The 56,812-nt window shown below is 62.0% G+C and carries 53 protein-coding genes and 1 tRNA gene (1 of these 54 cut by a window edge); 34 read left to right on the top strand and 20 right to left on the bottom strand.

Annotated features, from left to right (window positions below):
- The 5 genes from IQ16_RS38495 to IQ16_RS38475 all read left to right on the top strand — a co-directional run.
- Window positions 1-1,028: the 3' portion of a hypothetical protein gene (locus IQ16_RS38495; protein WP_145832081.1), read on the top strand. Its footprint begins 682 nt before the window's first position; only the last 1,028 of its 1,710 coding nucleotides appear in the window; its start codon lies off the left edge, out of view; the stop codon is at window positions 1,026-1,028.
- A gap of 243 nt (window positions 1,029-1,271) precedes the next feature.
- Complete coding sequence (locus tag IQ16_RS38490; protein WP_145832080.1) at window positions 1,272-3,041, top strand: hypothetical protein; 1,770 nt, start codon at window positions 1,272-1,274, stop codon at window positions 3,039-3,041.
- Window positions 3,042-3,052: 11 nt separating this feature from the next.
- Window positions 3,053-3,604 (top strand): hypothetical protein, encoded by a 552-nt coding sequence (locus IQ16_RS38485; RefSeq protein WP_145832079.1) that lies wholly within the window; start codon window positions 3,053-3,055, stop codon window positions 3,602-3,604.
- A gap of 86 nt (window positions 3,605-3,690) precedes the next feature.
- Window positions 3,691-6,153: an AAA family ATPase gene (locus tag IQ16_RS38480; RefSeq protein WP_145832078.1), complete on the top strand. Its 2,463-nt coding sequence runs from the start codon at window positions 3,691-3,693 to the stop codon at window positions 6,151-6,153.
- A gap of 4 nt (window positions 6,154-6,157) precedes the next feature.
- A complete protein-coding gene (locus IQ16_RS38475) occupies window positions 6,158-7,366 on the top strand; it encodes an McrC family protein (RefSeq protein ID WP_145832077.1) in 1,209 nt (402 codons plus the stop codon).
- Window positions 7,367-7,408: 42 nt separating this feature from the next.
- Here IQ16_RS38475 and IQ16_RS38470 read toward each other — a convergent pair whose 3' ends face one another.
- Window positions 7,409-7,867, bottom strand: coding sequence for a GIY-YIG nuclease family protein (locus IQ16_RS38470; protein ID WP_145832076.1), 459 nt, complete (start codon window positions 7,865-7,867; stop codon window positions 7,409-7,411).
- A gap of 575 nt (window positions 7,868-8,442) precedes the next feature.
- Between IQ16_RS38470 and IQ16_RS38465 the strand changes: the two genes are divergently transcribed.
- From IQ16_RS38465 to tenA, 7 genes are all read left to right on the top strand, one after another.
- Window positions 8,443-8,850, top strand: a complete 408-nt coding sequence (locus IQ16_RS38465; RefSeq protein WP_145832075.1) for a hypothetical protein — start codon at window positions 8,443-8,445, stop codon at window positions 8,848-8,850.
- Window positions 8,844-9,869 carry a hypothetical protein gene (locus IQ16_RS38460; protein WP_018643822.1) on the top strand — a complete coding sequence of 342 codons (1,026 nt, stop codon included), beginning with the start codon at window positions 8,844-8,846 and terminating at the stop codon, window positions 9,867-9,869. Before IQ16_RS38465 ends, IQ16_RS38460 begins: the two co-directional genes overlap by 7 nt.
- Window positions 9,870-9,885: 16 nt before the next feature.
- Complete coding sequence (locus IQ16_RS38455; RefSeq protein WP_145832074.1) at window positions 9,886-11,127, top strand: hypothetical protein; 1,242 nt, start codon at window positions 9,886-9,888, stop codon at window positions 11,125-11,127.
- A complete protein-coding gene (locus IQ16_RS38450; RefSeq protein ID WP_080648078.1) occupies window positions 11,090-12,238 on the top strand; it encodes a DNA methyltransferase in 1,149 nt (382 codons plus the stop codon). The genes IQ16_RS38455 and IQ16_RS38450 overlap by 38 nt, the downstream gene beginning before the upstream one ends.
- A 6-nt stretch (window positions 12,239-12,244) precedes the next feature.
- The gene (locus IQ16_RS38445) at window positions 12,245-13,264 is read left to right on the top strand and encodes a thiamine-phosphate kinase (RefSeq protein WP_080648077.1); all 1,020 of its coding nucleotides are present in this window, start codon (window positions 12,245-12,247) and stop codon (window positions 13,262-13,264) included.
- Window positions 13,265-13,274: 10 nt separating this feature from the next.
- A complete protein-coding gene (locus IQ16_RS38440; RefSeq protein ID WP_018643819.1) occupies window positions 13,275-14,258 on the top strand; it encodes a patatin-like phospholipase family protein in 984 nt (327 codons plus the stop codon).
- 94 nt (window positions 14,259-14,352) lie between these two features.
- Window positions 14,353-15,027, top strand: coding sequence for a thiaminase II (gene tenA / locus IQ16_RS38435; protein ID WP_020607924.1), 675 nt, complete (start codon window positions 14,353-14,355; stop codon window positions 15,025-15,027).
- A gap of 24 nt (window positions 15,028-15,051) precedes the next feature.
- Here the strand turns inward: tenA and IQ16_RS38430 are convergent, their stop codons facing one another.
- Entirely contained in the window at window positions 15,052-15,996 is a 945-nt protein-coding gene (locus tag IQ16_RS38430) for an AEC family transporter (RefSeq protein WP_018643816.1), read from the bottom strand.
- A 506-nt stretch (window positions 15,997-16,502) separates the two neighbouring features.
- Here IQ16_RS38430 and IQ16_RS38425 point away from each other — a divergent pair.
- Together IQ16_RS38425 and IQ16_RS38420 are read left to right on the top strand one after the other, a co-directional pair.
- A complete protein-coding gene (locus tag IQ16_RS38425; RefSeq protein ID WP_018643815.1) occupies window positions 16,503-16,883 on the top strand; it encodes a hypothetical protein in 381 nt (126 codons plus the stop codon).
- A 492-nt stretch (window positions 16,884-17,375) separates the two neighbouring features.
- Complete coding sequence (locus tag IQ16_RS38420; protein ID WP_018643814.1) at window positions 17,376-18,053, top strand: ParA family protein; 678 nt, start codon at window positions 17,376-17,378, stop codon at window positions 18,051-18,053.
- A 177-nt stretch (window positions 18,054-18,230) separates the two neighbouring features.
- On the opposite strand, the gene IQ16_RS38415 is transcribed toward IQ16_RS38420, so the two are convergent.
- From IQ16_RS38415 to trxB, 5 genes are all read right to left on the bottom strand, one after another.
- Window positions 18,231-18,377 carry a hypothetical protein gene (locus IQ16_RS38415; RefSeq protein ID WP_167526379.1) on the bottom strand — a complete coding sequence of 49 codons (147 nt, stop codon included), beginning with the start codon at window positions 18,375-18,377 and terminating at the stop codon, window positions 18,231-18,233.
- A 149-nt stretch (window positions 18,378-18,526) separates the two neighbouring features.
- Window positions 18,527-18,673, bottom strand: coding sequence for a hypothetical protein (locus IQ16_RS46080; RefSeq protein ID WP_167526378.1), 147 nt, complete (start codon window positions 18,671-18,673; stop codon window positions 18,527-18,529).
- Between the two features lie 289 nt (window positions 18,674-18,962).
- A complete protein-coding gene (dapA, locus tag IQ16_RS38410) occupies window positions 18,963-19,871 on the bottom strand; it encodes a 4-hydroxy-tetrahydrodipicolinate synthase (protein ID WP_018643811.1) in 909 nt (302 codons plus the stop codon).
- Between the two features lie 448 nt (window positions 19,872-20,319).
- Entirely contained in the window at window positions 20,320-21,243 is a 924-nt protein-coding gene (locus tag IQ16_RS38405; protein WP_026312114.1) for a LysR family transcriptional regulator, read from the bottom strand.
- Between the two features lie 5 nt (window positions 21,244-21,248).
- A complete protein-coding gene (gene trxB, locus IQ16_RS38400; protein WP_018643809.1) occupies window positions 21,249-22,214 on the bottom strand; it encodes a thioredoxin-disulfide reductase in 966 nt (321 codons plus the stop codon).
- A 267-nt stretch (window positions 22,215-22,481) separates the two neighbouring features.
- Between trxB and IQ16_RS38395 the strand changes: the two genes are divergently transcribed.
- Window positions 22,482-22,961, top strand: a complete 480-nt coding sequence (locus IQ16_RS38395; protein ID WP_026312113.1) for an Lrp/AsnC family transcriptional regulator — start codon at window positions 22,482-22,484, stop codon at window positions 22,959-22,961.
- A gap of 396 nt (window positions 22,962-23,357) precedes the next feature.
- On the opposite strand, the gene greA is transcribed toward IQ16_RS38395, so the two are convergent.
- From greA to IQ16_RS38375, 3 genes are all read right to left on the bottom strand, one after another.
- Window positions 23,358-23,831, bottom strand: coding sequence for a transcription elongation factor GreA (greA, locus tag IQ16_RS38385; RefSeq protein ID WP_018643807.1), 474 nt, complete (start codon window positions 23,829-23,831; stop codon window positions 23,358-23,360).
- 205 nt (window positions 23,832-24,036) lie between these two features.
- Window positions 24,037-27,501, bottom strand: a complete 3,465-nt coding sequence (carB, locus tag IQ16_RS38380; protein WP_018643806.1) for a carbamoyl-phosphate synthase large subunit — start codon at window positions 27,499-27,501, stop codon at window positions 24,037-24,039.
- Window positions 27,502-27,642: 141 nt separating this feature from the next.
- Window positions 27,643-28,812 (bottom strand): MFS transporter, encoded by a 1,170-nt coding sequence (locus IQ16_RS38375; protein WP_018643805.1) that lies wholly within the window; start codon window positions 28,810-28,812, stop codon window positions 27,643-27,645.
- A 113-nt stretch (window positions 28,813-28,925) separates the two neighbouring features.
- On the opposite strand from IQ16_RS38375, the gene IQ16_RS38370 reads away from it, so the two are divergent.
- Complete coding sequence (locus tag IQ16_RS38370) at window positions 28,926-29,303, top strand: ArsR/SmtB family transcription factor (protein ID WP_026312112.1); 378 nt, start codon at window positions 28,926-28,928, stop codon at window positions 29,301-29,303.
- Window positions 29,304-29,409: 106 nt separating this feature from the next.
- On the opposite strand, the gene IQ16_RS45360 is transcribed toward IQ16_RS38370, so the two are convergent.
- Window positions 29,410-29,485, bottom strand: a tRNA-OTHER gene (locus IQ16_RS45360).
- Between the two features lie 54 nt (window positions 29,486-29,539).
- On the bottom strand, window positions 29,540-30,241 hold the full coding sequence (locus IQ16_RS38365; RefSeq protein WP_018643804.1) for a class I SAM-dependent methyltransferase: 702 nt from the start codon (window positions 30,239-30,241) through the stop codon (window positions 29,540-29,542).
- A gap of 110 nt (window positions 30,242-30,351) precedes the next feature.
- Between IQ16_RS38365 and IQ16_RS38360 the strand changes: the two genes are divergently transcribed.
- The gene (locus tag IQ16_RS38360; protein WP_018643803.1) at window positions 30,352-30,876 is read left to right on the top strand and encodes a Dps family protein; all 525 of its coding nucleotides are present in this window, start codon (window positions 30,352-30,354) and stop codon (window positions 30,874-30,876) included.
- 167 nt (window positions 30,877-31,043) lie between these two features.
- On the opposite strand, the gene IQ16_RS38355 is transcribed toward IQ16_RS38360, so the two are convergent.
- Both IQ16_RS38355 and carA read right to left on the bottom strand, forming a co-directional pair.
- A complete protein-coding gene (locus IQ16_RS38355; protein WP_018643802.1) occupies window positions 31,044-31,568 on the bottom strand; it encodes a cupin domain-containing protein in 525 nt (174 codons plus the stop codon).
- Window positions 31,569-31,805: 237 nt separating this feature from the next.
- Window positions 31,806-32,996 (bottom strand): glutamine-hydrolyzing carbamoyl-phosphate synthase small subunit, encoded by a 1,191-nt coding sequence (gene carA / locus IQ16_RS38350; RefSeq protein ID WP_018643801.1) that lies wholly within the window; start codon window positions 32,994-32,996, stop codon window positions 31,806-31,808.
- A gap of 146 nt (window positions 32,997-33,142) precedes the next feature.
- Here carA and IQ16_RS38345 point away from each other — a divergent pair, with 146 nt between their 5' ends.
- The 7 genes from IQ16_RS38345 to IQ16_RS38315 all read left to right on the top strand — a co-directional run bounded on the left by IQ16_RS38345 (window position 33,143) and on the right by IQ16_RS38315 (window position 38,877).
- Window positions 33,143-33,844 (top strand): alpha/beta fold hydrolase, encoded by a 702-nt coding sequence (locus tag IQ16_RS38345; protein WP_026312111.1) that lies wholly within the window; start codon window positions 33,143-33,145, stop codon window positions 33,842-33,844.
- A 60-nt stretch (window positions 33,845-33,904) separates the two neighbouring features.
- On the top strand, window positions 33,905-34,360 hold the full coding sequence (locus IQ16_RS38340; protein WP_018643800.1) for a GatB/YqeY domain-containing protein: 456 nt from the start codon (window positions 33,905-33,907) through the stop codon (window positions 34,358-34,360).
- Window positions 34,361-34,591: 231 nt separating this feature from the next.
- A complete protein-coding gene (locus tag IQ16_RS38335) occupies window positions 34,592-35,734 on the top strand; it encodes an epoxide hydrolase family protein (protein ID WP_018643799.1) in 1,143 nt (380 codons plus the stop codon).
- 163 nt (window positions 35,735-35,897) lie between these two features.
- Window positions 35,898-37,508, top strand: a complete 1,611-nt coding sequence (locus tag IQ16_RS38330; protein WP_018643798.1) for an acyl-CoA synthetase — start codon at window positions 35,898-35,900, stop codon at window positions 37,506-37,508.
- A gap of 7 nt (window positions 37,509-37,515) precedes the next feature.
- On the top strand, window positions 37,516-37,983 hold the full coding sequence (locus IQ16_RS38325) for a MarR family winged helix-turn-helix transcriptional regulator (RefSeq protein ID WP_018643797.1): 468 nt from the start codon (window positions 37,516-37,518) through the stop codon (window positions 37,981-37,983).
- Between the two features lie 79 nt (window positions 37,984-38,062).
- On the top strand, window positions 38,063-38,431 hold the full coding sequence (locus IQ16_RS38320; protein WP_018643796.1) for a YybH family protein: 369 nt from the start codon (window positions 38,063-38,065) through the stop codon (window positions 38,429-38,431).
- Between the two features lie 2 nt (window positions 38,432-38,433).
- Entirely contained in the window at window positions 38,434-38,877 is a 444-nt protein-coding gene (locus tag IQ16_RS38315; protein ID WP_018643795.1) for a hypothetical protein, read from the top strand.
- Here IQ16_RS38315 and IQ16_RS38310 read toward each other — a convergent pair whose 3' ends face one another.
- A complete protein-coding gene (locus IQ16_RS38310; RefSeq protein ID WP_018643794.1) occupies window positions 38,878-41,109 on the bottom strand; it encodes an ATP-binding protein in 2,232 nt (743 codons plus the stop codon).
- Window positions 41,110-41,372: 263 nt separating this feature from the next.
- Between IQ16_RS38310 and IQ16_RS38305 the strand changes: the two genes are divergently transcribed.
- Window positions 41,373-42,143: a DUF2189 domain-containing protein gene (locus tag IQ16_RS38305; protein ID WP_018643793.1), complete on the top strand. Its 771-nt coding sequence runs from the start codon at window positions 41,373-41,375 to the stop codon at window positions 42,141-42,143.
- A gap of 146 nt (window positions 42,144-42,289) precedes the next feature.
- On the opposite strand, the gene IQ16_RS38295 is transcribed toward IQ16_RS38305, so the two are convergent.
- From IQ16_RS38295 to IQ16_RS38285, 3 genes are read right to left on the bottom strand one after another with little or no spacing between them, the layout of a single operon-like run.
- Window positions 42,290-42,802, bottom strand: coding sequence for an SRPBCC family protein (locus IQ16_RS38295; protein ID WP_018643792.1), 513 nt, complete (start codon window positions 42,800-42,802; stop codon window positions 42,290-42,292).
- Entirely contained in the window at window positions 42,799-43,269 is a 471-nt protein-coding gene (locus IQ16_RS38290; protein WP_018643791.1) for an SRPBCC family protein, read from the bottom strand. Before IQ16_RS38290 ends, IQ16_RS38295 begins: the two co-directional genes overlap by 4 nt.
- Complete coding sequence (locus tag IQ16_RS38285; protein WP_018643790.1) at window positions 43,262-43,576, bottom strand: ArsR/SmtB family transcription factor; 315 nt, start codon at window positions 43,574-43,576, stop codon at window positions 43,262-43,264. The genes IQ16_RS38290 and IQ16_RS38285 overlap by 8 nt, the downstream gene beginning before the upstream one ends.
- A gap of 231 nt (window positions 43,577-43,807) precedes the next feature.
- Here IQ16_RS38285 and IQ16_RS38280 point away from each other — a divergent pair, with 231 nt between their 5' ends.
- The 4 genes from IQ16_RS38280 (at window position 43,808) to IQ16_RS38265 (ending at window position 47,685) form a co-directional block, all read left to right on the top strand.
- On the top strand, window positions 43,808-45,253 hold the full coding sequence (locus tag IQ16_RS38280) for an LVIVD repeat-containing protein (protein ID WP_018643789.1): 1,446 nt from the start codon (window positions 43,808-43,810) through the stop codon (window positions 45,251-45,253).
- Window positions 45,254-45,255: 2 nt separating this feature from the next.
- Entirely contained in the window at window positions 45,256-45,789 is a 534-nt protein-coding gene (locus IQ16_RS38275) for a hypothetical protein (RefSeq protein WP_018643788.1), read from the top strand.
- A gap of 217 nt (window positions 45,790-46,006) precedes the next feature.
- Window positions 46,007-46,627 (top strand): LysE family translocator, encoded by a 621-nt coding sequence (locus IQ16_RS38270; protein ID WP_018643787.1) that lies wholly within the window; start codon window positions 46,007-46,009, stop codon window positions 46,625-46,627.
- A gap of 74 nt (window positions 46,628-46,701) precedes the next feature.
- Complete coding sequence (locus IQ16_RS38265) at window positions 46,702-47,685, top strand: DUF3592 domain-containing protein (protein WP_026312109.1); 984 nt, start codon at window positions 46,702-46,704, stop codon at window positions 47,683-47,685.
- Here the strand turns inward: IQ16_RS38265 and IQ16_RS38260 are convergent.
- The gene (locus tag IQ16_RS38260; protein WP_018643785.1) at window positions 47,682-48,488 is read right to left on the bottom strand and encodes an N-formylglutamate amidohydrolase; all 807 of its coding nucleotides are present in this window, start codon (window positions 48,486-48,488) and stop codon (window positions 47,682-47,684) included. The genes IQ16_RS38265 and IQ16_RS38260 overlap by 4 nt on opposite strands.
- A 91-nt stretch (window positions 48,489-48,579) precedes the next feature.
- On the opposite strand from IQ16_RS38260, the gene IQ16_RS38255 reads away from it, so the two are divergent.
- The 3 genes from IQ16_RS38255 to IQ16_RS38245 all read left to right on the top strand — a co-directional run bounded on the left by IQ16_RS38255 (window position 48,580) and on the right by IQ16_RS38245 (window position 50,939).
- Entirely contained in the window at window positions 48,580-49,491 is a 912-nt protein-coding gene (locus IQ16_RS38255; RefSeq protein ID WP_018643784.1) for a transglutaminase family protein, read from the top strand.
- Window positions 49,492-50,322: a transglutaminase-like domain-containing protein gene (locus IQ16_RS38250; protein WP_018643783.1), complete on the top strand. Its 831-nt coding sequence runs from the start codon at window positions 49,492-49,494 to the stop codon at window positions 50,320-50,322.
- Window positions 50,323-50,540: 218 nt separating this feature from the next.
- Window positions 50,541-50,939: a gamma-glutamylcyclotransferase family protein gene (locus IQ16_RS38245; RefSeq protein ID WP_026312108.1), complete on the top strand. Its 399-nt coding sequence runs from the start codon at window positions 50,541-50,543 to the stop codon at window positions 50,937-50,939.
- Window positions 50,940-50,997: 58 nt separating this feature from the next.
- Here the strand turns inward: IQ16_RS38245 and IQ16_RS38240 are convergent, their stop codons facing one another.
- Window positions 50,998-51,561 carry a chlorite dismutase family protein gene (locus IQ16_RS38240; protein WP_018643781.1) on the bottom strand — a complete coding sequence of 188 codons (564 nt, stop codon included), beginning with the start codon at window positions 51,559-51,561 and terminating at the stop codon, window positions 50,998-51,000.
- A 312-nt stretch (window positions 51,562-51,873) separates the two neighbouring features.
- On the opposite strand from IQ16_RS38240, the gene dnaG reads away from it, so the two are divergent.
- Together dnaG and rpoD are read left to right on the top strand one after the other, a co-directional pair.
- Entirely contained in the window at window positions 51,874-53,898 is a 2,025-nt protein-coding gene (dnaG, locus tag IQ16_RS38235) for a DNA primase (RefSeq protein ID WP_145832071.1), read from the top strand.
- Between the two features lie 375 nt (window positions 53,899-54,273).
- Window positions 54,274-56,430 (top strand): RNA polymerase sigma factor RpoD, encoded by a 2,157-nt coding sequence (gene rpoD, locus IQ16_RS38230; protein WP_145832070.1) that lies wholly within the window; start codon window positions 54,274-54,276, stop codon window positions 56,428-56,430.
- The last annotated feature ends 382 nt before the right edge of the window (window positions 56,431-56,812 follow it).

Raw genomic sequence — 56,812 nt, 5'->3', positions numbered from 1 at the left:
CGTACGGCGCCACGAAGGACTTTCTCACCGAGTGGTCAAGTCTTGCCGAAAAGGGCGGACGCTTTACCAAAATGGTAGGTCAGTTCCTAAAGGCAATCTTCGGAGAGGAGCCGCTGCCAGACCGTCAGATTGAGATGCGGTTGCAAACGGCCCATCAGGGGCCTGCGCTGCTTTGCGGCTATCCTACGGGTGCGGGCATGATCTTGCTTGGTGGGCGCGACGGCTTGGCTACCCTCTTTGATACTGCATCCGCGAGAGTTACGGACCAACGTAGAATTAGTGAAGACACAATCAACGCCGCCTGTTCGTTTGGCGAAATGACGGCTTTTGGTACTGATGGTGGACTTGGTATGGCCGCGACAGTGGGTAGGAGGCAATCCACGGTCACTGCGCCATATCGAGAGCGCGTTATGGCAGTCGTCTATCCGGGGTGGGGGGCAAAAGGGTCAGAAGGCGCGCTTGTGACTGGCTCTCGTGAAGGCTCGCTTCGTCGTTGGACGATGGCTTCGCGGTTTTCCGAGCAAGCTCACATTCAAATGAAGCGGTCCATCAACCGCATTCTTGTTGTCGATGACAATTTGATCGTTGCGAGTGGGTCTGAGCTGCTTTTCGTTGATGAGGAGCTAGACATCAAGCGCCGGGTGCGGATGGAGCAGCCGATAAATGATGTCGTGGTTGTTGATGAGCATACTCTCGCGGTCTGCGGCTTAGGCACTATTGCGACGGTAAATTTGGCGCAGGGCGTATTTACACGATTGGTCATTTCATCCAGTGACGAAAAGTACACCTGCTTGTTTCCTTTGGGAGAGCACTGCATTTGTGTTGGGACCGAGACCGGCAAGATCATAGCCATCGACCTCAACTCGGCAGCCGAGATCGGGGCAATTGATACAGGGTTTACGGTCCGGGGCGTCATAGGCGCGGGTCCCCATCGCTTCGTCGCGTTTGGCGGTAGCTGGAATGGAAAGGGTAAAAACTTGGCGGTGATTACTTGGAAGTCGCAAGAGCTTGCGATGGATCGCACTTGACCGCCAGTTAGGCCGACTTGCTTGGGTGCCAGCGTGGCCAATATCTGGTCGGTTCGTTTTAGAGGGAAGCTAAGCTATTCATGACGAGTGTGTTCTCACGTGAAACATTTCAGTACACGACGGCTAGCTCCGTCTTCCATTTGGAAGATTGAGAATTCGGTGAGTTGATCTAAGCGTTCTGCTGCGTTTGATGAACGGCCTCGTCGCACATCATGCGCATTCAAATACGGGGCTGAATGATCGATGCGTCCAACCAAGTACGCGTGGCCTACCAGTGACGAAGGCCGATCTGTAAAATTCTGCGCACAGCTTTTCAATGAAATGCTCGGTGAGTATAGCTTTGAGAGTTTCAGAGTTTACGCCTTGGATACCCTTTCAAGACTGAGCGAGGCCTTGACCTTGCTCGACGACGTTCAACGAGACCGCGTTCCTCGTGAAACGTTGGAGCCTGTAGTCGAGGAGGTGCTTTGGTCGCTTGGCAGGGATCCGGTCGCGAAGTCAACGGTAGGTCTAGAGCTAGTTTCTCTGCAGGAGCTAACGAAACAGCCAAAATTTCTACTCACGGACCTCGTCGCGACGGTTCAGCTCATTAAGCGCCTTCTTGTTGGTTCATACAAATCCAGACTGGAGGCTCGTATCCTTGATCTGTTGACCGATGGAAGCCGCAAAATTGAGCTGCGGCAATGCTGTGGGTTCTACAGCAGCCACCTCATTAACGCGGGTTACTCCAAGCAGTATCTGGAGGAGATGATCGAGGCGACGTTCTTCAGTGGTGATATGCAGCATGCGGGCACCCAAACGCTCGCTGATTTCTTCGCGAGACTGAAGGGTGACGACGTCGACTACACAGTCTATACGCCGGTCTCTTCAGAGTTTCGAACCTATGTGTATCCTCTTGGGTTCGAGACCGCCAATGAGTTCAATATCCCGCAGCCAGCGCGCGACGCTCTCGCGTTTGCTTTTACACCGCCATTCGACAGTGTCATCATCTCGCGTGTGAAGGCGGTCGACTGGTACCGCGCCATAAACGACGTGCATCAGGTTCTGACGCATACTCGGGCGCTGACATATCTCTCTCCGGACGGTATGGCGTGTCGTTGGCAGGAATGGATGTACGTACATGACGACAAAGCAAATTGGGGTCGTGCATTTCGAGGCCGAAGTCTATCTTTTGATCGCCCCGCAGCCGGGTCTGTGACGGCCGGGCGACGTTTGCAAAACACGCGAGCCTACACGAAGCGGGTACTTGAGAATTTCGATAATGCTTCTACAGAGAGGCTGCTTAGCTCAATAAATACGGCGGCGCTTGCTCGCACATCGCCGAGTACTGAAAATCAATTGATTTCACTATGGTCGGCTGTTGAAGTGCTGCTCAGCGACCCGCCTCGCGGTGCTCCACGCATTCTACACTACGTTCATCACCTCGTTCCATGCATCTGTCTGCGACATGTTCGACGACAATTTGTGGCGGTTTACGAGGAGCTCCTGGTTTCCTATCGAAGTAGGTTAAACAAGATACTCCGGCGAGAAGCGAATTTCGGTAATCAAGATGCGCACACGAACTTTGCCGCGGTGTTATGCTTGCAGGAGAATGAAGCGTTGCGCGAAGAGCTATGTGCGCTATGCGGCGATAATCCGCTCGCATTGCATCGCCTCTTCAAGCTGCATCGTGATTATAGTGTTTCAATGGAAGCGGCTGCCGCCATAGGGGGGCATGAAAAGCGTGTTCAGTGGCAAATCCATAGGATCTACAGGGCGCGAAATCAGCTCGTTCACTCCGGGCGAGTGCCTTCTTATCTTCAGTCCCTGATCCTCAATCTCTTCGAATACTATCGAGGATCGATCGCAACAATTGTCAATCGAGCGAGAAAAGATGAGCAGCGCTCGAATATTGATCAGGTCGTTGCGGAGATTGGGGTTGAGTATGGGATCTTTAAGCGTCATTTCCCCGCACGAGGTGCAAAGCCGCTTAGCCGAGAGGATCTGCAGCGATTGGTTGGTGTGGCCCCTTAATTGAGAGTGCGATGCAGAAAACGATAAATGTGCGATCCCAGATCTACGATAGGTTTCACAACTCAACGGCCCACGGCGCTCTCCATGGTGACGACTTTGCTGCCTACTATACGTCGATGTATCTCATTCAAGATACTGGTGAGGCGCTCGATGCGCATATGCGCGCGAACTTCTCCCCCAATCCGATGCAGGCCTACATAGAATTTTGGGGCGTTATGCAGGCTGTGGTCATACAACAAGATGCGATTGTTGAATTGTACAGTGTCGTTGTGGGTGGGAGACCCATCGCTCTAGCGCGCCCGTATTGGTCGCAATTGCGAGACCTGCGAAATCTCTGCGCAGGGCATCCGTCAAGGCGCGCTATCGGAGTGCCCAATGTCCAGCGAGCATTCATGGGGCGATCCTTCGGTGACTACAACCGAATAACCTACGAGCTTTGGGATGCTGGAGGGACCGTGACGCATCCAGTTTTTGACCTTCGTCAGATGCTTACAGATTATGATGGCGAGGCGTCGAGCGTTCTTCAAGCCATTCTAACGGCGATGGTTGCCAAGTGGCCTTAGAGCCGCGAGATACATACCCGATGAGTGGTCGTCGATCGAGATTGGTCGGAAGTCGTTGTCACAGATCCAAAGAGCTAAGGTGAAATATGCCGTTACCTGCCATTGCGCCCGAACGAATTGATGAAGCGCTGGCCGAGTTCGACCGCGACGGGCGCGAATTATCGAAGTGGCAAGGCTGGGAGGAGAACGCGAGCTACAAGCACGCAATAGCAAAGAACGGGCGCCTCTACCCCGTCAAAGAGATTGTCTCACAGGCAACTGGAGTGGCCACTTCTGAATTTAGCGGCGGTTCAGAGGCCAATAACTTCGTCCGTAAACTTGGTTTTCAAATTGAACCCTTGCGATTGCCAACTGAAAGCGAAGTTCGGTCAGCGCTGCACGATGTCCTCTTGGCTAGAGCTCCGTCTTCAGTGGAACCTGCTGAAGCATACCAAGTTCTTGCCGATCGGTTCGAGCTTCCGGAACGCCTTCGCTCGAAGTTAATGGAGAATTCCAACGAGAACCATTGGCAAAATCGCGTTAGGTACGCTCGGTTCAAGCTTGTTGATGCTGGTATCCTCGACAATTCGACGCATGGTTCTTGGCGGCTTCTACTGCGTCAGCATCCCGAGGTTTGGGTCGAAAAGACGCTGGTCGAAGGAAGGATTGATCGAAAGAATGGACCACACGCGCTCGGTTCCGCGTTGTGGTCACCACTAAGGGCGCAGAATGGTGCCGACATCTATCGAAACATGCGGCTTGTCCAGCCGGGCGACATCATTCTTCATCTTACCGATAATGCTGCATTCACCGGGTACTCTATCGCCGATGGGTTTGCCGAGACTAACTTTGTCGGGATTGCTGGCACGAATTGGGCCGGCTTGGCCTGCTACCGTATCCCATTGCGCAAGTTCACGGAGCTAGTCCCACCTCTAGCGCGCACGAGGCTTGAGGCAGATCAGCGAACGCGTGCTCGCCTTGTTGCAATCAGAAAGCAATATTCCAACCTGTTCTATGATCCCGACCTAGACCTTCATCAAGGCGGATATCTCACCGAGGCGCCCGATATCCTTGTTTCCCTGCTCGACAGCGTTTACCGCGCAGAGACCGGACGCCATTTAGCCGACCCGTTAGCTCCGCTCCTCCAGGATCTCGATGTTGAGCCTATGGTGACAACCGAACCTAAGTTGCCCACATCAGTCGAGCAAAAGCGGTACTGGCTATACGCGCCGGGCTCTAAGGCCGCCCATTGGGACGACTTCCGTGATGCCGGGATTGCAGCCATCGGCTGGGATAACGTTGGGGATCTCAGTTCTTATGCAACAGCGGAAGCAATTAAGGCGCGTATGGATCAGGTATCGTCTGAGCCCCAGTCACTTATCAACGCGAACCAGTGTCTCGATTTTGCCCACCGGATTAACCCCGGCGACTTGATCTTTGTGAAGCGCGGGCGCCGAGAGATAATTGGGTTCGGGACTGTTCAGTCAGTTTATCGTTTCGAGGCGGAGCGTCCCTTCTTCCGGCATGTACGCGATGTGGTTTGGCAGAACAGCGGTTCGTGGCCGACCGCTTCCCACCGCCTGTTGCCGATGAAGACACTTACCGAGATTACGGATGACGAAGAGCTCATCGAAGAACTTGAGCAGCTCGTAGGGACTTCCGCTCCTACGCCAGCGGCGGCCGCAACTGTGACGGCAAAGGCGCCGATTTATAGCATAGAGGATTTTTCGGCAGAAACTGCTATCCCGCCGGAAACTATCAGTCTCTGGCTGGCGCGACTGAAGCGTAAGCAGCAACTTGTGTTTCAGGGGCCTCCTGGAACAGGAAAGACGTTTGTGGCCGAACGTTTGGCCCGCGTTCTAACGTCCGGTACTCATGGCATGGTGGATTTGGTCCAGTTCCATCCGTCTTACGGTTACGAGGACTTCATGCACGGCATCCGACCGGTTACCCGCGACGGGCAGATCCTATTTGAGCGCATTCCCGGGAGATTTTTGCGATTTTGTCGGGCGGCAAGAGACGTTACTGATGGCTCCCCCTGCGTGCTGATCATTGACGAGATCAATCGCGGAAATCTTTCGCGCATTTTCGGCGAGTTGATGTACCTGCTTGAGTATCGAGATCAAGTTATCCCGCTTGCCGGCGAGGAGGCGCGGTTCGGCATCCCCCAGAACGTCTATATCATAGGCGCAATGAATACGGCGGATAGGTCGATAGCGTTGGTGGATCACGCTCTCCGCCGCCGCTTTAGCTTTATCCACTTAGCTCCGGACTACGATGTTATGCGAAGCCAGCTTGAGAAACACGGTCTGGCAGCAGATGGACTAATTCACGCACTAAGGACGGTTAACACAGCAATCGACGATCGAAATTACGAGGTAGGGATTTCCTTCTTCTTGAAGGACGGCGCTGCTTTGGCGACGACGCTTCAGGACGTTTGGGAAGGGGAGATCGAGCCGTATCTTGAGGAATACTTCTATGACCAGCCGGGCAAGTTAGAGCCCCTGCGCTGGCACAAGCTATCAAAAGACGTTCTCTCTTCTTGGAAGAGCGTAGAGCCAGCTGAATAGCTAGATGAGACGTATTATCGAACTTCAGGAAGAGGAAGTAACGCGGTTTCCGGGCTCTCTTTTGGCGGACGCCGATTTGCTTGCGTTAAAGCGTTCTCGAAAATTCGAGATTGAGCCCGCGTCCGTTCTAAATGAACATACATTGGGACTTCGCTCCCGTGGCGTGGTCGGATCCATTCCCATTGGCGAGGATCTGATGGTTCGCGTCAAACCCAAGGTGCCAATCGCAAATCTCTTCGGCATGCTGGAGGTTGCTTACAATCTTCGATCATTTCGTCTGTTTGAAGGTGAGACGCTCGTCGAAAGTCTTGACGACATCTATGAGCGCATTGTTTCCATATTGGCCCGAAGAGTATTGGATCGAGCTCGAAAGGGCCTCTATCGGAGCTATGTTAGCGAGCACGACGAGCTGCCATTTGTTAGGGGCTCGATCGATTTGGTCAACGCTGCGCTAAACATCAAGCGGGGCATTCCGAGTGTGCCCTGTAGATATCAAGAGCACACTGTAGATGTTGATGAAAACAGGCTTCTGTATTGGACGCTCCATGTCGTGCGACGTCAATCGCTTCGGCGTGAACAAGTTCGCGCTGATCTTGATCGCGCCCGACGCGTGTTGTCGGGAGCAATTGCGCTCCAGAATTTCTCTCCGGCAGACTGTATAGGCCGGTTCTATCACCGCTTAAACGACGACTATGCTCCGATGCACGGCCTTTGTCGTTTCATTCTTGAACAGACCGGACCAACCATTCAATCTGGAGACCGGTCTTTTCTTCCGTTTGAACTGGATATGCCAAAGCTATTTGAAGCGTTCGTGGCGGGGTGGCTCCGAACTGCCGGACTAGCTAACCTGATTGTTCGGCCGCAGCACCGCTCGCGGCTCGACGCTAACTTCCAGGTTCAAATAAACGTCGATATACTTCTTTGCGACGGGGTATCCGGTTCACCGGTTGCCGTCCTTGATACAAAGTACAAGCTGGCCGAAAGGCCGTCAGACGACGATATCTATCAAATCTCATTCTATGCGCGAGAGCTGCAGGCGAAACGGGCACTACTCGTGTACCCCACACTGCTTGATGTACCCTTTCGCATGATCCACGGGAAAGACATTCGTGTCGAGAGTGTGCCTTTTGACCTTGGCAGGCCACTAGATGTGTCAGGTCTTGCCTTCGTTGACGCGCTGACAATCCTGCTCACAGAGCTGCCAAAAACGTGAAGACGCTGGTGTTACTGTGGCTTTGCTGGCCGACGCGCCTAGTCAGTGAGTGTCAAACTCATCCAAGGGTAACCCGAATTCGAGGTGGGCATACAGTTCGAGCAGGTATTGCTGAACGGGGTCGGTGACCTCCACGAAGAGAACGGTCATCCCTTTCACGAGCTGCACCTGTTGATGGAATGTCTCCTTGAAATCGGGGTCATTCAACAAGTCGCGGCGGGACCCCTTTGTGAGGTACGTTGCTGTTTTACCGTGCACGGCTCTTGTGCGCTTGAAAGCAAATGAAGCGGAAAAGTGGCTCTTGCTAATATGGCCGCGGAGGCGCTCGCCGAGGTTCCTGGTGCGGCCGACGTGAACCGGGACACCGTTCTCTAGGAAAACGTAGACGCCGGCTCTTCCCTTCTGCATAGACACGCCTTTCGCTGTGAAGGGCGTGGACGCGGCTAGTTCAGCGAAAAGTTCAGGAATGGCTGAAGTTGCAGCATGAAAATGCTTATTCATTTGAGTGTTTGCCTGCTTGGGCTGCCATTGCACGAATACAAAACCCTGCTACAAAAAGGCAGGTGCGGCGAGCAAATTCGCTAGGCTTATCAAGGGTAAGAAGCTCGGATTGTGGTACCCACCCAACTGTACCAGCCTTCCAAAAATCGCTGAAGTTCCTCAAGTGGCCGTGTAGCCAAGGCAAGCGGAAACGCGATCAGGCATTGTGTCGATGTACCTCGGTCCGGGCCAGACCCTGTGTAAAGCCGGGGAGAGCAGAAATTTAGGTTTGACAACTAGCAGTTTTACGACTTGCTGGGTGCTCTCAATGCATTCATCAGTCGGCAGGTGGCCACTTGGACACGACAGGCGGGCAGGAGACACCGGGGGGGCATTGCTTTCTATGCTCCCCGTCACCCGAGTTGGTATTCCTTGAATCCCAAAATTTCTATGCGTTGGCTGGGTTGGGCCCGGTTGTAGATGGCTACTGCCTTGTGGCGGCCAAGGCACATTCCAGATCGATGGCAGACATAGCTCCGACTCTTCGGACAGAGCGTGATGCATTCCTAGCCATGATCCGCACGAGGCTCGCTACCATGTATGGCGCCTGCCTTGTCACAGAACATGGCCGAATGGCGGTTTGTGCAGCTGATGAACATGACCATCATTGTTTCCACGCGCACTTCTTACTGTTTCCGGGCACTCAAGATGTTTCGTCTCTTGCCAGCTCGTACTTCGCCCAGACAATTGAATTTCCGACGCTTAGCGCTGCCCTCAATGATGCTGCATTGCACCCGGAGTATCTTCTCACATCACCTGATCCGAGCCGCCTGTTTATCCATTCGACACCACTGAATACCCCTCGACAGCTCGCGCGGTTTCTTGTGGCCTGGAAAAACGGCAATCCGCATCTAGCGGACTGGAAGGTCTGGCCGCAACGCGAGCGCGCAGTTTCGATCGCGAATACGCTGCGAGCTGCCTTTGTATCGGAAAATCAATGTTGACCGATGCAAAGATCGATAGCGCTCTCAAGAAGCTTGCGGATTCCTTCCTGAACGAGCAGCGCGCGGTTGACGGCCGCTCTGACTTCAAGGGTTGGGGGCAATTCATCGGTCAGGCGAATCGAAACCAAGTCGGTCTGTATGGGACGTGCGCAGGGGTAATATGTATCTCGCTCGCATATGGGCATCCCCGCATACCGACCCAAGTCGCCGATTATCTTGCATCACTTTGGAATGACAGGAACGTGCCGGGCACAAGAGGCGCACGCGACTTTGCGCTTACAGCACGGCGTGCCTTTTTCTTAATGGCGGTGAGGCAATCCAAGCACCCTCAGTTGCAAGCCTTAGCGCCAGAAGCGGATCGTGAGCTGCGGGAGCGGATACTTTCCGATGGGCTTCTGGTCAGCTGGCAAATCGACAAGTCAACGAAAGCTGCGACGGGAAATGAGACGGCGACCTGCGTTGCTATCTTGGCTTACGCGTTGACCGGAAATAAGGGGGACATTCCCCCTGAGATGCAACGAGCCGCAGCCATTCTGCAAGAACGTCTCGAGGGCGCCCCTTCCTCAAACAGCGGGCTGAGAAAATTTTCTCTTTGCTCCCTTTGTCTAGCCTTGGATGGGTTGAATTTGCGGCCTCGGATCAAGCAGTGGATTGCGAGGAGCAAGATCACGCCGGACACTCGTGGGCAAGACACTTTGGATTTTTGGGACTATGATTTCCGGGTAGGTGAAGGCTTGGTCTCTCGGCGCGATTATCTGCATGTTCCCGCGGATGCCGTTGATATCCTTTTGGCAAGTGGACTGTCAGGTGACAAAGGGCAACATCATGCTGCGGTAAATCTTGCCGACGAAGCGGCTGACTCGCTTATCGACTCAGGTTTTTACTTCGGCGGGAGAGAGAGAGCCACCAGCCTCAGCCAGGCCTGGATTGCGCTGGCGCTTGAGCATTCTAGGGCTCTCATTGCGGCAAAGACCGACAGTAAGCCTTGGTATCGTTTCTCCCTTTGGCGTGGATCGTGATGCAGGCCGTGCAACCATGATAGTTCATGATCCCCTATATGGCGCTTTTGAGCCGCCAAGCTTCTTAGACCGTTTGATACTCGCTCCGGAGGTGCGCCGTCTGATGGGGGTTCGGCTGCTGAACGCACCGTCACCCTCTCTACCGACGCTTTCCGAGGTTCGTCGGTTTTCGCACACGCTTGGAGTGCTGAGATTAGCGCTCCTCAATCCCCACAACGGGTTAGCGCGAGACGAAGTTAGAGCGCTTTCTGCCGCGATTTTGATACATGATGCTGCGACCCCGCCGTTTGCTCATCTGCTTGAATACTATCTCAAGGATCGCGCAGGATGGGATCATGAGGCAGCACTGCCAGATCTGCTTACTGGGCATAACCTTTTCGGCAATATTGCGCACCAAATACTGCCGGGTGAGGAATTGAGGTTCAAGCGGCTCTGCAGCGCCAGCAAAATCGATTTTGAACTCGTATTACAGATCGTGCGGAAAGAGCATCCTTCATCTCCTCTGCTGTTCGGCGCATTGGACTTCGACAATCTGGACAACGTCTTGCGGATGGCTTGGGCGCTAGGGCTCAAGGTGCCAGCGGAACCTTTCTTACAAATAGCGCGCGAGATCGGTGTTTCGATAGACGGGAAAATGCTGCTTTCAGAGCGTCACGCTCCATCAGTTGAGGCGTGGGCGGAGACGCGCCGACGAGTCTACGACATCTTAGTGTTCGATTCCATCACGGTCGCAACGCAGGCGGTCCTTACGAAGGCGATTTCTCTGTTGTTCGATGAAAGCGACGTATCAGAGATACATTGGGCCAACCGGGATCAAGATTTTCTCGATCTGCTAACGCGCGCGCCAAGAACGAAGGATTTGATGCTGCGGCATTTTCATCAAAGCCTTCCTTCGCAGGTCTTCGCACTGCAAGTGCCTGGATCGCTTGCGACTCTGGGACTTGCATCGCGCGATTCAGCAATAGCTCTGGTGGAAAGACTGGCGCGGGATCAGTTCAGTATCAAAAAGCCTTTTGGATACGCCTTCGTTGATAAGTCCGCATTCTCGAAGAGGCTTGAGTTCCTCGATCCAGCGCTGAGGCATCGGTGGACTTCTGGTACTGCGTCGCAGAGCGTGGTGTTCTACTGCTTTGCGAGCGACGCGGAGAGGTTGGGACAAAAGATCCAAGGGCCATTCCGTGATATTCTGCTTAAAGAGCTGGCTGGGGCCGTTGAGATAGATGTTGACACGAACAAAAAAAATCGATCTGCGCGCTAGACTGAAGCGTTTGGAGGATGTCGATTGGGACTTCTCTACAAGTCGCAGTCAGTCAGCTTTTTCAAGCCTTCACTGGCATCCCTGCCGCTACCCATCTCAGATCCCAGCGGTTCTGATCGGCGCGCTGAGCGACCCCGGCGAAGTTGTGCTTGACCCCTTTCTCGGCTCAGGCACTACCGCTGTAGAAGCCCAACGGCTCGATCGGGCTTGTGTCGGCTTAGAGCTTAATCCTGTGTCGGCCTTGATGGCTCGGGCCAAGACGCTATCGCGGCGCTCTGATCAAATACGAAAACTAGTTGATCGAATTCGCATCCTTGTGCGCCAGAACGCGAAGAGAGAGGCGGTTCCTAAAACCGTACAGAGTGAGAAGTGGTATACGCCCAGGACGCTCAACGATTTGCGTAGATTGAGAAGCAGCATCACGGAGTTGCGCGGCGATGGTCGTGTTCTCGCCGAAGCAGCATTCTCGGCTATTTTGCTGCCCGTATGTCGTGAAACGCGTCATTGGGGCTATGTCTGTGACAACACAGCTCCTAAGGACAATCACGAGAGAGACGTGATTGAGCTGTACGAGAAAACTCTGATTGGATTTGTCGAGGCCTACGAGGCTCGGGACGTATATCGAAATGCACCGCACCAGCGGGAGGAGCCTGCTTCGGATGTGAAGGTTTTGGAAGGGGATGCTGCTACTATACTACAAGATAGGCCGATTGACGGCGCTCAGCTAATTGTCACCTCGCCGCCGTACTTCGGAGTGGCGGACTATGTGAAGGCGCAACGTTTAACTTTGGAGTGGCAGGGAGTCGAAATCGAGCCGCTGCGTCAGAAAGAGATTGGAGCGCGAAGCAAGAGGCACCGTTTGGTCGCTGCTGACCAATATCTTGCCGATTGCAAACGCGTCTTTGAGGGGTGTCGCGAAGTTCTAGATCGGGGGAGAGCCTGCGCCGTTGTCTTCGGTGAATCAGGTGATCGAATGCCCATGAATGAAAAATTTGAGCGGGTCGTCGAAAGCTGTCACTTCAAGCTGATCTATAAGCAGTCTCGGAAAATTTCGACGGGACGACGGCAGAACCCGAGTTTGCAGTTGGAGCATCTTCTGATTTTTATGTGAGTAGAAATGTCTAAACTCATCGATCTTGGCGAACGAGAAATTCTTAAGCAGATCATTCCCCGCTTCGCGGACGGAGCGGGAGATGATTGTGCCATTATCCAAACTGCCGGTGGTCACCTTGTGGTCACTACCGATCCCGTGCCACCTCCTGCAGCCGCTGCTATCGGGCGAGACGATGATCCGTTTTGGATGGGATGGCTCCTTGTTACAATCAACGTCTCGGATTTAGCCGCAGCGGGAGCCGTTCCGTTGGGCTTTCTAGCAGCCATAGAATGCGAGTCAGAGCGGACGACCGAATCCTTTGAGCGGCTGCTTGAAGGCATCCGAGCGAGCTGTGCTGCTGCTCAGATAGCTTACGTTGGAGGCAATCTTCGAGAAGCTGGGCGGTTGTCGGCAGTCGGAACAGCAATCGGAATATGTGATTCTTACCATCCTTTAACGCGGGTAGGCGCGCGAGACGGCGACTCTATCGTTAGCATCGGCCAAGGAGGTGCCTTTTGGCGTGACGCCTTGAGGCTGTTGGACGGAAAGGAAATAGGAACAAAGAACAACTCTCCAGTTTTTAGGCCAATTTCTCAGATTGGCTTTGTGCACCGCCTAGCGCGAGAGCATCTTGTCGGGGCTGCAATGGACAACAGCGACGGCCTCCTTCCAAGTTTGAGCGAGTTGGCGAGCAAGAACAATCTCGGCGTGATCTTAGACCTCGACGCGCTCACAGTGCCTGGCCTAACTTCAGAAGAGAGCGGGGACGCCGCTCGATATTGGTTGGGGTGGGGAGATTGGAACGTCATTGTTGCTGTCTCGCCTGCACATGAAGGTCGGCTGTTTGAATTAGCTAACACGTCGGGTGCATCGGCTCATCGGATTGGATGTTTCACAGCAGGACACCATGGGGTGGTGCTGCAACGGGGCGAGAATATTGCTCCCGCACCTCGGCTCGAATCGGAAAGATTCGCACGGGATTCTTGGATGCTGAAGGGTATAGGAGAATATGTCCGTATGCTTAAGGAAGTGAGCCTTCCGTAGGATAGTTCGAATGCCGTTGAAAATCTTGAGCCTAAGCGGAGGCGGGGTTCGTGGCATCTTCCAAGCAGTATTCCTTCGGGAGATGGCCTCACAGCTTGGGGTGCCACTTCGCGAACAATTCGACCTAATTGCTGGAACATCAACGGGCGCTATCATCGCTCTTGGAATCGCACTAGACGTGCCATTGGGCGATGTGGTGGACCTGTTTGAGAACCACGGCGCTCAGATTTTCCCAGAAAGGTTGAGACGTGCGAGTCAGCGAACACTCTCGTACGCATGCAAAGGCCCCATCTACCAGCAAGCGCCGCTCCGTAGCTTGCTGACCGAAGTCTTCACAGACAACGGCCGACAACTTCAGTTGAAGGACTGTGTCCCTCCTGTCATTATTCCGGCAACGATATTGGACCGTTACCAAATTAGGTCATTTACTACTCTCACGCGGTGCGGCGCCCCCGAAAGCCTCGATGGAGAATTGTTTGCAGCCGACGTGGCTCTCGCGAGCGCGGCAGCTCCACTCTTCTTTTCAGCCCATCGTCCCCGCGGGCGCCGTTCGTCAGACGAACAGATACGGACTGAGGAGCGGACGTATACGGACGGAGGACTGTGGGCCAACAATCCCGTCCTCCAGGCTGTTATGACCGCAAAGCGATGTCTTGATACTTCGTTTGCGGACATGCGTGTCATAAGTGTCGGAAATGGCGAGATTCCGGGTGGAAGTGTGGGCCTCGACTTCAATAGGATGAGACGTGCGCGGATGTTGAAGCCGACGCTCAACATGATGTTCGCGACACAGAGTGAGCTTGCTGATCAAACCGTCGGAACATTGCTCGACGACAGCACATTTTCTGGTACGAGGATGCTCAGGATCAATACTCAACTGGACGCCCCCATAGACCTCGATGACGCTAAGCTAGCGATCAGTCGACTTAAGCCTCTCGCTGAAGACGAAGCTCGTGGAGCCGTAGGAAAGTTCCGAAAACTGCTTGGGATATGATTGGAAGCGTTGGCCCGGAGGGACGGCATCGTTCACCGACGCTTCGCTTCCCTTCGCGGACGTTCATGGACAAGCAAGCCGGGCGGAAAAGATCGTGAGTTTCTTCGAGCGCCTCAAGACAGCAGCATCCGTTGAGTGGCGGGCCTACACCGAACATCCCTTCACGAACGGATTGGCAGACGGCTCGCTCCCCGAAGCGGCGTTTCGTCACTACCTCGTTCAGGACTATATGTTCCTCATCGAGTTTGCCCGCGCCTACGCGCTCGCGGTCTACAAGTCGCCCAGACTTGCCGACATGCGGGAAGCAGCGGCCGGCCTCTCGGCCATCCTCGATGTCGAGATGAACCTGCATGTAAAACTCTGTGCCGATTGGGGTCTGTCCCCGGCCGACCTTGAACAGGCCCCTCCGGCGGCCGAGATGCTGGCCTATACGCGCTACGTGCTCGACGCGGGCATGCGCGGCGATCTGCTGGCCCTCAAGGTGGCGCTTGCCCCTTGCGTGATCGGGTACGCGGAGATCGCAACACGGCTCACCTCGCGACCCGATGCGGACGCTGCGACCAACGCCTACCGCGTCTGGATCGCCGAGTACGCCGGCGCGCCGTACCAGGAGGTCGCTGCCAAGGCGCGGGCGCACCTGGATCATCTCGCCGATCTCTACGCCACGCCGGCCCGCGAGGCTGAGCTGACTGCGATCTTCAAGGAAGCCACCCGGCTCGAGGCAGATTTTTGGGAGATGGCCTGGCGCGTAGGCCGGGGGGTGGAATAGCGGTTTCGGCAATCGTCAGGCGCCCTACCTCACCCCCGCCACCATCATCACCACCACCGGCAACGTCACCGCCGCCAGCAGCGTCCCCAGCGCCACCGCGCCGGACACCGGGTTCACCAGCCGCTGATACTGGACCGCGAAGATGTAGGCGTTGGCGCCGGTCGGCATCGCCGCGAACAGCACGATCACGCCGGCGGCGACCGGCGGCAGGCCGAGCAGTTTTGCCAGCACGAACGCTGCGGCCGGCATCGCCATCAGCTTGAGCGCGCACAGCACCAGAATGCTCAGCTTCTCGCCCTTCACCTCGAAGCGGAACAGGTTGATGCCGAGCGCGATCAATGCGGCCGGCGAGCCCGCCTGCGCCAGCAGCTCGATCGTCCGGTCGACGACGGGGTTGAGGCCGAGGCCGGTGAAGCGCCAGGCCACGCCGAAACCTATTCCCAGCATCAGCGGATTGCGTGAGAGATCGGCGAGCACCGGCCAGATGATCGACAGCGGCGAGCCGGTCCGCTTTTGGCTGACGAGCTCCATCTGCAAAATGCCGCAGAGCCAGAGCAGCGGCGTGTTCACCGACAGGATCAGCGCCATGGGCCCTGCGCCCTCGTTGCCGAGCGCGGAGAGCACGAGCGGAATGCCGAGCATCACGATGTTGCCGTAGACCGAGCCGATCGCGAACACGACGCCGTCCTCGCGGTCCTCGCGCCGCGCGCGCAGCAGCGCCGAGAGCGTCATTGCCGCGATCCAGGTGAGCGCGAGCGCGCCGTAATAGGCGCCCCACATCCGCCAGGGGCTGACGTCGGGGAATTCCGAGACGACGATGGTGCGGAACAACAGCGCGGGGATCGCGATGCTGAAGGCGAATTCGGAGATGCCCTTGTGCGCGGTCTCGGAGACGAAGCGAAACAGCACCGCGGCATAGCCCGCCGCGATCAGGGCGAACACCGGTGCGACGATCAGGATGGTGGCCATGCGCCCCTTTGACCTCACGGGGATCGGCCGACCACCCCACGCAAATTTCGATGCTGGCATTATGCCCCTGTTTTGCCCGACGAGTCAAAACGGATTCGTAAAATCCGCAAACACATCAAGGCCCGGCTACTGTGCATGGGGTTGTTTTCGCAGTTTTTGTTTTGAGGGGGCCGGGGGCCAGCGGTGCGAACCGATCTCGCCAGTCTCGCCAGAGGGTTAGCCGCGGTCTTCCCCCACCACAGCTGTCATCCTCCGCGAAAGCGGGGGATCCAGTACGCCGCGGCCTCTCGGGGGACGTCAGGCGCCTCTGGAATACTGGGTCACCCGGTCAAGCCGGGTGACGACAGCGGTGGTGGTGTCGGGCACCGTCAGCAGCGCCGTCGGTTCGCCCCAGCCACGCCCTCCTGTTGCCGAGACCGCACAACTCCCGCCTTTCGCACTCCCCCACGTTGCCAACGAACCGCGGTTCACCCACACTCCGCCCCGGTCAGACATTGGGGGGATCGATGCCGGCGCTTCACTCTGGGAAATCCGTTCTTGCTGCCATCGCTGGGGTCGCCCTGGCCGTGCTGGTCCAGCCGGGCGCCGGCTTTGCCTACGCGCCGGAGCAGCAGCAGGCCTGCACGCCCGATGCGATGCGGCTGTGCGGCGAGTTCGTTCCGAACGTCGATGCCATCACCGCCTGCATGATCCAGAAGAAGGCGCAGCTGTCGCCGCAGTGCAGGGCGTTCTTCCGCCAGGGCCCCGAGGCCGGCGAGGCCCGCGCCGGCCGGCCGACCAACATCGCGCCCAAGGCTGCGACCAAGGCCGCGTCAAAGAGCTCGGCGAAGAAGAGCAGCAAGCCGGCGGCGAAGGCGAGCAAGAAGAAGAAAACCGACGAGAGCTGAGCGCGCTGCACGCGCGTTCCTTGTTTGAAACTGCTGGTGCCCGGGCCAAAGCGCGAAGCGCGTCAATGCCCGGGCATTTGCATGTCCGGCGGCGATGTCCTCCGATCGCGGGAGGCGTGAAAGCGGTTTCTTCGATCCTCGAACCAGATGATTGCGGCGTCAGCCCTGCGACAGCGCCGGACTCGTTTTGTTCGCGCCCATCGCGCGCGGACCTGCGGCGATTACCGTCCCACGCGGTCGAAAAGGCCAGCGAAACGGTTTGCGCGGCAAGGTTGCATTCCGTTTTGCCGCCGCGCTGCTCGGAAAACCCACATATGCTCGCTTCAAGCGCGATTCATTGCGTTTGCGTCTCGTCGCGTGCAGCAGTGTGACTCAAAAGCCAACACGACCTGTTATTTCGTGGCGGCGAAGCAACTCCCGGTAAATTTTTCTTTCACGAATCAGCGCGCTGATTCATTTTCGCAGCCTGGGGTCAATCTGGAGGCCAAGGGTATGAACGTTATTGTTTTTGCATCGCGTAAAGGCGGCTCGGGCAAGAGTACCCTGGCTGCACATCTCGCCGCGCAGATCAAGGCGAGCAAGCAGGTGATGCTCGTGGACGCGGATCCGCAGGGCTCGCTGACGCTGTGGCACAAGCTGCGCGGCACCAACGAGCCGCCGATCAAGGCCGCCGTGAACTCCGTCAGCGGCATCGTCTCCGCTGCCAAGCGCGACGGTTATGAATGGGTGTTGATCGACACGCCGCCGAACCTCTCGGCCGTCGTCGACGACGCCATCAAGAATGCCACCATGGTGGTCATCCCCGCCCGTCCCGGCGTGTTCGACGTCAACGCGGTGCAGGAAACCATCCAGATGTGCCGCGCGGCACGCAAGCCCTACGCGGTCGTGCTCAACGGTGCTCCGGCCAAGCGCGACGAAGCCGAAAGCCCGATCGTCACCATCGCCCGCGAGGCGCTGGCGAAATTCCGCGCTCCGGTGTGGGGCGGTCAGATCACCAATCGTTCGGATTTGTTGATGGCGCTCAGCCACGGCGAAGGCGCGCGCGAGTATCAGGCCGAGAGCCGTGCGGCTCAGGAAATCGCAAGGCTGTGGGCGGCGATCGAGCGTTCGGTCAAGGCCATTCGCGGCTCGGCGTCGGCATCCGGCGCAATGCACAAGCAGGCGGCATAATTTTCATAAATCATTCCCCGGACGGAAAACGCGCGGGAAGGTCCGCGCGTTTTGCGTTTCCGGGCTCACTTGTCATTCCGGGGGCGCGCAGCGCAACCCGGAATCTCGAGATTCTCAGGTGCGCAATTGCGCACCGTAATTCGCCTTCGGGCGCTCCGGAATGACAGAAGATGGAAGTCACGCCACCATCAGCATGTAGAACACGATGACCGGCGACAGCGTCAGGATCACCGACCAGATGCCGACGGCCCAGAGGATGTCCTCGGTGGTGAAGTTCTCTTCATTGGACAGGCTCCGCTGTCCGGCGCCGAAATGCGACGCCATTTCATTATGACTATTCACAAACGCCCCCGCGATTTCTTCGCTTATGGGCGTCACGCTACGCGGGATGTTTTAAAATTCCGGCTTAGAGGCCCGCTCGCATTTTGAGCGCATTTGCCACTTGCGTTTAACCATCCCCGCGGGTCGCCGCCTCAGGCCAGCCAGACCCGAAACACCAGCACCGGCATCAGGCCGAGCACCACCGCCCAGAACCCGAACGACGAGACGACGAGAATTCCCCGCATGAGATCGGCGGGCGCGAATTGCTGCGCGGCCGTAGGCCGGGTGCGATACCCCATGGTCATTCCCCCTTTTGGCAGACTTTGGGACAAACGATAGGCGCGGTCTCGTAAACGAGCCGTGGATGCACCATGCGGCAGCTGCGAAGGGTGTTGGCGCGCGGTTAACCACGGCGCCTCTCTTACCCTCCCCTGGAGGGGGAGGGTCGGCACGCGAACGAGCGAAGCGAGGCGCGTGACGGGGTGGGGTGATCTCTCCACTCGGGCAGGTCGTCGCGGAGAGACCGTCACCCCACCCCGCTCGCGCTGCGCGCGATCGACCCTCCCCCTCCAGGGGAGGGTAAGAGCGCTACGCCGCGACTTTCATCCGCCGCTCGATCTCGCGATCGATCGTGGCCGCAAGCTCGCTGCTCACTTCCACCATCGGCAGGCGCACTTCGGGGCTGTCGATCAAACCGCTGCGCCATAACCAGTACTTCGCCGGCGCGGGGCTCGGCTCGGTGAACAGCAGCTTCGTCAGCTCGGCGACCTCATGCCAGCGCGCCTGCGCAGCGTCATGGTTGCCGCGCTTCGCCTCGGCGTACACCGCGGCGAACGTCGCGGTCTCGACATGAGCGGACAGCACGATGCCGCCGTCGGCGCCGTCGGTGAGTGCCTCGAGATAGTTCGCATCCTCGCCGGTCAGCACGCGGAAACTCTTCGGCCGGTCGCGCAGCAGCGCGATCGATTGCTCGCGGCTGGCGCCGCAATCCTTGAGGCCGACGATGTTGGGATGCTCGGCAAGCCGCAGCATGGTCTGGTTGGTGATGTTGACCGCGCAGCGATAGGGAATGTTGTAGAGCGCGATCGGCCACGCGGCGTGGTCGGCGAGCGCCTCGAAATGCGCCAGCAGCCCGCGCTGCGACGGCCGCACGTAATACGGGCTCGCGATCAGGTAGCCCTCGATCGGCCAGTCCGCGGTTTCGTCGAGGCGATCCTTCAGCCGCGCGGTGTCCGCGCCCGACAGCCCGAGGCAGATCGGCAAGGTGCGGCGGCCGGATGCCATCTCGTCGCGCACGACGGCAACGAGGCGCTCGAGCTCGCCCTCCCGCAGCGTCATGCCTTCGCCTGAGGTCGCCCCCAGGATGAAGCCGTCGACAGCCTGTCCGCTGTAATGCCGGATCAGCCGTCGCAGTGAGGTCTCGTCCAGCTTGCCGTCACGGAACGGCGTCACCAGCGGCAGCCACAGCCCGTGCAAATGTTCGCGTAGTTCGGTCATGTTCCATCTCCTTCTCGGGAAAAACCTGAGACGGAGGGCACATGAAAAAACCCCGTCCAGGCGGCGGGGTTTTCGGGATTTAGCTCGCGATGACGAAGCCGTTAAAAGCGCGCGCAAAACTCCGAGGTCCCCGGATGGGGGCCTTTTTTCGAAACGCGTGCGCACGACTTCGTGATCATTGGCAAATGATGCGGGGGGCACCCAAAACTGTCAATACACGCGGAAGGCGAAAGCCGTTTTCGGCAGAAAAAAAGCCGGACCCGAAGGGCCCGGCTTAGGTATTGGCCACGTGAGGCCGACACAATCACCTTCCAAGAGGGATTACTGAACTCCCGCGCCACTGGAGGAGGGGGACAAATGCGCAACGCGAAGGCTCAGCGTGCAAACAGTATGGGCTTGACGAGCGCCATGCAGCAACAGCCGAGGCCGCATGTCAGACATGCGGAAATCAGGACGGCCAGCGCTGCGCCTTGCTCACCACGAAGTCGCGGAACACCTGCACGCGCGCGACTGTCTTCAACTCCTCGGGATAGACGAAATAGGTGTCGAGCTGGATCGAATCCGATTCGCCGAACAGTTGTACGAGCTTGCTCTGCTCTTCGACCAGATAGTCGGGCAGCGCGGCGATGCCGAGGCCCTGCTGACAGGCGCGCACGAGGCCAAGGATGTTGTTGACCTTGAAGTACGCCTCGCGCGGACCCGAGCCGTTGCGCGCGGCTTCGACCAGCCAGTTGCGGTTCTGCAGATGCGGCGCGAAGTTGCCGTCGGAGAGCGTGATGATGCGGTGGGAGTCGAGTTCCTCCAGCGTCCGCGGCGTGCCGAAGCGCTTGATGTATTCCGGCGAGCAATAGGCGTGGAATCCCATCGCGAACAGCTTGCGCTGGATCAGATCCGGCTGCGTCGGCTTGCGGGTGCGGATGGCAACGTCAGCCTCGCGCATCGACAGGTCGAGCTCCTCGTCGGTGACGATCAGCGAGATCCGGATCTCCGGATAGAGCGCGGTGAACTCGCCGAGCCGCGGGATCAGCCAGTTGATGCCGACGCCGGGCGTGGTGGTGATCTTGAGATCGCCGCTCGGCCGCTCGCGGCTGTCGGTCAGCTTCGCGCGCGCCGCCTGGAGCTGCATGAACACGTCATGCGCGGTGCGGAACAACAGGTCGCCCTGCTCGGTGAGGATCAGGCCGCGGGCGTGGCGGTGGAACAGCGAGACCGAGAGCTCCTGCTCCAGCGCCGAGACCTGGCGGGAGACCGCCGATTGCGACAGGCCGAGTTGCTCGCCCGCATGCGTGAAGCTGCCCGCTTCCGCCGCCGCGTGAAACACCTTCAGCTTGTCCCAGTCCATATCCGTAAATCCGTCGCGTGTTCGGGGCATGATCTTCATTCCGCTGCGGCGCGCTCGCTGGCGCGCAGGGCCAGGAAACGTTCGGCTTCGAGTGCTGCCATGCAGCCGAGGCCGGCGGCCGTTACGGCCTGGCGATAGGTCTCGTCGGCGACGTCGCCGGCGGCGAACAGGCCGGGCACCGAGGTCGCGGTCGAGTTCGGGGCGACTTCGACATAGCCCGACGGTTTGAGCTTGACCTGACCCTTGACCAGCTCGGTCGCCGGGGCATGGCCGATGGCGATGAAGATGCCGTCGGTCTTCACGTCCGTGAGCGCGCCGGTCTTGACGTTCTTCAGGCGGACATGGGTGACCTTGTTCGGGTTCTCGGTGCCGCAGATCTCGTCGACGGCGGAGTCCCAGATCACCTTGATCTTCGGGTGCTTGAACAGGCGTTCCTGCAGGATGCGCTCGGCACGGAAGTGATCGCGACGATGCACGATGGTGACCTGCGAGGCATGGTTGGTGAGGTACAGGGCCTCCTCGACCGCGGTGTTGCCGCCGCCGACCACCACGACCTCCTTGTTGCGGTAGAAGAAGCCGTCGCAGGTGGCGCAGGCCGAGACGCCGCCGCCTTGAAACTTCGCTTCGGACGGCAGCCCGAGCCAGCGCGCCTGCGCGCCGGTGGCGAGGATGACGGCGTCGGCGAGATAGACGTCGCCGCTGTCGCAGGTGAGGCGGAACGGCCGCTGCGTCGTGTCGAGCTTGATGACCAGATCGGTGACGATCGTGGTGCCGACGTGGACCGCCTGCTTCTCCATCTGCTCCATCAGCCACGGGCCCTGGATCACGTCGGCGAAGCCCGGATAGTTCTCGACGTCGGTGGTGATGGTGAGCTGGCCGCCCGGCTGGATGCCCTGGATCAGGATCGGCTCGAGCATCGCGCGCGCGGCGTAGATCGCGGCGGTGTAACCGGCGGGGCCGGAGCCAATAATGACGACCTTTGCATGAACAGGAGCGGACATTTCGATGGACGCCTTTCACGGGGGATTTGCAGCGCGGGCGCGGAACGTGCCGGGAGGCCTCGCGGAGGCGCTGAAATATCAGAGCTAATCTAAGCCTTCTGGTGAGCTATGCAAGAATTGCATTCCCTGTCGGCGGATTTTTCCAACAGGGAACAAAAGTCGATTGCGCTGCACGCGCAATAAAATTGCGCTAACGGTGCGGACTAGGCTATGAGGATTGCGACAGACCCACCCAATACCGCCGCAAAGGCCAGGAGTTCCAATCACGTGTCGCGGAGCCTAGACGAGATCGACCTGAAAATTCTCACCGAGATTCAGGCCGACGGTCGAATCACCAATGTCGAGCTGGCCAAGCGCGTCGGCATCTCGCCGCCGCCCTGCCTGCGCCGGGTCCGGGCGCTGGAGGAGGAGGGCTACATCCACGGCTATCGCGGGCTGCTGGATGCGCGAAAGTTGGGTTTCGACGTCACGGTGTTTGCCGCCGTGCACCTGTCCAGCCAGGCCGAGGCTGACTTGCGCGCCTTCGAGGAGTTCGTCCGCGCCGAGCCGCTGGTGCGGGAATGCTGGATGCTGTCGGGCGAGGTCGATTTCATCCTGAAATGCGTCGCGCCAGACATGGCGACGTTCCAGGATTTCGTGACGCACCTGACCGCCGCGCCCCACGTGCGCAACGTGCGGACGTCACTGGTGCTGCATAATTCGAAATACGAAGCGGCGGTGCCGCTCGAGGTGAAGGGAAGACGGTAGGCGCCCCCCCCCCCACGCCCTGCCAATTCCGTCATCCCCGCGCGAGCGCGTAGCGCTCGTCGCTGGAGGCGCGAGGCATGGGACGCAACGCGTCCCATGGGGAGCCTCGAAGGATGCACGGCCGAGATGCAGCGGCGCGCGGCAACCGGGGGGCCGTCGCCCTTCGAGGGCCGCTGAAGAAGCGGCCACCTCAGGGTGACGGTGCTGGAGTGGTGCTGGGTGCATCAACACCGTCATTGCGAGCGTAGCGAAGCAATCCAGAGTCTTTCCGCGGCGGCAGTCTGGATTGCTTCGCTGCGCTCGCAATGACACGTGTGGTGGGCAACACCCAGAAACAAAAAGGCCGCGCGTTGCGCGGCCTTTTCGAAACGTCATCTTGCCCGCAGCGGCAAATGCTTACCGCCACTCCACCTTGGTGATCTCATACGCCTTGGCGCCGCCGGGGGCATTGACCTCGACGGTCGAGCCCTTCTTCTTGCCGATCAGCGCGCGCGCGAGCGGCGAAGTGATGGAGATGCGGCCCTTCTTGGCGTCGGCCTCGACCTCGCCGACGATCTGCCACACCGTCTTCTTCTCGGTGTCCTCGTCGACCAGCGTCACGGTGGCGCCGAACTTGATGGTGTCGCCGGACAGCTTCGAGATGTCGATGATGTCGGCCCGCGCGAGCTTGTCCTCGAGCTCGGCGATGCGGCCCTCATTGTGGGACTGCTCTTCCTTCGCGGCATGGTATTCCGCGTTTTCCGACAGGTCTCCGTGCGAGCGCGCCTCGGCGATGTGCTCGATGATCCGCGGACGGTCCTCCGACTGGCGCTTCTTCAATTCTTCCCCGAGCGCGACAAAGCCGGCCTGGGTCATCGGAACCTTTTCCATCTCTTCTCTCGTCCTTCGGCCGGCGCGCCCCACAGAGGGGCGCGGCAACCTTGATTCGTCGATATGTCCGGGGCTGAACACGCCGCCACCGGAACGTTATGTGGGTCTGGCGCCGGAACAGAACAACCACATGGCCGGGACAGTTCCTCCGGCCATTGTAGCTTCATTGCCAATCACTTAGCGGCGGGTTCACCGCCGCTCGCGATCAGGTTTCCGAAAAGTAGCTCTGCAGGGTACGAACCTCAAGGTCCCCGCCCAAATAGGCGCGGATGCCCTGCGCGGCCGCCACGGCCCCGGAAAGAGTGGTGTAATACGGCACTTTATGCAAGAGGGCCGCGCGCCGCAGCGAACGGCTGTCGGCGAGCGCCTGCGGGCCTTCGGTGGTGTTGAGGACGAGCTGGACGTCGCCATTGGTGATGGCGTCGACGATGTGCGGCCGTCCCTCCAGCACCTTGTTCACCTTCTCCGCCGGGATGCCCTGGTCGGTCAGGAAACGCGCCGTGCCCGATGTCGCCAGCACCTTGAAGCCGAGCGTATGCAGCTCGCGCACCGCGTCGGCAATACGGACCTTGTCGCTCTCGCGCACCGAGACGAACACCGTGCCCTTGCGCGGCACCCGCGTGCCGCCACCGAGCTGGCTCTTGGCGAACGCCACCGCGAAGGAGCGGTCGATGCCCATGACCTCGCCGGTCGAGCGCATCTCGGGGCCGAGCACCGTGTCGACGCCGGGGAAGCGGGCGAACGGAAACACCGATTCCTTGACGCCGACATGCTTGAGATCGGCCTTCTTCAATTTGAAGTCGGCGAGTTTCTCGCCGGCCATGATGCGCGCCGCGATCTTGGCGACCGGGGTGCCGATCACCTTGGCGACGAACGGCACCGTGCGCGAGGCGCGCGGATTGACTTCGAGCACGTAGATCTCGCCGTCCTTGATCGCGTATTGCACGTTCATCAGGCCGACGACGTCGAGGCCGAGCGCGAGCTCGCGCGTCTGCCGCTCCAGCTCCGCTATCATCTTGGTGTCGAGCGAGTGCGGCGGCAGGGAGCAGGCAGAGTCGCCGGAATGGATGCCGGCTTCCTCGATGTGCTCCATGATGCCGACGATGAAGGTGTCCTCGCCGTCGCAGAGGCAGTCGACGTCGATCTCGGTCGCATCCGACAAATAGCGGTCGAACAGCAGCGGGTTCTTGCCGAGCACGGTGTTGATCTGCCCGGTCTTGTCGTTCGGGTAGCGCGCCTTGACGTCGGCGGGCACCAGCTCCGGCAGCGTGCCGAGCAGGTAGTCGTTGAGCTGGTTCTCCTCGCGGATGATCTGCATCGCGCGGCCGCCGAGCACGTAGGACGGACGCACCACCAGCGGCAGGCCGAGATCGGCGGAGACGAGCCGCGCCTGCTCGACCGAATAGGCGATGCCGTTCTTCGGCTGCTTGAGGCGAAGCTTGTCGAGGACGCGCTTGAAGCGATCGCGGTCTTCCGCGAGGTCGATCGCATCGGGCGAGGTGCCGAGGATCGGCACTTCGGCGGCTTCCAACGCACGCGCGAGCTTCAGCGGGGTCTGGCCGCCGAACTGCACGATCACGCCGTGCAGCGTGCCGTTCGAGCGCTCCTTCGCGATGATCTCCAGCACGTCTTCGGCGGTGAGCGGTTCGAAATAGAGCCGGTCCGCGGTGTCGTAGTCGGTCGAAACCGTCTCCGGGTTGCAGTTGACCATGATGGATTCGTAACCGGCATCATGCAGCGCGAAGCAGGCGTGACAGCAGCAATAGTCGAACTCGATGCCCTGGCCGATGCGGTTCGGGCCGCCGCCGAGGATGATGACCTTCTTCTTGTCCGACGGCGCGCTCTCGTCGGCGGTGCTGCCTGCAAACGGCGACTCGTAGGTCGAGTACATGTAGGCGGTGGGTGAAGCGAATTCAGCCGCGCAAGTGTCGATGCGCTTGTAGACCGGACGGACACCGAGCGCGTGGCGCTTCGCGGTGACCTCGGCCTCCGTCGTCTGCGCGAGCACCGCAAGTCGTGCGTCCGAGAAACCCATGGTCTTGAGGGTGCGCATGCCGAAAGCATTGCCGGGCAGGCCGTGCTTCCTGACCTTCTCCTCCATGTCGACGATGCCGCGCATCTCGCCGAGGAACCACGGATCGATCTTGCAGGAATTGAAGATGTCCTCGTTCGACCAGCCGAGTCGCATCGCCTGGGCGACCTGAAGGATGCGGTTCGGCGTCGGCGTGCCCAATGCGGCGCGGATCGCGTTCTTGTCGTCGTCGCGGCCGAGACCTTCGATCTCGATCTCGTCGAGGCCGGTAAGGCCGGTCTCGAGTCCGCGCAGCGCCTTCTGAAGGCTCTCCTGGAAGGTGCGGCCGATCGCCATGACTTCGCCGACCGACTTCATCGACGTCGTCAGCGTCGAGGAGGCGCCGGGGAATTTCTCAAAGGCGAAACGGGGGATCTTGGTCACCACGTAATCGATCGTCGGCTCGAACGAGGCCGGCGTCGCGCCGCCGGTGATGTCGTTGGCGATCTCGTCGAGCGTGTAACCGATCGCGAGTTTCGCCGCGACCTTGGCGATCGGGAAGCCCGTGGCCTTCGAGGCCAGCGCGGACGAACGCGACACGCGCGGATTCATCTCGATGACGACCATGCGGCCGTCTTCCGGATTGACGCCGAACTGCACGTTGGAGCCGCCGGTCTCGACGCCGATCTCGCGCAGCACCGCCAGCGAGGCGTCGCGCATGATCTGGTATTCCTTGTCCGTCAGCGTCAGCGCCGGAGCGACCGTGATGGAGTCGCCGGTGTGCACGCCCATCGGATCGAAATTCTCGATCGAGCAGACGATGATGCAATTGTCCTTCTTGTCGCGCACCACCTCCATCTCGAACTCTTTCCAGCCGAGCACGGATTCCTCGATCAGGACTTCGTTGGTGGGGGACGCGTCAAGGCCGCGCTCGATGATGTCGAGGAACTCTTCCTTGTTGTAGGCGATGCCGCCGCCGGTGCCGCCCATGGTGAAGGAGGGACGGATGATCGCGGGCAGGCCGATCTCGGACAGCGCCATCATGGCCTGGCCAAAGGCGTATTCCTGGTAGCGCTTGCGACGGTCGCTCTCGCCGAGGGTCCATTGCCGGTCGAGCTCTTCGAGCGCGGCGCCCGACAGCTTCTCGCGTTCGGCGTGGTACTTGTCGCGGAAGGACTTCTTCAGCTCGGACGCATTGGCGAGCCGCGACTTCGGCGTCTCGAGCCCGATCTTGGTCATGGCCTCGCGGAAGAGCTGGCGATCCTCGGCCTTGTCGATGGCGTCGGCCGTCGCGCCGATCATCTCGACGTCGAATTTCTCGAGCGTGCCTTGCCGACGCAGCGACAGCGCGCAGTTCAGCGCGGTCTGGCCGCCCATGGTCGGCAGCAGCGCGAAGCCGCCGGGAATGACGCGACGTTCCTTCTCGATGATCTTGGCGACGATCTCCGGCGTGATCGGCTCGATATAGGTCGCATCGGCCAGTTCCGGGTCGGTCATGATCGTGGCCGGGTTGGAATTGACGAGGACGATGCGATAGCCCTCTTCCTTCAGCGTCTTCACCGCTTGCGTGCCCGAATAGTCGAACTCGCAGGCCTGGCCGATCACGATGGGGCCGGCGCCGATGATCAGGATGGTCGAGATGTCGGTTCGTTTAGGCATCACCGCTCGCGGGCTGGATTTTGGGCACAAAAAAAGGGCGCGCTTGCCGCGCGTCCCTTGAGCGAGAGCGCGGGGGTCTCCCTCGCGCGCGGGTGGGTCTTAGACCAGTTTTCGGGGCGGCGAAACCCCGAAAAACGCCCATCAACCGGCAATTTTGACGGGTTTTGGCCGGGCCTGCCAGCCACGGGCGAGATGCACCAGAAGCGAGGCCGCGACGCTCGATCCGCCGATCCAGCCGAGGTCGGTCGGCGACAGGGTGGCCAGCACCGCGCCCCCCAAGGCCCCGCCGATGGCAAACCCCAGATACATCGACGAGGCGTTGAGCGAGAGCGCGATCATCGAGGCCTGCGGTTCGATCCGGATGATGCTGGCGATCTGGGCCGGATAGAACGCCCAGCCCGAGATGCCCCACAGGAAGATCGCGCCCAGCACCGCGTAGTGGGCCTGTCCCGGCATCAATTTGAGGACCAGCGAATGCAGGATCAGCGCGCTCGCCATGCCGGCGAGCCCGAGGGCTGCGGTGGTCAGCGTGCCGAGCCGGTCGGCCAGCGCGCCGCCGAGCATGTTCCCGATCGCGGCCGCGCCGCCAAACACCAGCAGCGCCAGGCTGATCTGCGAGGCGTCGAAGCCGAGGCCGCGCAACGGGATCGCGAAATAGGTGAACACCGTGAAGCCGCCGAGCGCCCAGAGAATGGTGATCAGCAGCGCGATCAGGACGTTTCTGTGACGGGCGACCGCCAACCGGTCGCTTAGCGAAGCGGTGTTGCGCGGCAGGCCGCGGGGCAGGCCGAGCAGCAGGCCGGCGAGTGCGACAGCGCCGATCAGCGCGACCATGGCAAAGGTCGCGCGCCAGCCGAACAAGCTCCCGACGAGATTGCCGAGGGGAACGCCGATGACGGTCGCAACCGTGAGGCCCGAGGTCACCAATGCCACCGCGCGGCCACGCCGTTCGGGCGAGGCGACAGCGACCGATACGGCGAGCGCCGTCGGCATGCACAGCCCGGACCCCAGCGCCATCAGCATCCGCGAGGCCAGCAGCAGGGCGTAGTTGGAGGCCACCATCGCCGCGAGGTTTCCGGCAATGAAGGTCGTCAGTGCCAGGGCCAGCACGGTGCGGCGGTCGACATTGTTTAGCGCCACTGCGAGGACCGGCGAGCCCACGGCATAGGTGAGGGCGTAAGCGGTGACCAATTGGCCGGCGGCCGAGACCGAAATCGAAAGGTCGCCCGCAATCGCAGGCAAAAGCCCAGCAATCACAAAGCCTTCGGTGCCGATCGCAAAGGCCCCGAGGGCCAGCCAGAACACGCTCATTGATAGTCATCCCTATGTTCAATGTTTATTGAACTATCAAACGAAGTGGTTTCGCTGTCAATTGGTTCAAGAACTATTGAACATTGCGGCCGCATCGCTATGATTTTCGGACCATGAGCCGCACACCCCACCATCCCACCCGCGAGCAGATCGAGCTGCCGATGGTCCTGGATTGCCTGAGCGATCCGATCCGTTTGGCGATCGTTTACCAGCTCGCCCAGCAGGAACGTGTCAGCAGCGAACTCCGCTGCAGCGACTTCAGCGCGCTCAGCGGCAAGTCGAACCTCGCCTATCACTTCGCCAAGCTGCGCGACTGCGGCCTGATGCGGACCCGCGTGGCGGGCACAAACCGCTTCATGCGGTTGCGCCGTGAGGATCTGGAGGCGCGCTTCCCGGGCCTGCTCGACGCCGTGCTCAGCTCCGCAGCCAAGGATGCCGACCGGCTGCCGCTCGTGTCCGGCTGCGAATTGGTCGAGGTTGACCGAAAATGAGACGGTTGCGCGCCGAAGCGTGCCCGTCTTCGCCCTTCGGGCTTCGCCGAGGCAGCCTTCGCACGATAGGGCTTGCCCAGCCGAAGCTGGCGCAGCCAGCGAAGGCTGGAGACCCGGCCTGGATTTGAACCAGGATGAAGAGCGTTGCACCGCCCTCGCGTAAACGCTTCCGCCACCGGGCCGGCGCGGACATTACCGATTGCACTGCGACAAGCTACAACGGCTAATTGTTATGCTTAACGAACCAGTGGCGGCCGTGCGATGAAGGTCATGCGCCAGCGATTGTGGCCGATATTGGTATGGGCGCGCTGGACCGCGAAGCCGGCGGCCTTCAGCTTCGCAGTGATCTCGTCCTCGCTGTAGCGCTGCAGCCCGATCTTCGAGCGCAGCTGACGGTAATCCGACAGCGCGGTGCTGATCAGCCCGATCAGCGCGTCCTTCAGGAAGCCGTGACGCAGGCCGAAGCCGAGCAGCGCAATCACGTCCCTGAACATGCCGACTTGGGGCTGAAGGATGTCGCCGAGCACCAGCTTCCCGGACGGCGTCAGCAATCGCCGGATATTGATCAGCGCGGCGTCGAGCTCCTCGCCCGTCATGTATTGCGCGACCGAGTTCATCACCACGAGATCGACGGACTGGTCCTGCATCTTGCGGACATCGTCGAGCGAGCGGACGCGGATCTTGGTGTTGGGGGCGAACCGCGCGATCAGCCGGCCGCGCACGCCCGGCGCCGGTTCGGCCAGGATCAGCTTGCCGCAGGCGGCCGCCACCTGGTTCGCCGACAGCGCCTCGCCGCAGGCGTAATCGAGCACGGTCGCCTCGGGCGAGGTGATGTAGCCGATGATGTCCCGCGCAATGATCTGGAAGTGCAAGTCGCGATGCAGCTTGCTGACATAGATCGTGTGCGTCGAGTCGTAATAATCGATCCAATCGTCCATGGCGTTTCGAAGGTCCCAGCGGTTCCTGGACAGGAACCGGCGCTGCCCGTCTTGCGTTAGGGGTGCGACGGCGCGCCGTCAATGTCCGCGTCCTAACAGGAAGGTTTCCCGTGAGCAAAACCAACAACAAGGTCTCGCCCGATCTCGACACCCCCACCGATCTGTCGGCCGACGGGGTCAAGAAGGTCTCGGAGTCACTGAACGTGCTTCTGGCCGACGCGTTCGCACTGTATCTAAAGACCAAGAATTTCCACTGGCACGTCAGCGGCCGGCACTTCCGGGACTACCATCTGCTGCTCGACGAGCAGTCGGACCAGATATTCGCCACCACCGACCAGCTCGCCGAGCGCGTCCGCAAGATCGGCGGCACCACGCTGAAGTCGATCGGCCAGGTCGCAAAGCTCCAGACCATCAAGGACAACAACGAGGACTACGTCCCGCCGCGCGAAATGCTGCGCGAGCTGATGCAGGACAACAAGCACGTTGCAGCCGCGATGCGCAAGGCGCACGACGTCTGCGACGAGGCCGGCGACGTCGCCAGCGCCAGCATCCTTGAGATCTTCATCGACGAGACCGAGCGGCGGACGTGGTTTCTGTTCGAGGCAACCCGGCAGGAAGGCAGCAACGCGGCGTAAGGGCCGAGCTGCATCAACATTGTCGTCCCGGCGCAGGCCGGGACCCATAACCACAAAAGCCAGTTTGGCGAAGATAGGTCATGACCATCTCGCGCCATAACCCCGTCTGAGGAGTATGGGTCCCGGCCTGCGCCGGGACGACGGTGGAGTTTGTTGAATGAGCGCCGCTAACTCCCCCACAACCGCATCAGCGCGCCATCCTTCCCCGTCACGGGATCAGCGGGCGGCAGCGCGACCTCTGGAATCGTCTTCAGCGCTTTCGCGTGGTTCTCCGGCGTCGCGCGCGTGACCTCCATCTTGCTGCCTGGCGGGTAGGCGCCGATGATGCAGAAATCATCGCTCGCCTTGATGCACTGATGCCCGGTGCCGGCCGGCAGGATCGCGACATCGCCGGCCTTGATATCCAGCTCCTGGCCGTGGTCGCCGCCGAAGCGGACGCGGGCGCTGCCGCGCGCAACGCCGAGCACCTCATGCACCGTCGCGTGATAGTGCAGATAGTCGTAGACGCCGTTGCGCCACGTCCCACCCCATCCGTTCTCTTCGAATAGGTTTTCGACGGTCTCTTCCGGCTGCTTCGGATCGAGCTTCACCGCGCCCTGGTAGACCAGGAACGGAAGGATGTTGTTCGGCACGAGCCCGTCATCCTCGAAAACGATGGCGAGCGGCTCGGCCTTGTCGCGGACGACGGGCATGGCAGGGCTCCTGCGCAAGACTAGCAGGGATCAACTGGCGTTGCCGCAGCGCGTTCCTCTCGTGTCCCGGACGCGATGCAGCGTGCAACGCTGCGTCGCAGAGCCGGGACCCAGAGGCTGGCGTGGGCCCCGGTTCAGCAGCGCATCACGCCGCGAAGCGCGGCGTCTAAAGCGCGTTCACGCGCGTCTTCGACGCGCTATGGCACTGCGCCCGGGGCACGAGAGCCGGAGTGAGTCTTACGCGCTCTTCTTCTGCCGCATCAGATCGGCAAAACGCTGGAACAGATAGTGCGAGTCGCGCGGGCCCGGTGAGGCCTCGGGGTGATACTGCACCGAGAACACCGGCTTGCCGTCGAGCTGGATACCGCAATTGGAGCCGTCGAACAGCGAGATGTGGGTCTGCGTCGCGCCCTTCGGCAACGTCTTCTCGTCCACGGCAAAGCCGTGGTTCATCGAGGTGATCTCGACCTTGCCGGTGGTCTCGTCCTTCACCGGGTGATTGGCGCCGTGATGGCCCTGATGCATCTTCTTGGTTCTGGCGCCGACCGCGAGGCCGAGCATCTGGTGGCCAAGGCAGATCCCGAAGGTCGGTGTGCCCGACTTGATGACGTCCTGGATGACAGGCACCGCGTACTTGCCGGTCGCGGCCGGATCGCCCGGGCCGTTGGACAGGAACACGCCGTCCGGCTTCATCGCCAGAATGTCTTCGGACGAGGTCGTCGCCGGCACCACGGTCACCTTGCAGCCGACGCCGGCGAGCAGGCGCAAGATGTTGCGCTTGATGCCGTAGTCGATGGCGACGACGTTGAACTCGGGCTTCTCCTGCCGGCCAAAGCCCTTGTCCCACAGCCACGGCGTCTCGTCCCAGATGAAGCGCTGGCCGCTCGTGACCATCGGCACGAGGTCCATGCCTTCGAGGCCGGGCCATTCGCGCGCTTCCTCCTTGAGGCCATGCAGGTCGAACTCGCCGGTCTTGGAATGCACGATCACGGCATTGGGCATGCCCTTGCTGCGGATCAGCGCGGTCAGGGCGCGGGTGTCGATGCCGGAAAGGCCGATGATGCCGCGCGCCTTCAGCCAGGCATCGAGATGCTTGGTGGCGCGGTAGTTCGAGGGATCGGTGATCGCGGTGCGCAGGATCACGCCGCGCGCGCCGGGCGTCGCGGCCATGTTCACCGTCTCGATGTCTTCCTCGTTGGTACCGACATTGCCGATATGCGGGAAGGTGAAGGTGATGAGCTGGCCGGCATAGGAGGGATCGGTGAGGATCTCCTCATAGCCGGTCATCGCGGTGTTGAAGCAGACCTCGCCAACGGCGTGGCCCTCGGCGCCGAGACCAAAGCCTTCGAGCACCGTGCCATCGGCAAGCACGAGGAGCGCGGTCGGTTTATGGTCCGGCCAAGCGGGATCGTTGTCATGTTGTGTCATGAGCCCGCTTCATAAGCCCCCCGCGCGCGCCCGTCAAAGCGGGAGGGGGCCGATTCACATGCGTTTTTGCATATTTGACAGCCGGTCTCGGCCACTTAAGCTCGGCCGCACAATTTCCGGCAATTTGAGGGGCTTGCGAGGCAATAATGGACCAGACTACCCCGCTTCTGCTGGTTCCGGGGTTGGCCTCCTCGGCCCGAATCTACGCCCCGGTACTCCCTGCCTTGTGGCGGTTCGGTCCGGTGATGATTGCCAACCATATCCGCGATGACAGCATGGCGGCGATCGCCGCCCGGGTCCTGGGCGAGGCCCCGCCGCGCTTCGCACTCGGCGGACATTCCATGGGCGGCTACATCGCGCTCGAGATCATGCGCCAGGCGCCCGAGCGGGTTTTGAAGCTTGCGCTGATCAACACCCAGGCCCGGCCCGACACGCCGCAGGCGACCGCGCGCCGGCGCGGCCTGATGGAGCGCGCCAGGCGCGGCGAGCTTCGCGCGGCGCGCGAGGAGATGTTTCCAGAACTGGTGCACCCTTCGCGCCGTGACGATGCAAGCATCCGCCAGCTCGTGCACGAGCAGGGCGAGGACGTCGGCGTCGAGGGCTATTTGCGGCAGCAGACCGCGATCATCGCGCGGGTGGACTCACGTCCGACGCTGGCGAGGATCACATGCCCAACGCTGGTGCTGACGGGCGATCAGGACAACACCATCCCCAACGCGTTCTCGAAGGAGATGGCCGATAGCATCGCCGGCGCACGGCTCGTGATCCTCGATCGCTGCGGGCACCTGCCGCAGCCGGAACAGCCGGAAGCGACAGCGCGGGCGCTCACCGAATGGCTCGCGAGTTAGGTTGTGTGGAGGCCGCAAACGGCCTAGATCAGGCGTCATATATTCGAAGGGATCACGATCATGCTGCGCGACGACATCAACAATGCGGTCAAGGAGGCCATGAAGGCCAAGGACGAGCGCAAGCTGTCCACGCTGCGCATGGTCAACTCGACCATCAAGAACGCCGACATCGACGCGCGCGGGCAGGGCAAGCCGCCGCTGTCGGACGCCGATTTGCTCGCGGTGCTGCAGAAGATGATCAAGCAGCGCCAGGAAGCGGTCGAGCTCTACGACAAGGGCGGCCGCGCTGAGCTCGCCAAGCAGGAGCGCGAGGAGATCGAGGTGATCTCGGCGTATTTGCCGAAGCAGATGTCCGAGGACGAGGTGAAGAAGGCGATCGCGGACGCGATCGCTGAAACCGGCGCCGCCGGCATGAAGGACATGGGCAAGGTGATCGCCGTGCTGCGCGCGAAATACGCGGGACAGATGGATTTCGGCAAGGCGTCCGGTTTGGTGAAGGCCGCGCTGTCGGGCTAGGCTGTCCTTACCCTCCCCTGGAGGGGGAGGGTCGATCGCGCGTAGCGCGAGCGGGGTGGGGTGATCTCTCCGCTCGGGCAGCGCTTCCATGGAGAGACTGTCACCCCACCTCGGTCCGCATGCCGCTTCGCTCTATGCGAACCGATCCTCCCCCTCCAGGGGAGGATGGGCACCTTTGATGCGGCATCAGTTCGGTCTACTCTCTGTACAAGAAAATCGGGGAGGCAACCGATGACCGCCGCCATCAATCCGTTTCGCATCGCCATCAGCGACGACATCCTCGCTGATCTCAAATCGCGCCTCGCCCGAACCCGCTGGCCGGAGGCGGAGCTGGTTGACAACTGGAGCCAGGGCGCGCCGCTGAAATGGATCCAGGAGATTTGTACCTACTGGGCGAGCGGCTACGACTGGCGCGCCCGCGAGGCAAAGCTCAATCGCTTCGAGCAATTCACCACCGAGATCGACGGGCTCGACATCCACTTTCTGCATGTGCGTTCGAAAGAGCCGAACGCGCTGCCGCTGATCATCACCCATGGCTGGCCCGGCTCGATCGTCGAATTCCACAAGGTGATCGCGCCGCTGGTCGATCCCGTCGCGCATGGCGGCAATCCTGCGGATGCCTTTCACGTGATCTGTCCGTCGCTGCCGGGCTTCGGCTTCTCCGCCAAGCCGAAGAGTACCGGTTGGGGTGTCGACCGCATCGCGGCGACCTGGGTGAAGCTGATGGACGTGCTCGGCTATGCGCGTTACGGCGCGCAAGGCGGTGACTGGGGCTCGGCGGTGACGACCTCGCTCGGCGCGCAGGATGCCGAGCACTGTGCCGGCATCCACATCACGCTCGCCTTCAACGCGGCGCCGAAGGTCGAGGGCGAGCCGACGGCGGAGGAGAAGCGCGCGCTCGCCGGCCTCAAGCACTATGTCGATCTCGACTCCGGCTATTCGAAACAGCAGTCGACGCGGCCGCAGACGCTCGGCTATGGCCTGACGGATTCGCCGAGCGGGCAGGCGGCCTGGATCCTGGAAAAATTCTGGGCCTGGACCGATTGCGACGGCCATCCCGAAAACATCTTCAGCAAGGACGAGCTGCTCGACAACGTCATGCTGTACTGGGCAACGGAGACGGCGACCTCGTCGGCGCGGCTCTATTGGGAGAGCTTCGGCAAGCGACGCACGACGCCGGTGGTCAAGGTGCCGACGGGCGTTGCGGTGTTCCCCAAGGAAATCATCACGCCGGTGCGGCGCTGGATGGAACCGAACTTTCACAACATCACGCATTGGAGCGAGATGGAGAAGGGTGGCCATTTCGCCGCCTTCGAGCAGCCGGAGCTGTTCGTGCGCGATGTCAGGAAGTTCTTCGCGACGGTGCGGTCCTAGTGCGTCGTCATTCCGGGGCGCCCGAAGGGCGAACCCGGAATCTCGAGATTCCGGGTTCGACGCTGGCGCATCGCCCCGAATGACGCCGCGGGGCTCTTGTCCCGAGCACCCACGGCTCTACACTGGGTCATAACAACAAGACACCGGGAAGACGACCAAGCCGATGCTGACCGAAGCCGCAACCTACGACGAGCTCTATCGCAACTTCCGCTGGGACATCCCCGCGCGCTTCAACATGGCGGAGGCGTGCTGCGATCGCCATGCCGACGGCACCGGGCGTCTCGCGCTGATCTATGTCGACGAGAACGGCGTCACCACGCGCACCTCCTTCGACGAGGTCGCGGACATGTCGCGCCGCTTCGCCAATGTATTGAAGGCGGATGGGCTGGTCCGCGGCGATCGCGTCGCGGTGTTCCTGTCGCAGTCGCTGGAGCTGCCGATCGCGCATATGGCCGCGTTCCGCTCCGGCCTGATCTCGATCCCGCTGTTTGCGCTGTTCGGCGAGGACGCGCTGGAATTCCGCCTGTCGAATTCGCAGGCAAGAGCCATCATCACCGATGAGGCCGGCTGGGAGAAGCTCACGAAGATCCGCGATCGGCTGCCTTATTTGCAGGATATCTATGTCACGAGCGGCGCCGTCCACGCCGGCGCAAAGCCGTTCTGGCCAGCGATCGAAACCGCGTCCGAGGATTTTGCAAACGTCGACACCTCGGCCGACGATCCCGCGCTGATCATCTACACCTCGGGCACCACGGGCAATCCGAAGGGCGCGCTGCATGCGCATCGCGTCGTGCTCGGCCATCTGCCGAATGTGGAGATGTGTCACAACTTCCTGCCGCGGCCCGGCGATCTGATGTGGACGCCGGCCGACTGGGCCTGGATCGGCGGCCTCGTCAACGGCCTGCTCGCGTTCTGGTATCACGGCATCCCGCTGGTCGGCCATCGCGCACGAAAATTCGAGCCGCAGGCGGCGATGCAGATGATGGCCGATCTGTCCGTGCGCAACGTCTTCCTGCCGCCGACCGCGCTGAAGCTGATGCGGCAGGCCGGCGTGAAGCATCCCGGCGTCAGGCTGCGCAGCATCTTTACGGGCGGCGAATCCCTCGGCGGCGAATTGCTGGGATGGGTGCGCGAGACCTTTGGCATCGACGCACATGAAGTGTTCGGCCAGACCGAGTGCAACCTCGTGATCGGCAGCAACTCAAATCTCTTTCCGATCCGCCCCGGTGCCATGGGCAAGGCGACGCCGGGCTTCGATGTCCGCATCGTCAACGACAAGGGCGAGGAATTGCCGCGCAGCCAGCGCGGCATCATCGGCGTGCGCCAGCCGTGCCCCGTCACCATGCTCGAATATTGGCGCAATCCGGAGGCGACGGCGAAGAAATATGCCGGCGAGTTTCTGCTCACCGGCGATCTCGGCGTGCAGGACGAGGACGGCTATTTCTGGTATGTCAGCCGCGAGGACGACGTCATCACCACCGCCGGCTATCGCGTCGGCCCCTCCGAGATCGAGCACACGCTGATGAAGCATCCGTCGGTGGCCATGGCCGCCGTGGTCGGCATCCCCGATCCGATCCGTACCGAGTCGATCAAGGCGTGGATCGTGCTGCGTCCGGGCTTTACCGGCAGCGACGCGCTCGCGCGCGAGATCCAGGAGTTCGTGAAGGTGCAGCTCGCCGCGCACGAATATCCGCGCTATGTGGAATTCGCCGAGACGCTGCCGATGACGGCCACGGGCAAGGTGCTGCGGCGCGAGCTGCGGGCGAGGGGTTAGTTTTTTCATGCCGAAGACGTCTCAGGCCGCGGGGCTTCACCGCGCCTCGCTTGCGAAGCTGCATGATCTCGATGCGGCGCTGGAGCTGATGTATTACGGCTGGCGCGGGATGACGCTGGAGGCCGACGACTATCTCGCTAGGCAGGGCCTGTCGCGCCCGCACCATCGTATCCTCTATGTCGTGGCGCGCCGGCCCGATATCGCGATCGGCGCGCTGATCGAGATCCTCGGCATTTCCAAGCAGGCCCTGAACCGGCCGCTCAACCTGCTGCTGGAGCGCAAGCTCCTGACGTCGAAGCGTTCGCCCGAGCAGCATCGCTCGAAATTGCTGCGCCTGACGGCCGCGGGGCACCGCATCGAGCAAAGGGCATCGGACCACGAGCGCAAGGTCATGCGCCAGGCATTCGAGCGCGCCGGGGCGTCTGGTACGGCGGCCTGGATGGCGGTCATGGAGGCGATCGCCGACAACAACTGACGGCTTCTCAAGTCAATATAGTTGACATGAGAACGCGGCTTTGCCACTTTCCGGCCAACGGGTCAGGGAGGGCTCTGCCATGAGCGCAGGGAAGATGGATCGCGCGGCGGCCGAACGTTTCGTCGCGGCATGGTGCGCGAGCTGGTGCAAGGTCGACATCGACGCGGTCGTCGCGCATTTCGCCGACGATGCGCAGATGCGCAGCCCGCTGGCGCTCGAACTGACAGGCTCCCCCGTGGTCACGGGCGCGGAGAACATCCGCGCTTATTGGCGGCAAGCCTATGGCCATATCGAAAGCGCCGACCTGAAGATCCTCAGCTGGAGCTGGGACGAGGTGATCGCGCGGCTGACGGTGTGGTGGCAGTTGGGCGGCACGCGCGCCAGCGAATTCATGGACTTCGACGCTGTGGGCCGCGTAGTCCGCAGCGAGGCCTTTTACGGAAAATAGCCATGCGCCTTTTGGATATCGTTCTGCTTCTCAACACGCTCTGGTTCGTCGGTGCCTTCATCCAGTTCAGTATCGCCCAGCGCAATACGCTGAAGATATTGCTGCCGCGCGAAGAGCGCAGCAATCCGATCGCGCCGACCCTGGCGGCCAGCGTCGCATTCCTCGGCGGCATGAACCTGCCGATCGGGCTGTTGTCGTTCTATCTTCTGGCCGCCCGGCCGCTCTTCTTCCAGCCGGTGCAGGCGCAGCTCGTGCTGTTCCTGTTCTTCTCTGCCTGCCACTTCAGCCAATTCGTCTACAACGTTCCAGTGCTGATGCGCGGCGGACGTGTCGGCGTCGCTTACTGGCCCGTGTTGAAGGGCCCGATGCTCCGGATCTTCGTCATTGATGCGGCGCTGTTCGCTGCCAATCTCGGCGTGGCGCTCCAGCTCGCGTTCTCGTCCTGATTATCGCGACGGTGCCGAGAGGGCGGCCCGCAACATCGCGGCAAGATCCTTGCGCCGGAACGGCTTTGTCAGGATGCGGGCGTCGCCGACGCCGTCGGGCGTCTTGACCGGATCCTGCGTGTAGCCTGAGGTGAAGAGCACCTTGAGCCCGGGCCGCAGCGCCGTTGCTTGCCGCGCAAGCTCCGGCCCGAACATGCCGCCGGGCATCACGACGTCGGTGAACAGCAAATGGATGTCCCCACGCTGGCGCAACAGGTCCAGCGCCGCGGGGCCGTTCGAGCGCGCGATGACGCGGTAGCCCAGCGCCTTCAACTCGTTCTCGACATAGGCCCGCACCATGTCGTCGTCCTCGACGACGAGAATGGTCTCGCTGCCATCGGGGGCTGCGATCCGCTCTGCCGGCAATGGATCCTCGGCCGGCGGCGTCGCAAGACGGGGAAAGAACAGCCTGACGATGCTGCCGTGTCCCGGCTCGGACTGCATCTGCACCAGTCCGCCAGACTGTCGCACGAAACCGTAGACCATGCTGAGGCCGAGCCCGGTGCCCTTGCCGACCTCCTTGGTGGTGAAGAACGGCTCGAAGGCGCGGCTCGCCACCTCGGCGGTCATGCCGGTGCCGGTGTCGGTCACGGCCACCATGACGTAGTCGCCCGGCCGCGGCTCGCCGTTGACGTCGAGGTCGGAGTCGCCGAGCGAGATGTTGCGCGCCTCGACCGTCAGCTTGCCGCCGTCGGGCAAGGCGTCGCGCGCGTTGAGCACGAGGTTGAGCAGCGCGGTCGCCAGCTGGCCGGGATCGACGCTGGTCATCCACAGATCCGCATCGAGCCCGAAGGTGCACTCGACGTGCTCGCCCAGCGATCTGCGCAGCAACGGCTCCATTTCGAGCAGCTTGCCGGCGATGTCGATGTCGCGCGGCCTTAAGGGCTGCTTGCGCGCGAAGGCGAGCAGGCTCCGCGTCAGGTCGGAGCCGCGCTCGGCGGCGGTCGCGATGTCGCCGGCGATCCGGTGCAATTCCTTGTTGCCCGCCAGCTGGTCGGCCAGATGCTCCGAATTGCCGAGAATCACGGTCAGGAGATTGTTGAAATCGTGTGCCACGCCGCCGGTGAGCTGGCCCATGGCTTCCATCTTCTGCGACTGGCTGAGCTTCTGGTTGAGGTCGGCGATGGCGGCGCGTTGCTGCTGCAGCGACTCGGCGGTGTCGTTGAGCAGGGTCATCAGCCCGCCGAGCTCGCCGCCCGGATGCGGCGGTGGAATGCGCGCGCTGAGATCGCCGCGCCCGAGCTTCTTCGCCATCGCGGCGAGCCGTCCGACCTGGCGCCCGACGCTCACGGTCGCGAGGATCAAGACCGCCGCCAGCAGCAGCAGCGAGGCCACGGTGAGGATCGCCAGGTCCTCGAAGAGCCGGCGGTTCGCCGCCGCGACCAGCCCATCCTTGGACCGTCCGACCAGGATGTAGAGACCGGCATCCTGGGTCGACGGCGAGCGGGCGGCAAGGCTCCAGACATGAGTGCGGCCCTCGTCATCGGTCACCTCATGAAAGGACTCCCGCTCGGGCGCCGCCGCGAAGCGGAACAGTTCGGATCCCGCAATCGACCCGCCGACGGGCACGGACCAGCCTGCTCCCGAGGGAGCGACCAGAACCGTGCCCTTACCGTCGACCAGCAGGACATCCTTCTCGGCGAGCAGGCGCCTGTGGTGAAACTCCGCGAATTTGCGCAGGTTGAACGAAGCCAGCAGGATCAGCTTCAATGCGCCCGCTTCCGTCCGCACCGGATAAGCGATCTGGAGCACCGATATTCCGGTCAGACGGCCAAACACCGGTTCGAGCACGACGCGGTTCGAGGCCAGGGCCTGCTTGAAATAGGCGCGATCCCGGAGATCGAGGCTGCGGTTGGTCCGCAGCGAGTCGCAGAACAGGCTGCCGTCGGGATCGATGGTCAATATTCCGGTGAACTGCGGGTATTCCTCGCGCACTTCCGACAGGAACGCCGAGCAGGCCGCCTTGTCGCGGGTGTCGAGGTCGCGGGCGCGGGCGAGACCATAGTGAAGCTGCGCGGTACCCTGGATCTTCTCGTTCAGGTCGCTTGCAATCTCGTCGGCCGCCGCCGCCAGATTGGTCAGGGCGGCGTTGATGTCGCTGCTGCGGTTCTGCATGAAGCGCAAGCCGACGAGGCCCGCGGGCACCAGCATGGCCGCGATGACGAGGATCAGTAGCCGGGTACGCAAGCTCATCGGTCGAATGGTCCGCTCTGGTCATCGGATGTGGGGGCGGAGGTACAATTTGCGGCACCGCCCTCCGCTCCGTCCATAGGCATCGTGCCGAAAAGCGAGGAAAGATTTTGACGCACACGCTTGGCGGGTGGGCGAGGAGGCGCTGCGGGCTCACCGCGATACCGTCGTTCCGCGGTCAACTTGCGCGTGCGCGTGGTGCGGGAGGGCGTTAATATCGAGGTCGCGTGCGACGGAGATCGCGCCGGCAAATCAGGAGGAAGCTGATGTCCATCTCGGGCAAGGTCGATCCGGTCGTGCGCCCCGTCGTGGCGACCGACATCGCCGAGGCGCTGGTCGAGGGTCTGCGCGATTTCCAGGCGCTGCCGCTCTACGGGCTTTGCTTCGGCACGCTCTACGCCGCCGGCGGCATCGCCATCATGCTCTGCCTCACCGCCTTCGGCATGGTCTATCTGGTCTATCCCCTGGCCGCCGGTTTCGCGCTGATCGGCCCGTTCGTGGCGATCGGCCTCTACGAGGTCAGCCGCCGCCGCGAGCGCGGCGAGCCGGTGTCGTTCGGCGCGATCTGGTCGGCGGTCCGTTCGCGCAGCGAGATCGGCTGGATGGCGTTCGTCACGCTGTTCGTGTTCGTGATCTGGATGTACCAGGTGCGGCTCCTGATCGCGCTGCTGCTCGGCCTGCATGCCTCGTTCTCGAGCCTGCAGGAATTCATGACGGTGGTGCTGACGACCAACGAGGGCCTGCTGTTCCTGGCCCTCGGCAACGCGGTCGGCGCCGCGCTGTCGCTGATCCTATTCTCGCTGACCGTGGTGTCGTTTCCGCTGCTGCTCGATCGCGAGGTCGATTTCGTCACGGCCATGGTGACGAGCGTGCGTGCGGTGGTGACCAGCCCGCTGCCGATGATCGGCTGGGCGGCCGTGATCGTGATGCTGCTGATCGTCTCGGCGCTGCCGTACTTTCTCGGCCTGATCGTGACGCTGCCCGTGCTCGGGCACGCGACGTGGCATCTGTACCGGCGGCTGGTGGTGCCGGTGTAAATTTGTCGCTTTTCCCTCGTCCCTCGATCAGTGCCGTAGGGTGGGCAAAGCGAAGCGTGCCCACCGCGTCTGTGCTGTATTGGGTCAGTGGTGGGCGCGGCGCAAGTGCGCCTTTGCCCACCCTACGATGTCGAGTTCGCGGAGACTTACGGCGTCTTGATCCCCATCGCCTTCAGAGCATCCAGCATCCGCTGCGGCGGGCCCATTTTCACCACCAGCGGCTTGCCAGTCTCGAGCACGCTCTTGAGGCTGGAGAGGATCGCCGGCCAACCCTGCCGTCCGCCTTCGAGGATATCGTCACTGAGCGGCCGGTCATGGCCTTCGCTCATGGTGAGACGAACCGCATCGCCGACCTGTTCGATCTCATAGGTCACGAGCGTCGGGCCGAGCTTTTCGATCAGCTCCGGCCAGTTGACGTTGAAGGTGACGGAGAGCTTTCGCGGCGGGTCATAGGCGAGAACCTCGCCACTGATGTGCAGCGCGCCATCAGGCGTGCGCACGATGAACGCGCCGCCAAGCCGCGGCTCGACCTCCACGGCGTTGCCGAAGAAATACTGCTTGCTGAACTCGGCCGAGGTCAGCGCTTCCCACACCTTCTCCGGCGTCGCGGCGATGTAGATGGTGTAGACCGTGAGCGGCTTGAATTGATCGAGGTTCATTTTGCATCGAATCCCTTGTTCAGGGCTGCGCGCGGAATGCCGAGCAGCTTGCCGGTCTCGAGCAGGCTCTTGAGCTGGGACAGGATCGCCGGCCAGCCGTTGGAGACGGCGCCGAGATATTTGCCGCCCTCGACGAAGCCGTCATGTAGCACGGTCAAACGCACGAGCGGGCCGAACGGTTCGATGGTGAAGAGGACGCGTGAGGTCGGCTCGCCGCGCAGTTCCTCGAACTTGTGGTGCTTGAAGCTGTAGGAGAGGCGCCGCGGCGGATCGGCTTCGAGGATTTCGCCGGAATCGGTGACCTCGCCGTCGAGCAGAAGCGCGAAGGGCGAGCCGACCTTCCAGTCCGACTTCACCTCGGCGCCGAACCAGTATTGCCTGGTGAACGCGCTCGACGTCAGCGCCTCCCACAGTTTTTCCGGAGTGGTCTCGATATAGCTCACATAGACGAATTGCGGCTTACTCATCGCGCTTCTCCAACTGGCGTTTCAACTCGCCGAGCGCGGCGAGCTTGCCGCGCTCGAACTTCCTGATCCAGCGTTCGCCGATCTGATGGATCGGCACCGGGTTGAGGAAGTGCAGCTTCTCGCGGCCGTGCCTGATGGTCGTGACCAGATTGGCCTCTTCGAGAATGGCAAGGTGCTTGGTGACGGCCTGCCGCGTCATCGCGAGGCCCTCGCAGAGTTCGTTCAGCGTCTGGCCGTTCCTGGCGTGAAGCCTGTCCAAGAGCGAGCGTCGTGACGCGTCCGCGAGCGCTTTGAAGACCTCATCCATGGCGGCGATAATAGGCAACCAAATGATTGCATGTCAAGCACAACGTCATTCCGGGGCGACGCGTTAGCGTCGAGCTACGGTGCGCAATTGCGCACCTGAGAATCTCGAGATTCCGGATAACCGCTGCGCGGTTTCCGGAATGACGCCCAAGCGATCGTGTCTTTGGGCCGCAGGATCGAGCGTGTTAGCCTTTCATCTCAGCCAACGCAGATTGGTTCCGGGAGGGCATTGATGTTCCGTTGTGTCTTGACTGCCGCAGGCCTCGTTCTTTTCGCCTGCAGCACCGCGGCCTACGCGCAGAAGCAGACGATCGGCGCGCCGCCGGAGGCTTCCAACATGAAGCTGGTCGGCACCAACGACCTCCAGGCGCGCAGCGCCTATCAGCCAACCATCCACCATCAGGGCGATCGCTGGATCGCCTATATCGGTCATCACGGCGGCACCGACGATGTGCCCGCGCCGGTCAATCCGATGACGGGGCAGGCGGAGCCGAACGGAACCTCGATCGTCGACGTCACCGATCCCGCGCGTCCAAAGTATCTGCGGCATCTGCCGGGGCAGGAGGGCAAGTATGAGTCCGGCGGCGCACAGATGGTGCGGGTCTGCGACGGCAGGGCCTTGCCGAAGGGCGATCCCAGCGCAGTCTATATGCTGCGCACCTTCGGCAGCGAGGCGCATGAGATCTGGAACGTCACCGATCCCGCCAGCCCTGTGCTCATCACGCGCATCGCCGGCCTGAAGGACACGCACAAGAGCTGGTGGGAATGCGACACCGGCATCGCCTTTCTCGTCTCGGGTGCGCCGGACTGGCGCACGCGCCGCATGACACAGGTCTATGACCTCTCAGATCCCGCGCATCCGCAGAAGATCCGCGACTTCGGCCTGCCGGGTCAGGAGCCGGGTTCGACCGGCGCGGTGCCGACCGAATTGCACGGGCCGATCTCGACCGGGCCGACCGGCAACCGCGTCTATTTCGGCTACGGCACCAACAAGGGCGGCATATTGCAGATCGTCGATCGCGAGAAGCTGTTGAGCGGGCCGAAGGAGCCGACACCGGACAATCTGCGCTTTCCCGAGATAGCACGAATGCCGATGTCCGCCTTCAACGGCGCCCACACCACGTTCCCGATGCTCGACATGCCGGTCGCGGAGTTTGCCGAGGACAAGGACGGCAAGACGCGCGACATCGTCATGATCGTGGATGAGGCGATTTTGAACGAGTGCGGCGAGGCACGGCAGATGGTGTGGTTCGCCGACGTCACCACCGAGACGCGGCCGATGATGATCTCGAGCTATACCGTGCCGGAGGGGAGCGGGCAGTTTTGCCAGCGCGGCGGCCGGTTCGGCTCGCATTCGTCGAACGAGAGCATGGCGCCGGTCTATTACAAGAAGATGGCCTTCATCGCCTTCTTCAATGCCGGCGTGCGCGCGCTCGATATCCGCGATCCCTATCACCCGAAGGAAGTCGGCTATTTCATCCCGGCAATCACGGTGGCGACCGACAAGCGCTGCATTCCCGTCGAGGGCGGCGAGCGCTGCAAGGTCGCGATCCAGACCAACAATGTCGAGACCGATGATCGCGGCTACATCTACATCGTCGACCGCGCCAATACCGGCCTGCATATCCTCGAGTTGACCGGACCAGCGCGCGCCGCGGCCGGCCTGCCGAAGAACTGACGATGCGGCGCGCGATGATCATTGCGGCCGCGGTGATCGCGCTCGGCGCGGTTGCGGGCATGCATGCCGATGGGACGGAGCGCGGCGGGCGATGGAGGGAGATGGCGTGGCCGTTTCCCCGCGATGGCTGGCCCGCGGGCCGCGCGTTCCGCTGTGTCGCAGGCGGCTGCGATGGGGCCGAGCTCTACATCCGCGCCAAGCGCGGCTTCTGTAATTGCGACACCGGCGTCGCCGATGACGACGAGGTCGACCGCGTCACCGACATCGACCTGATCAGTCCGCGCTTTGCCCCCGTCGCACCGGGTCACGCCGTGGACTTCGCCGCCATGCAGGGCCGCATCAGGCACTACGACCTCGACATGCCCGACGGCACCCGCCACGCCGCCGCCGGCCTCGCGCTGTCGCGCCGCTGCGATCTGCTGGTTGCGGTGGCGCAAGGCGCGGGCGAGGCGAATGCCGTGCAGCGTGCAGCGCTGGTGTTCCTGGAAACGGAGGAGATGAAGCAATGGATGGCTGCCACGCTCGATGGCAGGTGATGGAGGCACGCCCGATTCCACATTCTCCGCTGTCATCCCCCACGAAGGCGGGGGATCCAGTATTCCAGAGACGCCGGTGGGATACGGAGAAGCTGCGGCGTACTGGATACCCCGCTTTCGCGGGGTATGACACCGCGGCTTGGACCCTTATCTCGCTTCCGTTCCCGCCTCCGTCATGCATTAATACCCCCAATCCGCCCTCAGCCGAGTCCTCCCCATGATGTCCATGCAAGCCTATCTCGCCTTCGTCGCCGCCTGCATTGCGCTGGCGCTGCTGCCGGGTCCGATCGTCACCCTGGTCATCGCCAATGGCCTGCGCCATGGCACGCGTGCGGCGCTGACCAACGTTGCCGGCGCGCAAGCGGGTCTCGCCATCGTCATCGGCATCGTCGCGATCGGCCTGACCTCGCTGATGGCGACGATGGGCTACTGGTTCGACTGGGTGCGCTTTGCCGGCGCGGCCTATCTGGTCTGGCTCGGCATCAGGCTGATCTGGGCGCCGGTCGAGGGCGTCGATGTCGACGCGCCGCCTCCCCCGCCGCGCGGCGGGTTCTTCCTGCAAGGCTTCCTGGTGCTGCTGTCGAACCCGAAAGTGCTGGTGTTCTTCGGCGCCTTCATCCCGCAGTTCATGGACATGGGCCAGCCGCACTTTCCGCAAGTCGCGCTGCTGGGCGCCACCTTCATGGTCACCGCCGTGATGACGGACGCGCTCTATGCTATCGCAGCGGGCCGCGCCCGGAAATTCTTCTCGGCCCGCCGTACCCGGATGATGTCGCGCATCTCCGGCGGCTTCATGATCGGCGGCGGTATCTGGCTGGCGCTGACCCGGGCCAAATGAGCTTTACATCGGTTGAACCTCTGGCAGTGGCGGTGCGTCCAAGGAAGCATTGCCGCTGACCTGGGATTTTGACCGTGCCGAATTTGCCGCCGCTCGTTTACGCGATGCTGCTTGCGCCGCTCGCGCTCATCCTGATTGCCGCCATCGTCAAGACCTGGCAGGCGCGCGAGGCGCGAAGCTGGCCGCAGGTCGCGGGCAAGGTCATCACCTCGGTCGCCGAGGTGCGCGAGGTCAAGGTGTCCGATGACGAGCGCGAGGACGGCTATCGCACCGAGAGCCGCAACTTCGCCAACGTCACGTACGAATATTCGGTTGGCGGCCGCAAGCTGCGCTGCAATCGCATCTCGATCGGCGAGGACCTCGGCAACTTCCAGGTGGCCGAGAAGCTGGCGAAATACCCGGCCGGCAGCATCGTCACCGTCTACTACAATCCGCGGCATCCGGATCAGGCGGTGCTGGAGCGGGACCTGCCCAAGGGGCTGTGGGGCTGCCTCGGCATCGGCTCGGCGATCGTGCTCGCCATCATCTTCGGCTCGGTCTTCGGCCTCAACCAGAGCTACCAATATCTCGCCCATCACATCGGCCGGCCCGATCTTGCGGGCCTCGTCGTCGCCTTCGGCGCGTTCGGCCTCGTCATCGCGCTGATGGCGTGGGCCGTGCAGCGGCAGGCGTCGATGGCGACGCGCTGGCCGGTCGTGCCGGGCACGATCAAGCTGTCGGGCATCGAGGAGTATCACGAGGCCAGCGAGCCCGGCGAGGCGCGCGGCATCGAGATGTTCGGCAAGCGCGTGACCTACACCTATCGCTATCAGAACGTCGCCTACACCAATGAATGCGCGCGCGTCGCGGCGCAATCGCCATCGGCCTCGGAGGAGATGCTGAAGAAGCTGATGTCGCGCTACCAGGACGGCGCGACCGTCGAGGTCCGCGTCAATCCCGACAATCCCGCCGAAGCCACGTTAGATGCCCGCGGCGACGGCCGCATGGCCTATGTGCTGTGGGGCATCGCCGCGATCTTCACCGCGCTGGCGCTGTTCGTGGCGACACGCGGCGGTTAGTCGACCAACCTTTCCGCCCGCAGCTCCACCTCGATCTCCGCAAAGACCCTTGCCAGCCGTTCGGCCCATTGCTGCTGGCCGGACTGGTCCGCGATCAGGTCCTGGCGGATCTCGATGCCGGTGTTGACGAGACCGCGGGCTTCGCCATGCACGGGGATCGTGTAGTCGGTGAGGTCGCTCACCGCATAGGGCTCGTTGTCGCCGACGACGAGATCGCTCTCGCTGCGCAGATGTTTCAGCAACAGCCGCGGCAGCACGGGGTCGCGATTGTACAGCGCGCCGATGTGCCAGGGCCGCGCGACGCCGGCATAAACCGGCGTGAAGCTGTGCAGCGACACCAGCACGGTCGGCCGCCTGTCGTGCAGGCGCCGGCCGATCGTCGTGTCGATACGATGATGATAGGGCTCGAAGATCTCGCGCCGCCGCGCGGCGCGCTCGGCGTCGGAGATCGCCTCGTTGCGGGGGATCGTGGTTGCCTCTGATATCACGGGGATCGAGCTGGCCGCGCCCGGAGGACGGTTGCAGTCGATCACCAGCCGCGAATAGCGCTGCGCGATCAGATGCGAATCGAGCATGCGGGCGAGGCGCTCGGCGACGCCGGCGATGCCGATGTCCCAGCCGATATGCCTGACGAGCTCGCTCTCGGGAATGCCGAGATCGCCGAGCGCGCGCGGAAGCGCCCGTCCGTAGTGATCCGAGGTGAGCAGGAAGGGCGATGTGCCTTCCGCATTCACCTCATGCACTGGCGGAATGTCACCCTCGCCGAGCAGTTGATCGGCCGCGCCGGCTGTGTCTAAAGCCATCCTGATTGCCTATGGAAAATGCAGTCACCCCGAAAATTGGGCAGGAATCGGTATAGATTGGTCCGCCCAAAATCACCATGATTGCCGGACGATGCCGCTGCTGACGATTCATCACAAGACCGAATATCGCTACAACCGCCCCGTGGCGTTCGGCGAACACCGCATCATGCTGCGTCCGCGCGACGGGCATGATCTGCGCGTGCTCGATTCCAGGCTCGAGATCTCGCCCGAGCCGATGTCGCTGCGCTGGATCCACGACGTGTTCGGCAACTCGGTCGCGATCGCCAGTTTCGACGAGCGCGCGGACCATCTGACCTTCGACTGGCACGTCACCGTCGAGCACAATCCCGTCGACGAGTTCGCGCTGACCGCGGACGATGCCGCCTATTTCTATCCGTTCGTCTATGACGACGAGGAGTTTGCCGATCTCGTCCAGTACATCACGCCGCAATATGCCGATCCCGACGGCGAGATCGGAGAATGGGCGCGCGGCTTCCTCGACGAGGAGGCGCCGACGCCGACCTTCAAGATCCTGAGCGGCATGACGCACGCGATCCGCAAGCAGTTTCGGTATCGCAAGCGTCACGAGCCCGGCACGCAGCATCCACTCGACACTTTGCAGTCGGGCACAGGAACCTGCCGGGACTATGCGCTGTTCATGATCGAAGCGCTGCGCCAGCTCGGCATCGCCGCGCGCTTCGTGTCCGGCTACATTTTTGTGCCCGAGGACATCGCGCAGCGCCATGTCGGCGGCGGCTCGACCCATGCCTGGGTGCAGGTCTATCTGCCGAGCGCGGGCTGGATCGAGTTCGATCCGACCAACGGCATCGTCGGGACCCGCGACCTCATCCGCGTCGCGGTCGCCCGCGATCCGCGTCAGGCGATCCCGCTGCACGGCGTCTATATCGGCTCCGAGGACGCCTTCGACGAGATGGAAGTGAACATCAAGGTGGTCTCGGACGACCAGGACAGCGACGCAGAGATGGAGACAGAGGTTTCGTAGATGGAGATCAGGGTCGGCTTCGAGATCACCTACGCGGCGGTGCAGCCGACGCCGATGGTGATCATGCTGAACATCCACCCCTCGCGGCAGGCCGACATCATCGGCCGGGAGACGGTGGTTGCCGAGCCCGACGTTCCGATCCGCTTCTATCACGATGGTTTCGGCAATGTGTGCGGCCGCCTCATGGCGCCGGCCGGCGGCGTGACGCTGAAGGGCAGCGCGCTGGTGCGCGACAGCGGCCTGCCCGACGAGGTGATGCCGGATGCGCGGCAGATCCCGATCGAGCAATTGCCGAACGAAGTGCTGCTCTATCTGATGCCGAGCCGCTATTGCGAGACCGACAAGCTCACGGACATCGCCTGGTCGCTGTTCGCTAAGACGGAGCCCGGTTGGAATCGAGTCGCGGCAATCACCGCATTCGTGCATCAGCATGTCATCTTCGGCTATGAACACGCCCATCACATGAAGTCGGCGCACGACGTCTACGAGCAGAAGACCGGCGTCTGCCGCGACTTCGCCCATCTTGCCGTCGCGCTCTGCCGCTGCATGGGCATCCCCGCGCGCTACTGCACCGGCTACATGGGCGACATCGGCATCCCGGCCGAACCGTTCCCGATGGATTTTTCCGGCTGGTTTCAGGCCTGGCTCTCAGGCCAATGGTTCACCTTCGACGCCCGCCACAACACCCCCCGCATCGGCCGCATCCTGATGGCGACGGGCCGCGACGCCGCCGACGTCGCGCTCTCAACCAGCTTTGGCCGGATGGAGCTGAAGAAATTCGTGGTGGTGAGCGAGGAGGTGGGCGGCGCCGACGTGGTGAAGGCGGGGTGAGGGGATTGGGCACGTTGCTCCCTTACGTCGTCCCGGCGAAGGCCGGGACCCATACCGCGTGATCTTTCGGTGACATGTGGTGTCAGTACCCCAGGAAGACATCTTCACTCCCAGTCCTCGTCAAACTGCTCCCTGTGGCTATGGGTCCCGGCCTTCGCCGGGACGACACCGAGGACGCGGCGCTGTCGTTCCGCATCAATCGCAGCTATAGACCCCCCATGACCTCCAACCGTCTCTTCGTCTACGGCACCCTGATGCGCGGCTTCGACCATCCGATGGCGCGGCTGCTTGCGCAGCACGCGGATTTTGTCGGCGAAGCAACCTGCCGCGGCCGGCTGTTCCTCATCAAGCACTATCCGGGATTGCTGCTGTCGGACGCCGCATCCGACCTCGTGCACGGCGAGCTCTTCCAGCTGCGCGTGCCCAACGAGCTGCTGGGTGAGCTCGATATGTATGAAGCCTGCGGCGAAGGTTTTCCGGAGCCGACCGAATATCTGCGCGAGCTGATCGACGTGACGCTGCCGGACGGCACATCCGAGAAGGCGTGGACCTATGTCTACAACTGGCCCGTCGCCGATCTGCCCCGCATCGCGTCGGGCCGTTTTCTCGACCACTAGTTTGCTTTCTGAGCGTGATCTTGTCGGAAAACCGCTGCGCACTTTTCCGGATCACGCTCTACGCCGACAGCACTTCCTTCACCACGCGCACGTCGACCTCGCGCTCGACATAGCTCCATTCCTCGGTCTGCCTCAGCATCGCTACCAGCTCCTCGAACAGCGAGGCATCCGCGGGGGCGAATTCGAACCAGGTCAGGAAATCGAAGGGCTCGCCGAGGTCGCGGCAGTGATAGAGCTGGCGCGCGATGGCGGGCAGGAAACGAAGACTGCTGGTGATGTGGTGCGACTTGTCCTCGAAGATCTTGCGACGCTCCTCCTGCGTCAGATCCCACCAGGCCTGCGACTTGCGGATCGGGATCAGCGCCGCGCTGGTGGCCTCAGGGCGGCCAAGCCCGGCCTGCACTGCCACGAGCTGCTCCTTCTCGGGCCGCTCGGTGTAGCGCAAAGTGCTTGCGACGCCGACCAGCCGCCAGGCATTGCGCGAGGGCACCAGCGGCAACGACACCGCGTCGCTGTCGGTCACCGACAGCGCCGGCATGAAGGGCAGGGGCTCGCCCGTCACCGATGAAATCGAGGTGACGCGCCAGCCCCCGCTGTGGCCGCCTCGAAAGGTCCTGAACATGGGGGTATGGAAGCGTGGAACCGGGCGGGGTTCAAGCGTTTCCGTCGTTGCCGTCACTCGTCCCGTGATCCCGAGGCGCTCCCATGCGGCGCGCCGCGCCGCATGGGAGCCTCGAAGGATGAATCGGCCCGGATGCGGCCGGGCCGTCGCCCTTCGAGGGCCGCTGAAGAAGCGGCCACCTCAGGGTGACGGTGAGAGGGCCTGTGAATAGGTCGAATAACCCGGATAACCCGCCTAAAGCTGACTTTTAGGCAAGCCACGCCTATATCCCTGATCCTTCGCCCGACTCACACGGTCCGCTAAACTCACCCCATGCGCTTCACGCCCCAATTTCTCGACGAGCTTCGTGCCCGGCTTTCGGTTTCCGAAGTCGTGGGCAAGCGCGTCAAGCTGAAGAAGGCAGGAAGGGAGTGGAAGGGGCTGTCGCCGTTCCAGCAGGAGAAGACGCCGTCCTTCTACGTCAACGACCAGAAGGGTTTTTACCACGACTTCTCCTCCGGCAAGCATGGCGACATCATCAATTTCGTGATGGAGACCGACGGCCTGCCGTTCGCCGAGGCCGTGGAGCGGCTCGCGAACATGGCGGGCCTGCCGCTGCCCGCGGTGACGCCCGATGCGGCGCGGCAGGAGCAGCGGCGGCGCTCGCTGCATGACGTCATGGATCTCGCCGCAAAGTATTTTGCGGAGACGCTGGCCTCGCGCGTCGGGGCGAAAGCACGCGGCTATCTCGCCGACCGCGCCATCTCGCCGGCGACGCAATTGCAGTTCCGCCTCGGCTACGCCTCGCCCGATCGCTTCGCGCTGAAGGAGCATCTCGGCAAGCTCGGAATCTCCGTCGACGACATGGTCGAGACCGGGCTGCTCGTGGCCGGCAACGACATTCCCGTTCCGTACGACCGCTTCCGCGATCGCGTGATGTTTCCGATCACGGATTTGCGCGGCCGCGTCATTGCCTTTGGCGGGCGCGCGCTGGAGAAGGACGTTCCGGCAAAATACCTGAACTCGCCGGAGACGCCGCTCTTCCACAAGGGCGACAATCTCTACAACCACCAGACCGCGCGCAAAGCGACCCATGACGGCGCATCGCTGATCGTGGTCGAAGGCTATGTCGACGTCATCGCCATGGTCACCGCGGGCTTTGCAGGCAGCGTTGCCCCGCTCGGCACTGCGCTGACCGAAAGCCAGCTCGCGCTGCTCTGGAAGATGGCGGACGAGCCGATCCTCTGCTTCGACGGCGACCGCGCCGGGCAGAAGGCGGCGTATCGTGCCGCCGATCTCGCGCTGCCTTTCCTTGCTCCCGGCAAGAGTCTTCGTTTTGCGCTGCTGCCGGAAGGGCAGGATCCCGACGATCTCGTGCGCTCCGGCGGCCGTGGCGCGATGGAAGAGGTGATTGCGGCCGCGCGTCCGCTTGCCGACATGCTCTGGTCGCGCGAGCTCGAAGGCGGCAATTTTGCCACCCCGGAGCGTCGCGCGGCGCTGGAAGCGCGCATCAAGGAATTGTCCAACGGCATCCGCGACGAGGTGGTGCGGCGCTACTACAGAGATGACTTCGTCGAGCGGCTGCAGCGCACGTTTGCGCCCGACGGCGGGCGCGGCGGCTTTGGCGGCCGCGGCAATTTCCGCCCTGGTCAGGGCGGCCGGTCATTCCAGCCGCGGGGCGGGGGCGGTGCGAATCGATTCGGAGGCCAGGGATTTGGTGGAGGATTTGGCGGCGGCCGCCGCGGCCCGCCGGGGCCGACCCTGCTGCCCTCCGGCCCCTACCAGGCGGCGAGCCCCCAGCTCGCGGCCAGCCCGATCATGCGTGGACAGCGGAGCGCCATCTCCCGCCGAGAGGCCCTGATCCTGCAATGCCTGATCAATCACCCCTGGCTGCTGCACGACCATCTCGAGGAGGTGGCCGCCCTGGAGATCGCCCATCCCGAGGCCCACAAGCTCCGGGCCGCCATTATCAGCGCCTTCGTCAACGACCATTACCACTCGCCGGACCCGGAGGAGCAGGCCGAGAAGATGCGCGGCGACCTCGCGAAGGGTGGGTTTTCTCAAGTTCTTCAAAGGGTTGAGGGTGCCATCACCACCGCGGCGGTGTGGGGTGCCCGCGAGGGGGCGGCACGGGATGACGTTCTTGCGACCTGGCATCAGCTGGTTGCCTTGCATCGGCAATGGCATTCACTACTTAGAGAGCTGAAGGACGCCGAGCTGGCCTTGGGGGAGGACCCCAGCGAGGCCAATTTGGCATGGCTGCGTGACGTCAAGGCCCGGATGGCCGAAGTCGACGGTACCGAGGCCCTGATCGAGGGTTTTGGCGAACTGTCGGGTCGGTTCCAGAAGAGCGTGTGATGAAAGAATCATGCGGACGGCCGGGGCCGGAACCGCTAAAAGACTCGCCAAATCCAAGGTTTGGCGGCAAAAACAGGGTTAATCGAGGCTTAACGGTCTTGTAGCACTTTGGCCCAGAGGCGGCCGCAGGCAGAACAGACGCGTCAGGAATGAATCCGCGCAATAGCTGTTGGCACTACACCTGCATCCGCTGCGACAAAGAGGCTCACGAAGCGTTAGGCAATTCCGGCGAGAGAGAGTTGGGGGTGGCGAGAGACATGTGCGCCGCCCTTTCCGTGTCGAGAGCTGCCGAAGCGAGAGCGTCGAGCAACAGGTTCAAGTGAATTCACGCGGGCGCGGCGAACGTCTCGCATGAAGCGCGTTTAGGAGCAATGGATGGCCACCAAGGCAAAGACGCTGCAGGCGAAGGACAAGGAAAAAGACGACAAGGCAGCGGATGCTCCCGAGAAGGATTCCCAGGACGCGCCGTCTCCCTTGCTCGATCTGTCCGATGCGGCAGTGAAGAAGATGATCAAGCAGGCCAAGAAGCGCGGCTTCGTGACCTTCGATCAGCTCAATGAAGTCTTGCCGTCCGACCAGACCTCGCCCGAACAGATCGAGGACATCATGTCGATGCTCTCGGAAATGGGCATCAACGTCACCGAAGCCGACGACAGCGAAGGCGAGGAGGACAAGGACGAGGGCGGCGAGGACGAGACCGACAACGAGCTCGTCGAGGTCACCCAGAAGGCCGTCACCGAGGTCAAGAAGAGCGAGCCGGGCGAGCGCACCGACGATCCCGTGCGCATGTATCTGCGCGAGATGGGCACGGTCGAGCTGCTCTCCCGCGAAGGCGAAATCGCGATCGCCAAGCGCATCGAGGCCGGCCGCGAGGCGATGATCGCAGGGCTGTGCGAAAGTCCGCTGACCTTCCAGGCCATCATCATCTGGCGCGACGAGCTCAACGAAGGAAAAATCTTCCTTCGCGACATCATCGATCTCGAAGCGACCTATGCCGGTCCGGACGCGAAGGGCGGCATGAACACCGCGATGATCGGCGGCCCCGCCGGCGAGGGCGGCGAAGCCTCGGCCGAGGGCGGCGAGGCCGCAGCCGCGACCGGTGCTGCGCCCGCGCATGTCGCCCCGCCCGCAGCTCCGCCGTCGCCGACCCCGTTCCGCGCCGCGCCCGCCGCCGGTAACGGCGAAGCCGAGAAGGATCCGGGCGAGGCCGCCGCCGAAGCCGACATGGACGAGGACGACGAGTTCGAGAACCAGATGTCGCTCGCGGCGATCGAGGCCGAGCTCAAGCCCAAGGTCGTCGAGATCTTCGACAAGATCGCCGAGAGCTACAAGAAGCTGCGCAAGCTCCAGGAGCAGGACATCCAGAACCAGCTCGAGAGCACCTCGCACGGGCCCTCGCTGTCGCCGCACCAGGAGCGCAAGTACCGCAAGCTCAAGGACGAGATCATCGTCGAGGTGAAGTCGCTGCGCCTCAACCAGGCGCGTATCGACTCGCTCGTCGAGCAGCTCTACGACATCAACAAGCGCCTCGTCTCGCACGAGGGCCGCCTGATGCGCCTTGCCGACAGCCACGGCGTCGCGCGCGAAGACTTCTTGCGCAACTACACCGGCTCGGAGCTCGATCCGCGCTGGCTCAACCGCGTCTCGAAGCTCTCTGCAAAAGGCTGGAAGAACTTCGTCCATCACGAGAAGGACCGCATCAAGGACCTTCGCCATGAGGTGCATCAGCTCGCGGCCCTGACCGGCCTCGAGATCGTCGAGTTCCGCAAGATCGTGCACTCCGTGCAGAAGGGCGAGCGCGAGGCCCGTCAGGCCAAGAAGGAGATGGTGGAAGCCAACCTCCGTCTCGTGATCTCGATCGCCAAGAAGTACACCAACCGCGGCCTGCAGTTCCTCGACCTGATCCAGGAAGGCAACATCGGCCTGATGAAGGCCGTTGATAAGTTCGAATACCGCCGCGGCTACAAGTTCTCGACCTACGCCACGTGGTGGATCCGGCAGGCGATCACCCGCTCGATCGCCGACCAGGCGCGCACCATCCGCATCCCCGTGCACATGATCGAGACGATCAACAAGATCGTGCGCACCTCGCGCCAGATGCTGAACGAGATCGGCCGCGAGCCGACCCCGGAAGAGCTCGCCGAGAAGCTCGGCATGCCGCTCGAAAAGGTGCGAAAGGTTCTCAAGATCGCCAAGGAGCCCTTGTCGCTGGAGACGCCGGTCGGTGACGAAGAGGATTCACATCTCGGCGATTTCATCGAGGACAAGAACGCGATCCTCCCGATCGACGCCGCGATCCAGTCGAACCTGCGCGAGACCACCACGCGCGTGCTAGCCTCGCTCACCCCGCGCGAAGAACGCGTCCTGCGCATGCGCTTCGGCATCGGCATGAACACCGACCACACGCTGGAAGAAGTCGGCCAGCAGTTCTCGGTGACGCGCGAGCGCATCCGCCAGATCGAAGCCAAGGCGCTGCGTAAGCTGAAGCATCCGTCGCGGAGCCGGAAGCTGCGGTCGTTCCTCGACAACTAATTCGGATCGTCGTGCCCGGGCTCGACGCGGGCATCCATCCAGACGAAAACGGCGGGCCAAGGCCCGCCGTTTTTGTTGTGTGCCGAGTATGAGCGACAGCTTGGAGGTGGAAGTCCTCTATCCAGCCTGATGGCGGCGAAGGATTAGCGAAGCGCAAGGGCGTCATCGTGAGGTGGGGTCTGAAGAAAGCGTGGAGCAAAGCCGCGGCCCGATGGACAAACACCGGATAACGAGGCCTACCCGGCCGGACGAGCGAGCAATTGATCGCGAAGTCCAAGGTCATCAAAGGTCGGGGTGGTAAATTCGGCGGGCGTGCGGTGAAGGCGGTCGGTCTTACCTCGGGAGGTCTGCGCTGTGTCTCGGCAACGAGACTGAGACCGTC

It is taken from the genome of Bradyrhizobium huanghuaihaiense, from assembly GCF_007830635.1.
GTDB lineage: Bacteria > Pseudomonadota > Alphaproteobacteria > Rhizobiales > Xanthobacteraceae > Bradyrhizobium > Bradyrhizobium huanghuaihaiense.
The sequence above is the reverse complement of the archived record's forward strand: the minus strand, read 5'-3'. Positions and strand labels throughout refer to the sequence as shown.

Coding starts and splice junctions, on each gene's coding strand:
- IQ16_RS38425 (WP_018643815.1), top strand. CDS start 16,503: ATGCCGGCGCTTCACTCTGGGAAATCCGTTCTTGCTGCCATCGCTGGG.
- IQ16_RS38450 (WP_080648078.1), top strand. CDS start 11,090: ATGTTGACACGAACAAAAAAAATCGATCTGCGCGCTAGACTGAAGCGT.
- greA (WP_018643807.1), bottom strand. CDS start 23,831: ATGGAAAAGGTTCCGATGACCCAGGCCGGCTTTGTCGCGCTCGGGGAA.
- IQ16_RS46080 (WP_167526378.1), bottom strand. CDS start 18,673: ATGGGGTATCGCACCCGGCCTACGGCCGCGCAGCAATTCGCGCCCGCC.
- trxB (WP_018643809.1), bottom strand. CDS start 22,214: ATGTCCGCTCCTGTTCATGCAAAGGTCGTCATTATTGGCTCCGGCCCC.
- IQ16_RS38255 (WP_018643784.1), top strand. CDS start 48,580: ATGCCGCTGCTGACGATTCATCACAAGACCGAATATCGCTACAACCGC.
- rpoD (WP_145832070.1), top strand. CDS start 54,274: ATGGCCACCAAGGCAAAGACGCTGCAGGCGAAGGACAAGGAAAAAGAC.
- IQ16_RS38355 (WP_018643802.1), bottom strand. CDS start 31,568: ATGCCCGTCGTCCGCGACAAGGCCGAGCCGCTCGCCATCGTTTTCGAG.
- IQ16_RS38475 (WP_145832077.1), top strand. CDS start 6,158: ATGAGACGTATTATCGAACTTCAGGAAGAGGAAGTAACGCGGTTTCCG.
- IQ16_RS38330 (WP_018643798.1), top strand. CDS start 35,898: ATGCTGACCGAAGCCGCAACCTACGACGAGCTCTATCGCAACTTCCGC.
- IQ16_RS38375 (WP_018643805.1), bottom strand. CDS start 28,812: ATGAGCGTGTTCTGGCTGGCCCTCGGGGCCTTTGCGATCGGCACCGAA.
- IQ16_RS38340 (WP_018643800.1), top strand. CDS start 33,905: ATGCTGCGCGACGACATCAACAATGCGGTCAAGGAGGCCATGAAGGCC.
- IQ16_RS38245 (WP_026312108.1), top strand. CDS start 50,541: ATGACCTCCAACCGTCTCTTCGTCTACGGCACCCTGATGCGCGGCTTC.
- IQ16_RS38455 (WP_145832074.1), top strand. CDS start 9,886: ATGATAGTTCATGATCCCCTATATGGCGCTTTTGAGCCGCCAAGCTTC.
- IQ16_RS38335 (WP_018643799.1), top strand. CDS start 34,592: ATGACCGCCGCCATCAATCCGTTTCGCATCGCCATCAGCGACGACATC.
- IQ16_RS38465 (WP_145832075.1), top strand. CDS start 8,443: ATGTATGGCGCCTGCCTTGTCACAGAACATGGCCGAATGGCGGTTTGT.
- IQ16_RS38325 (WP_018643797.1), top strand. CDS start 37,516: ATGCCGAAGACGTCTCAGGCCGCGGGGCTTCACCGCGCCTCGCTTGCG.
- IQ16_RS38365 (WP_018643804.1), bottom strand. CDS start 30,241: ATGGACGATTGGATCGATTATTACGACTCGACGCACACGATCTATGTC.
- IQ16_RS38250 (WP_018643783.1), top strand. CDS start 49,492: ATGGAGATCAGGGTCGGCTTCGAGATCACCTACGCGGCGGTGCAGCCG.
- IQ16_RS38485 (WP_145832079.1), top strand. CDS start 3,053: ATGCAGAAAACGATAAATGTGCGATCCCAGATCTACGATAGGTTTCAC.
- IQ16_RS38430 (WP_018643816.1), bottom strand. CDS start 15,996: ATGGCCACCATCCTGATCGTCGCACCGGTGTTCGCCCTGATCGCGGCG.
- IQ16_RS38370 (WP_026312112.1), top strand. CDS start 28,926: ATGAGCCGCACACCCCACCATCCCACCCGCGAGCAGATCGAGCTGCCG.
- dnaG (WP_145832071.1), top strand. CDS start 51,874: ATGCGCTTCACGCCCCAATTTCTCGACGAGCTTCGTGCCCGGCTTTCG.
- IQ16_RS38405 (WP_026312114.1), bottom strand. CDS start 21,243: ATGCCCCGAACACGCGACGGATTTACGGATATGGACTGGGACAAGCTG.
- IQ16_RS38440 (WP_018643819.1), top strand. CDS start 13,275: ATGCCGTTGAAAATCTTGAGCCTAAGCGGAGGCGGGGTTCGTGGCATC.
- carB (WP_018643806.1), bottom strand. CDS start 27,501: ATGCCTAAACGAACCGACATCTCGACCATCCTGATCATCGGCGCCGGC.
- IQ16_RS38260 (WP_018643785.1), bottom strand. CDS start 48,488: ATGGCTTTAGACACAGCCGGCGCGGCCGATCAACTGCTCGGCGAGGGT.
- IQ16_RS38315 (WP_018643795.1), top strand. CDS start 38,434: ATGCGCCTTTTGGATATCGTTCTGCTTCTCAACACGCTCTGGTTCGTC.
- IQ16_RS38490 (WP_145832080.1), top strand. CDS start 1,272: ATGCGTCCAACCAAGTACGCGTGGCCTACCAGTGACGAAGGCCGATCT.
- IQ16_RS38415 (WP_167526379.1), bottom strand. CDS start 18,377: ATGGCGTCGCATTTCGGCGCCGGACAGCGGAGCCTGTCCAATGAAGAG.
- IQ16_RS38305 (WP_018643793.1), top strand. CDS start 41,373: ATGTCCATCTCGGGCAAGGTCGATCCGGTCGTGCGCCCCGTCGTGGCG.
- IQ16_RS38240 (WP_018643781.1), bottom strand. CDS start 51,561: ATGTTCAGGACCTTTCGAGGCGGCCACAGCGGGGGCTGGCGCGTCACC.
- IQ16_RS38420 (WP_018643814.1), top strand. CDS start 17,376: ATGAACGTTATTGTTTTTGCATCGCGTAAAGGCGGCTCGGGCAAGAGT.
- IQ16_RS38345 (WP_026312111.1), top strand. CDS start 33,143: ATGGACCAGACTACCCCGCTTCTGCTGGTTCCGGGGTTGGCCTCCTCG.
- IQ16_RS38480 (WP_145832078.1), top strand. CDS start 3,691: ATGCCGTTACCTGCCATTGCGCCCGAACGAATTGATGAAGCGCTGGCC.
- IQ16_RS38275 (WP_018643788.1), top strand. CDS start 45,256: ATGCGGCGCGCGATGATCATTGCGGCCGCGGTGATCGCGCTCGGCGCG.
- IQ16_RS38290 (WP_018643791.1), bottom strand. CDS start 43,269: ATGAGTAAGCCGCAATTCGTCTATGTGAGCTATATCGAGACCACTCCG.
- IQ16_RS38470 (WP_145832076.1), bottom strand. CDS start 7,867: ATGAATAAGCATTTTCATGCTGCAACTTCAGCCATTCCTGAACTTTTC.
- IQ16_RS38310 (WP_018643794.1), bottom strand. CDS start 41,109: ATGAGCTTGCGTACCCGGCTACTGATCCTCGTCATCGCGGCCATGCTG.
- carA (WP_018643801.1), bottom strand. CDS start 32,996: ATGACACAACATGACAACGATCCCGCTTGGCCGGACCATAAACCGACC.
- IQ16_RS38295 (WP_018643792.1), bottom strand. CDS start 42,802: ATGAACCTCGATCAATTCAAGCCGCTCACGGTCTACACCATCTACATC.
- IQ16_RS38280 (WP_018643789.1), top strand. CDS start 43,808: ATGTTCCGTTGTGTCTTGACTGCCGCAGGCCTCGTTCTTTTCGCCTGC.
- IQ16_RS38460 (WP_018643822.1), top strand. CDS start 8,844: ATGTTGACCGATGCAAAGATCGATAGCGCTCTCAAGAAGCTTGCGGAT.
- IQ16_RS38270 (WP_018643787.1), top strand. CDS start 46,007: ATGATGTCCATGCAAGCCTATCTCGCCTTCGTCGCCGCCTGCATTGCG.
- IQ16_RS38445 (WP_080648077.1), top strand. CDS start 12,245: ATGTCTAAACTCATCGATCTTGGCGAACGAGAAATTCTTAAGCAGATC.
- IQ16_RS38285 (WP_018643790.1), bottom strand. CDS start 43,576: ATGGATGAGGTCTTCAAAGCGCTCGCGGACGCGTCACGACGCTCGCTC.
- IQ16_RS38320 (WP_018643796.1), top strand. CDS start 38,063: ATGAGCGCAGGGAAGATGGATCGCGCGGCGGCCGAACGTTTCGTCGCG.
- dapA (WP_018643811.1), bottom strand. CDS start 19,871: ATGACCGAACTACGCGAACATTTGCACGGGCTGTGGCTGCCGCTGGTG.